Consider the following 56,461-nt stretch of genomic DNA (forward strand, 5'->3'; position numbering starts at 1 on the left):
CGCGAAGAAATAGGATCCGGTCGGGCTCTTGCCGAGATGGCTGTAGTCGCCGTGAAGCTTCAGACGGAAATCGCCGAAATCATGGTCGAAATCGAGCGCCGCACCCCATTGCCAACGCGCAATCGATTCGAACCGTTCGAAGCTGCGGTTGCCCGACAAGTCAGCATAACGGACATATTTCGGATCGACATGCGCCAGGAAGCTGCTGAGGCGCAGATCGTCGGTGATGGCGACCATCGCTTCGGCCTCGAACCCGCGCACGCGCACCTTGCCCGCATTGCCGAGAACAGTGGCCGAGGCCCCTTGGTTCGCGCCCGGCTGGGCGATCAGCGTGCTGCGCTGAATGTCGTTGATGTCCGATTGATAGATCGCAGCGTTGAACCGCAGGCGGCGATCGAAGAACTCGCCCTTGAACCCGGCCTCATATGAATAGGCGACCTCGGGCTGGAAAGGGATGAGGAAGATTGCCGATGGCGCGCGCAGATTCTGACCGCCCGAGCGGAAGCCCTTTGCCGTCTTGAGGTAGACCATCGTATCGTCGGTCAGCTTATATTCGAGCCCCGCAGTATAGGACCAACCCGAAAAATCGTCGCGACGCTTGACCGCGCATTGCGGCGTGGCGACGAGTTCGGGACCGACGATCGCCGGCGCGGCGAACAGCGAACAGGTCGTCGTCTGCGTCGTCCGGTTGAAATTGTTGTTGAGGCTGGTGATCCCCTTGTCGTCGACCGAATAGCGCAGACCGCCGGTGAAGGAGAAGCGGTCGGTGAAGTGATAGGTGCCCTGCGCGTAGGCCCCGATGCTGTCATTATCGATATTGGCAAAGAAGTGCGAGGTCACCGGATTGATCGCGGGCGCCACGATCGAAATCGACTGGTCGGACCCGCTTTCGTGGAAGGCGAAAACGCCGGTCGCGAAGTCGAGTTTATCGTTGAACGCGACACCGGTAATCTGGAACTCGCCCGAATATTGCTCGACCGACTGCTGGCTCTCGGTGAAGTGGATGGCGAACCGGCTGCCGTCCAGATCGACCCCGGCATAGGTGTCGATCTTGCGGTAGCCGAGGATCATTTGCATCTGACCGAAGCTGGTGTCGAGAATGCCCGTCGCGCCAAATGTCTTCGTCTTGGCGAAGGCATAGGGCACTTCGTTGTTCGAGGAGATCGATGGGTCGGCGGCGAGCGTGGCGATGTCGGGGTTGATCAGCGCCAGGCCCGTAGCGGTCGCCGTCGCCGGCGTCGCGCCGTTGATCAGCCCGACGAACAGCGCACCCGTACCGCCGAGGTTATAGGTCGAATTGGACGCGGTGAATCCCGAGGTCGCGAGGCGGATCTGGCGCGACGGCGACTGTTCGTCCATCCGGAAATATTCGCCCGACAGGCGGATCGTCAGATTTTCGGTCGGCTTGAAGTCGACCTTTACGCGGCCGTTCCACCGGTCGCGATCGTCGAGTTTGACCCCGTTGGGCGTTCCCGTGAACGGCGCCTTTGCGACGGCGGGGTTGTTCGCCGCGATCGCCGACACCGTTCCCGCGGGAACGGTATTGGTGGTGTAGCCGTCGCGGGTCAGGCGCTGAAGCGCGACGCGGACGCCGAGCTTGTCCTCGACGATCGGAACGTTGAGCACGCCCGTCGCCTGGAACTCGTTGAAGCGGCCATAGGTGAGCGAGAGGCTGCCGCCGAACTCGCTGAGGTCGGGGTTATTCGAATTGATCAGCATCGCGCCGCCGGTCGTATTGCGGCCGAACAATGTCCCTTGCGGACCTTTCAGTACCTGGACCGACTGGACGTCGAGGAAATCGCCGTTCAAGCCATAAGACCTCGCCCAATAGACGCCGTCGACATAGGTCCCGACCGACGGATCGAGCGTGATCAACGTGTCCGTCTGAACCTGGCCGCGAAGGGTGATCGTCAACGCGCTGGGCGTATTCGAGCCCGAACGGATCAACAGGCCTGGCGTAAAATTCGTCAGATCCTGAACCTGCTGGACGTTGCGATCGGCAAGGTCGCCGCCCGAAAGCACGGTGACCGCAACCGGAACCTCTTGAAGATTTTCGTCGACCTTGCGCGCCTGGACGATAATCGCGTCGAGGCCGCCATATTCTTTGGCATCGTCGGCGGGCGCGGCGGCATCCTGCGCATAGGCGGTGACCGACGATAGTGCCAATGCCACCATCGACGCGGCAACGAGCATCCTGGCCGAATCGCGCTTCTGCTTGAATTTCATGGTCAACATCCTCCCCGCGAGGCTTCCTGGCGTCCTCGCTTGGCGAGTTATATAACTAAGTCTAACAAGACAGACAAGTGGATTACGTTATTTGTCGAGAAACGTAGCGTCATCAGGCGTCAGCTGTGCTCTTTCGGCAACATCCGTGCGAGCGTCGGCACGTCTGCTAGCGCCCGAAGAACGTCGTTAAGGTGTGTGCAGCCCAGCGTTCCGACAAGCGTGTCGAGGACCGCCTGGCGAAACTCGCCCACATTCTGCCCGACCATGCGCGCCGCCTTCATCGACGCGCCAGGGCATTCGCGAAACGGCAGGATCAACGGCAAGGCCTGCAGCGACAACAGCGAACCGCTGGCCTCGTCTACTTCGGCATAGACCCGATATTCGTGGATCGCGGTGCGCGTCCCCTGCGGATTGGGACCGCTATCCTGGAACGCGGCATCGACTTTCAGGACGCCTTCGGCGCGCCAGACATCGATCCGGCGCGCCCGCCGCGCCTGCGGGCGCCCTTCCTGAACGGGCATGTCGTGCCAACCGACCGGGTCCTCCGGATTGGCAAGCGGCCCGACTTCGGTCGCCGACTGGTCGCTATGGTCGACGCTGCCGTCCTCGGCGAGCGAACTGCCGCCCTCGGTGAAACCGGTACAGATGTTGACCATCCGCCCCTTCTTGCCGGCGGTGGATTTCAGCCGGTTGCTCGCCATGCGCGCGTGCCAGTCGTCGGTCCAGCGCGACCATATCCACCCCGCGACCAGGCTGGCGCCCGCGAAATCGTCGAGCACCTGGAAGAGCGGGGTTCCGCGCAGGTCGCCCAGAACGTCGGCAAGCGCCGTCCGGCTTGCCCCACCAGCACGGACGCCCACCATTTCGTGCGCGCGCGGATGATTGGCCGAGATCGCAATGTCCATGATCTCGCGCAGCGGCGACGTCTTTATCCGGAACTCGCCGCTCGCCAGCTCGACCGCCCCGCCCTCGAACGGCGTCAGAAGGTCGCGCGCGCGTCCGGCCATCACCCACGCTTCGCCGAACCCGTCGGGCCAGTCCGAATCGATCGAGGTCGTCCGGCGAACCGAGCCCGGCCGACGAAGCGGCGCGGGGCCAGCCGACTGGCGCGCGAAGGGGAATGTCTGGGGTGCGTTCAAGTCATCGATCCTATTTGGGCGGCATGCGAATGGCGCCGTCGAGCCGCAGAGTCTGGCCGTTGAAATAACCGTTGCGGACAAGTTCGAGCACCAGGGAGCCGAATTCCTGTGGATGGCCGAGCCGCTTGGGGAACGGCACCGACGCCGCGAGCCCCTCGAAGATCGCCGGCGCACGATCCTTGACGGCGAGCATCGGCGGCGTGGCAAAGATGCCCGGCATGATCGAATTGACCCGAATGCCCAGGTCCATCAGATCACGCGCCAGCGGCAGCACAAGGCCGTTGACGCCCGCTTTCAGCGAACCATAGCCGACCTGTCCGATCTGTGCGTCCTGCGCGGCCGCCGATGCGGTGAGGATGATCGCGCCACGCTCGCCATCGCCGTTGAGCGGTTCGGCATTCGCCATGCCGAGCGCGGAGAGCGAGGCGAGACGATAGCTCGCGATCAGGATGCCCTGCGCCGAGAAAGCATAGTCGTCGGTCGAGTAGCGGACATAGCCGCCGCTCGTCTTGTCGTAGCGGACAGTCTTGCCGCCCTTCGAAATCTGCGCGCAATGGACGAGCACGCGCTCCTGCCCATGCGCGGCGCGCGCAGCCTCAAAGCCCGCGACGACGCTGTCCTCGCTGGTGATGTCGACCTTGCAGAAGACACCGCCGATCGCGTCGGCGACGGCCTGGCCGCCCTCTTCGTTGACATCGAAGACCGCGACCTTCAGCCCTTCCCCCGCCAACGCCTCGGCGCTGGCGCGGCCCAGGCCCGATGCACCACCGGTCACCACCGCCGCGATATTATTGCCCAGTTCCATATGTCTTCCTTTGGTTGCCAATCATTGCAGAACTTCAAGATTACCGCCATCGACCACGAGCACCTGGCCGGTGATGAAACCTGCGCGATCCGAACAGAGAAAGGCGGCGGCGGCCGCCATGTCCTCGGGCGTGCCCATGCGCTGGATCGGATAGTGGCTGGTGCGCTCGGCAATATGCGCCTCATAGGTCTGGCCGTGCTCGGCCGCGATCTTCGTGAAGACCTCCTTGAACTGCGGCGTCGCGATCGCACCGGTGCCAAGCGTGTTGACCGTGATGCCCATCGGGCCAAGCTCGGCCGAGATCGTTTTCGACAGCGCCAGTGCGCCGACACGATAGGTGTTCTGCGCCGCGCGTGCGAGTTTGCGGTGCGGCGCCTTCACCGAATTGGTGCCGATCGTGAGGATGCGGCCCCAGCCCTTCGCGCGCATATGCGGCACCACGGCCTGCACCGCCCAGCGGAAGGCCATCACATTATTGTTGTTCGCCGCAGCGAAGGTGTCGTCGTCGACATCGAGGAACGCGCCCTTCGGCCCTGAATCGACGTTGAAGATCAAGATATCGGGTGCACCGAAGGCGTCGCTCGCCGCCCGAACAGCCTGCCCTATCCCGTCCTTTGTCGTGCAGTCGGCGGAAATGCCGACCGCCTGCCCGCCCGCCGCCTTCACGTCGGCCACCGCCGCGTCGATCGTCGCCTGCGTTCGCGCGGCGATGACTGTCCTGCACCCTTCGCGCGCGAACTCGTGCGCGCAGCCAAGCCCGATTCCTTTCGAGCCGCCAAAGACGAGCGCAACCTTGCCTGCCAGCCCCAGGTCCATCAGGGCGCCTTTCCGTGCTGAAGCTTCAGGCGGTCCTGCAGAATATCGTTGCGGCCCGGCGACGCCGCAACGGTCGACCCGCCATCCATCTTGATCGTCGTGCCCGTGATATAGTCGGAGCGCGCCGAGGCGAGAAACAGGCAGGCGTGCGCGATATCCGCCGGCGTTCCCGCTCGCCCGACGGGCACCGTTGCGCCATAGGCGGCGAGCCCTTCGTCGCCGAGCACCGATTTGGCGCGATCGCTGGCGACCAGGCCCGGATTGACCGCGTTGACCGTGATGCCCTCTCGCACGACATCCCCCGCCGCGGCGCGGATGAAGGCATCGAGCGCCGCCTTGGCCATGCCATAGGCCGTCATGTTCGGAACGACATTGAAGGTGCCGTTGATCGACCCGATCGCGATGAACCGGCCGCCGTCGCTGGCCTTGGCCAGATGCGGCCGCGCGGCGTCGAGCAGCCACCACGCCGCCTTGGCGATGCTTGCAAAGCCCGCCTCGAGCCGCTCGTCGTCGACATGGCCGAGCCCGCCGTGCGGAATGTCGGCAGCGGCATGGACGATGATATCGACGCCGCCGAAAGCCGCCACGCTCGCCTCGACCAGCGCGCGGCAATCGGCATGGCGCGCGATGTCGGCAGCGCAGCATTCGGCGACGCCGCCCGCCTTTTCGATGCCGGCCTTCACATCCTCGGCAGGGGCAATGGTGCGCGCGCCGAGCATGACCTTCGCGCCGGCGGCGGCGAAAGCCTCGGCGATGCCGCGCCCGACACCGCGGCCGCCGCCGGTGACGATCACCGACTTGCCGGAAAAATCCTCCATCAGGCTGCTCCTCCTTCGAACAGGGCGCGCAGTCCCGGCGCCGACGGCTTCATCGACGGGGTGCGCGGGAAATCGGCGACGATGCGGATATGCGCGGGCACCTGATAGGCGATCAGCCGTTCCCTGAGCCACGCTTTGAGGTCGTCGGGCGCCAGCGCGTCCACCCCGTCCTTGAGGATGATCGCAGCGGCGGGGACGGCGCCGAGGCGCTCGTCGGGAACGCCCACCACCGCGGCCTCGCGGATCGCCGGATGATCGTTGAGGGCGTGCACGATATCGTCGGGATGAACCTTGAAGCCGCCACGAATGATCGCATTGTCGGCGCGGCCGCGGATGAACAGAAAGCGGTCGTCGTCGAGGATCGCGCGGTCGGTGGTGCGCATCCATTGCAGATCATTGTTCAGCTGCCGGCCCTTGAGTTCGAGCAGGCCCTCTTCGCCGGTCGGCAACGCTGCGCCATTTTCAGGATCGACGATGCGCGCCTCGATATCGCCATGAACGCGGCCGACGGCACCGCGCTTTTCGGCCCAGCGCGCGCGAAAGTCATCGATCGTCCAGCCGGCGATGGCGCCAGCGAATTCGGTCGCGCCATAGTTGGCGCAAATCGGGATCCCGTATTTTTCGAGGAACGCATCGACGAGATCCGGCGATAGCGGCGCAGTGCCAGAGATCAGCGCCTTGAGGCTCGACAGGTCTTCGCGATTGACGTCGGCGTCGAGCAGCATGCGCACGGCGGAGGGCACCGCCGGCGCGACCGCCGGGCGGTTGCGTTTGACCGCGGCGACCCAGGTCTCGACGCTGAATTTTTCGAGCAGCGCGATCTTGCGGCCCGCTGCTAGCGCGCCGATGCAACCGTAAATGCCGCCGATATGCGTCAGCGGATTGACGATCATCGTGCAGCCCGAGTTGAGCTGGGGCGGATCGTCGAAGCTGCGTCCGCGCTCATATCTGGTGAAGCCGCGAAAGCTGGCGTCAAAGGCATCGCGGCTGAGCGGCACGCGCTTCGGACTGCCGGTGGTGCCGCTGGTCAGCATTTCGATCGCGACGCCGGGCGAGACAGGGATCGCGGTGCGCGCTTCGCTCTGGACGACCCGCACGCCCTCCAGCCGCGGGCCGACCTCGATCACCGCCGAGCCGGCGCGATCCAGCGCTTCGGCCAGTCCGGCGCGCGCCAGGTCGGTCGCGTCGGCGATGATGACCGGCAGGCCGAGCGCTTCGACGTCGGCGAACAGCTTTGCGTCGGGAAGAATCGGGTTGAGCGTGACGAGGCAACGGTCGGTCGACAGGACCGCGACGATCGCCGCGACATGGCCCGGGCGGTTGCGCAGCATCACACCGATCCGCGCATCCTCGGGCAGTCCCATGGCGTCGAGCGCAGCCTCGATCGCGCCGACATTCTCCGCAATCTGGCGCCAGCTATAGTCGATGCCTTCGAAATCGATCTCGGTCCGATCGGGATCGAGCGCCATGATCGCGCGCAGCTTTTCGGTCATCAGCGCCATTACAGGGCAAGCCCTCCGCTCGCTTCGATGATCTGCCCGGTGACCCAGCGCGCATCGTCGCCGAGCAGCATCATGACGGCGCCTGCAATATCCTCGGGCTCGCCGATGCGGCCCATCGGGGTGTGCTTGGCGGTCGCCTCGTCCCAGCCGGGCTGTTCGCGCAGCGCCGTGATAAAGTCGGTGGCAACGGCGCCGGGAGCGATGCAATTGCAAGTGATCTGGCGCTTCGCGACCGCCAATGCGGTCGAGAAGGTCAGGCTTTGGATTGCCCGCTTGGTCATCGCATAACTCGCGGCAAAGGGCTGGCCGACCTTGCCCGACATCGAGCCGATATTGACGATGCGTCCACCGTCGCGCAGTCGCGGCAGCGCGGCCTGCGTCACGAAATGCGGACCCTTCACGTTCACCGCGAACAATTCGTCGAACAGGTCCTCGCCTGCACCCTTCAGCGTACCATCGCGTCCGCTGCGTCCCACGCCGGCATTGTTGATCAGAAAGTCCAGATTGGGTGCGCCGCCGAATTCTGCGTCGCAGGCAGCGAACAGCGCATCGATCCCGGCGAGAGTCGATACGTCGGCCTGAACCGCAAACGCCCGGCCTCCGGCCGCCACGATAGCCGCGGCAAGCGCGTCGGCGGCATCCTTGCTGCCCGCATAGTTGACCGCCACATGCGCGCCCGCTGCGCCAAGCCGCCGCACGATCGCGGCGCCGATCCCGCGCGAGCCGCCGGTGACCAGTGCCGTCTTTCCTGCAAAGCCGGTCATAGAAACAATCCTCCGCTGGCTTCGATCACCTGACCGGTTACCCAATGCGCATCGTCGCGGGCGAGCATCATCACCGCGTCCGATATATCCTCGGGCACGCCGAGGCGCTTCATCGGGGTCAGCTTCGACGTCGCCTCTGCCCAGCCGGGCTTTTCCGACAGGGCCTTGTTGAATTCGGTATCGACCGCGCCGGGCGCGACGAGGTTGCAGGTGATGCCGCGCGGACCGACAACGACGGCCGTCGAAAAGGTCAGGCTTTGCAGCGCACGTTTGGTCGCCGCATAAGCGGCGAAGGGCGGGAGCGCCGCGCGGCCGCCGAGCGAACCGATGTTGATGATGCGGCCACCGTCGCGAAGGCGCTCCAGGCAATATTGCGTGATGAAGTGCGGGGCCTTCTGGTTGACCGCAATCATGCGATCGAACAGTTCCTCGCTGCATTTGGTCAGGCTGGCCGTATCGCCCTCGCCGCCAACGCCGGCATTGTTCACCAGAATGTCGAGGTTCGGCGCGCCCCCGAACATGCCATCGCACGCCGCAAGCATCGAACGAATGCCATCGAGGTTGCCAACATCGGCCTGCACCGCAAAGGCCTTCCCGCCGGCCGCGACGATCTGGGCGACCAGCGTTTCGGCCGCTTCCTTGCTGCCCGCATAATTGACCGCGACATGCGCCCCTGCCGCCGCAAGGCGGCGCGCAATGGCTGCGCCGATGCCGCGCGATGCGCCGGTGACGAGCGCAGTCTTGCCGGTCAGCTCCATCAATCTCTCTCCCTCGTGTCGTTGCGACATAATTGACTTAGTTATATAACTGGTGCAAGCCTTATTCCAAAGATGATGGGAGCGGAGCGTGTCGGAACTGATCCTGAGCGAGCGTCAAGGCGCCTTGCGCATCATCACGCTGAACCGGCCCGACCGGCACAATGCGATGGACGACGGCATGTCGGCGCTGTTCCAGCAACGCATCGGCGAGGCGCTCGACGAGACCGAGTCGAGCGCGATCCTGATCCGCGCAACCGGCAAGAGTTTCTGCTCGGGTCGCGACACCAATGTGCTGGGGCATCGGGCTCGCGACGAAAGCGATTTTCACTTCGTACGCCGTCACCAGGAAGGGCGCCTGCGGATGCAGGAATCGACGAAGCCGATCATTGCCGCACTCAAGGGGGGCGCGATCGGCGGCGGGTGCGAACTCGCGCTCGCCGCCGATATGCGTGTCAGCGACACGACGCTGAAAATGGCGTTGCCCGAGATACTCTATGGCGTCCTCCCCGACACCGGCGGCACGCAGATGATGACGTCGCTGATCGGGCCGTCGCGGACGAAATATATGGTGATGACGGGGCAGAGAATCGACGCTGCGACCGCGCTCGAATGGGGCGCGGTCGATTTCGTCGTCGAACCCGACGCACTCGACGCCAGGGCGCTGGAGATCGCGCACGACATCGCCGCAAAGCCACCGATCAACCTCGCGCTGGCGAAGGAAATGATCAACCTGATGCACGGCGCGACAATCCGCACCGGCACGCGCGCCGAGCTCTATGCGCAAAGCTATCTCTTCAAGACCGAAGACTATCAGGAAGCCCGCGCCGCGATCCGCGAAAAGCGCGCGCCCAACTATAAAGGCAAATAGGATGGCGCTCCCTTCCCCGCCGCCGCTCGGCGCGAAAGCCTTGCCCGACGGAACCTATGACGGACAGGTCGTCGCCGTAACCGGCGGCGGCACCGGGCTTGGCAAGGGAATGGCGGTCGAGTTCGCGCGGCTCGGCGCAAAGATCGCAGTGCTCAGCCGCAAGCCCGAGCATTTGGCGGCCGGGCTCGCCGCCATCCGCGAAGTCGGGGCGGAAGCGATTGCGGTCGCCTGCGACGTGCGCGATCCTGAAGCCATTGCCGCTGCCTTCGACGAAATCGAGGCCACGCTGGGTCCGGTCGACGTGCTGATCAACAATGCCGCGGGCAATTTTCCGGCGCCTGCGGAGGAAATTACCCCGAACGGATTTCGCACCGTCGTCGATATCGTGCTGGGCGGCACCTATAATTGCAGCCGCGAATTCGCGATCCGGCGGCTCGCTGCCGGATTGCCGGGGGCGATCCTAAACATCGGCGCAACCTACAGCTGGACCGGCGGGCCAGGCACCTCGCATTCGGCGGCGGCGAAAGCAGGCGTCACCAATCTGACGCAGAGCCTCGCGGTCGAATGGGCTCCTGATGGCATTCGCGTCAATTGCATCGCCCCCGGACGCTTCCCGCACGACGACCTGCCCGATCATATGACGCGCCACCGCGTCGGCGAGCGCGGCGACAATACGATCCCGGGGATGCGCGTCGGCGAAGTGCGCGAGCTGGGCTGGGCCGCGACCTTCCTCTGCTCGCCCTATGCGAGCTACATCAGCGGCCATACCTTGGTCGTCGATGCCGCGAACTGGCTGCGGCGCAGCCTGGTGATGCCCGAGTTCGTGCCGATCCGCGAGCAGTTCGGAAAGCGCGCGAGAGAGAGCGGGACCGCCGCTGCCGCGATCGCCAAATCGCGTGGAGACAAGGCATGAGCGACGCCCTGGTCCTGCGCGAAGATGCGGGCGGCGTGTGCACGCTGACGCTCAACCGACCTGAAAAGCGCAACGCGATCAATCGCGAGCTGTTCCGCGAATTTCGCGCGCATGTCCGGGATATCGAGGAAGGCGTCGGTGACGCCGGGCTGGTCGTAATCACCGGCGCAGGAGAGCATTTCTGTGCAGGGCACGACCTGAAATCTGCGCCGCATGCCGATGCACTGGGCTGGCTGCGGCAAGAGATGCTGATCGTCGAAAAGCTGACCAAATTGCGCCAGCCGGTGATCGCGAAGATTCGCGGCACCTGCTACACCGGCGGCCTCGAACTGGCACTTGCGGCCGATCTCATCGTCTGCGGCGAAAGCGCACGTTTTGCCGACACGCATGGCAAATGGGGGCTCGTCCCCGGCTGGGGGCTGTCGCAGCGATTGCCGCGTCGCGTCGGGCAGGCGAAGGCGCTGGAAATGATGCTGACGTGCCAGCCCTGTTCCGGCGAGGACGCGGCGGCGATGGGGCTGGCCAACTATTGCGTTGCCGACGATGCGCTCGACGGCAAGGTCGCCGAACTGGCGGCGCTGATTCTGGGCAACAGCCGCCACAGCAATGCCGAGAACAAACGGCTGATCTATGACACCGACGGGATGGCGATCGGCGCCGGCCTGAACCACGAACTGATGCGCAATGCAGGGTTCGATCCGGCGATGCGCAAGAAAGGCGAACCGATCGCCGCCGCGCGTGAGGCCGACTGATGGACATCGGCTTCTCCCCCGAAGAGACGCACTTTCGCGAGGAGTGCCGCGACTGGCTGCATGCCAATGTGTCCGGCGAAAAACGCCCGCTCGACGCCGCCGACGCGATCGGGTTCGACAAGGCATGGCAGCGACGGCTGTTCGATGCGGGGTGGGCCGGGATCAACTGGTCGCGCGACTATGGCGGGCGCGGGCTGTCGATCGTCGAGCAGGTCATCTGGCTCGAGGAATATGCCGCAGCCCGCGCACCGTGGATCGGCGCCAATTTCGTCGGGGTGAACCATGGCGGCCCGACGCTGATCCTCAACGCGAGCGAAGAGCAGAAGGCGTACCACCTGCCGCGTATCCTGAAGGGCGAAGCGATCTGGTGCCAGGGGTTTTCGGAGCCCGGCGCTGGATCCGACCTGGCGGGGATCAAGACGCGCGGGCGCATCGAGGGCGACGAGCTGGTCGTCAACGGGTCGAAGATCTGGACGAGCTTTGCACACGTCGCCGACTGGCAGGAGCTCGTGCTGCGGACAGAGGAAGGGTCGACACGGCACAAGGGGCTGAGCTGGGCGATCTGCGACATGCACGCGCCGGGGATCACGATCCGGCCGATCAGGAAGATGTCGGGGCAGACCGAGTTCGCCGAAGTCTTTTACGACGACGTCCGCATCCCGCTCGCCAATGTCGTCGGCGGACTCGGCAATGGATGGGCGGTCGCGATGTCGACGCTCAGCTTCGAGCGCGGCACGGGTTTCATCGCCGACCAGGTCAAGGCGGGGCAAGAAATCGCCGAGCTGATCGCGACCGCGCGCGCCAACGGCATGATCAAGGACGACCGCATCGCCGACCAGCTTGCGCAGATGCGCGCCGAGGTCGCCGCGCTCCGCGCGATGACCTATCGCAATATCTCGGAGGTCGTGCGCACCGGACAGCCCGGGCCGGAGGCGTCGGTGATCCGGCTGTTCACGTCCGAACTCGGCCAGCGGCTCGAACGGATGGCGGTGCTGCTGATGGGCGAGGACATGATCGACTTCGTCTATGGCGACGACAATGGCGTGCAGGATTATCTGCGCGGCTTTGCCGCGACGATCGCCGGCGGCACGGCGCAGATCCAGCGCGACATCATCGGCGAGCGGTTGCTCGGCCTGCCGAAGTCGCGATGAGCGCGCAGCGGGCATCGCGCGCCGGCGCCGGCCGGGCCCCAGAGGCAACGCCAGAAGCGAGGACCATGCGATGGACCTGACCGCCAACGACGATCAGATCGCCTTCCAGACCGCGACCGCCGAATGGTGCCGCGATCATATGCCGCTGGATAAAGCGCGCGACCGCGCCGCAGGTTTATGGGACCAGCTCGAATCCATGGGCCTGCCGCGCCTTACCGCGCCCGAGGCCAATGGCGGGCTTGCGCTCGACCATGCGACCGAGGCGTTGGTGTTCGCCGAACTCGGGCGCTTTCTTGCGCCGATCGGACTGCTGTCCTCGGCAGTCGCGAACCGCTGGTTCGACGATCCGTTCGACGGCAAGGTCGCGCTGGCGCTGACGAGCGGCGAACCGGGTCCGATGCGCGTGCTCGACCCGGTGGATTCGGCGGCGGTCCTGATGCTGCAACCCGGAACGGTGCGCGTGTTCGATATCCCCGACAGCTTCACCGACCAGACGACCGGACAGCGGCACGACACCGAGCATAGTCCGACGATCGATCTGTCGACCGTGCAGAGCCGGCAAGAGTGGACGACCACTGCGGTGTGGACCGAAGACGACCCCCGCCCTCCCCTTCATCTGCAGCTGTTGGCCGCAGCCTATGCCGTCGGCTGCGCCGATGCGGCGCGCGACATGGCGGCGGATTACGCACGGTTGCGCGAGCAGTTCGACCGGCCCATCGGCTGGTTCCAGGCGCTCAAGCATATCTGTTCGGACATGGCGGTCCGCACGGCGGTGGCGCGGTCGCAGCTGTATTACGCGGCGTGCGCGCTCGATGAAAATACTGCGGATGCGGCTTTTCATGTGACCGCCGCAAAACGCCTGGCCGATCAGGCGGCGCTCGACAACGGCCGCGCCAATATCCAGGTCCATGGCGGCATCGGCATGACCGACGAGGCGGCGCCGCACCTGTGCCTGAAGCGCGCACATTTGTTGCAGTTCATCGCACCCGCCGACGCAGCGCTGCTGCTCGATTGACGATGTCAGTCGTCGACGATGGCCTGGAACTCGCGCTCCAGCCATTGGCGCAACCGCGGTTCGACGCGGCCCGCGAATTCGGCGAGCGGGAGCTGGTCGCGATAGGCGAAGAAGCCAAGCGAGACCATCATGAAGCGCGCCGCCTTCACGTCGGCGCTCTCGCCGCCGAACCACCGGGTGAGCGGTGCGAACACGCGCTCGCGCAGCAATCTTTGTGCAACAGCCCGCGCCTCGCGGTCGGACGCGGCGCTGAACATCATCGGCAGCGGGCTGACGCGGTCGTCTTCGTCGGCGAAGCGCGCGACGATCATCCGGCCGAAATCCTCCTTGGGCAGATCGGTCATCAGCCGCGTGTTGAGCGCCGCATCGAGCGCCGCCTCGAACAATTTCAGCTTGCCGCCGAAATAGCGGCTCACGAGCGACGGGTTGACCCCCGCGAGCGCGGTGATGTCGCGCACCCCCGCCTCGGCAAAGCCCTTCGCGGCGAAAATTTGCTGCGCAGCAAACAGGATTGCCGCTTTGGTGCGGTCGGCATCGCGCGCGGGCAATTCCATTGTCGTCGGCATCACATCTCCCCGTTGACTCCTTATGTAAACGCTCGTTTACTTACGTCAATGGGAGAGAGAAAATGACCGAGTCGCAGGGGCCGGCGCGTTCGCCGGTCTATGAATTCGATTATATCGCCGACCCGGCGCTGATCGTGGATTGCCACGCCCGCTATTGGGAGCTGAAGGACACGGCGCCGCCCGTCTTCTGGACCAGCGCGCATGGCGGACATTGGGTGTGCAACACGGGCGCCGCGGTGCAGCATGTCGTGCGGCATCCCGACATCTTCTCCAGCCGCTATCTGTCGATTCCGCCCAATCCCGACCAGCCCAGGATGATCCCCGAAATGCTCGATCCGCCCGAGCACCGGCCGTATCGCCAGATGCTGCGCCCCTTCTTCGAATCGAAAGCGATCGAGCCGCTGGAACCGCGGGTGTCGGCGTGGACCGACCAGTTGCTCGACGACGTCATCGGCAAGGGCGAGTGCGATTTCGTCGAAGCGATCGGGTCGCGGCTGCCCGTCGCGGTGTTCATGGAATTGTTCGGCTTTCCGATGGAAAAGTTCGAGGAGTTCCGCCGCCTCGTCACCGGCTTTTTCCATTCGCAGGCCAGCAACGAGAACCGCAACAATCTGGCGCAGGCGATCGTCGGCCATCTGGCCGAACTGATCCAGCAGCGCATGGCCGAGCCGCGCGACGACATGATTTCCAGGATCGTCGTAAGCGAAGTCGACGGACGCCGGGTCACGTTCGAGGAATTGATGTCGATCGGCTTCCTGATGTTCCTCGCGGGGCTCGACACCGTGACCAATGCGATGAGCTTCGGCATGCGCCACCTCGCGCATGACACGGCCCTGCGGCAGCGCGCGATCGACGATCCCACAGTGATCCCCGACATGGTCGAGGAATTGCTGCGCCGCTATGCCTTCGTCGCGACGCCGCGCTATGTCACGCAGGATACCGAGCTCGCCGGGGCACAGCTGCACGCCGGTGACTGCATCCTCGCGCCGCTGCCGCTCGTCGGCTGGGACGAGGGGTTGACCGAAGATCCCAAGACGGTGTCGGTCGAACGCCAATTCTATCGCCACGCCGCCTTTGGCTCGGGCATCCACACCTGCCTCGGGCTGCACCTCGCGCGCATGGAGCTGATCGTCTTCTATCGCGCCTGGTTCAGCCGCGTCGGCCATTTCCGTCAGGTCACCAAAGGCGACGAGACATGCCGCGGCGGCAGCGTGATGGCGCTCGAGCATCTGCATCTGGCGTGGGACGCCTGAACACATTCAATCGGGAGAGAATATGATGGCCAGCGCAGCACCCGCAGTTCACCTGCATCTGGGGCACGAACAACGCAGCAGCGGCAGTGGCGGGACGCACCCGCACCTGCACCCCGTGACGCAAGTGACGCAGGCGGACATTCCGCTCGCCGGGGCAAAGGAAGTCGAGGAAGCGGTCGCCAAGGCCGAGAGCGTGCGCGAAGATTGGCGCCGCACGCCGCCCGAAACGCGGCGCGACATCCTGAACCGCCTCGCCGACCTGCTCGAGGCGAACAAGACCGAGCTGGCGCACATGGCGGCGCTCGACGGCGGCACGACGTTGATGGTCGGCGAACGCGGGGTCGACACCGCAGTCGGCTGGACGCGCTATTATGCCGGCTGGTGCGACAAGATGTCGGGCGAGCTGATCAGCACCTTCGATACGCGCGGTGAGCTGAGCTATACCGTCCCGGAGCCGATCGGCATCGTCGGCATCATCATCACCTGGAACGGACCGCTGATATCGCTGGGCATGAAGGTCGCGGCCGCCCTTGCCGCGGGCAATTGCGTGATCTGCAAGCCCGCCGAGATCACGCCCTTCGCGCCCGAACTGTTCGCGCAACTGTGCACGCAGGCCGGCGTTCCCGACGGCGTGCTGTCGATCCTGCCCGGCACCGCCGAGGCGGGCGATGCGATAGTACGCCACAAGAAGGTCCGCAAGATCAGCTTCACCGGCGGGCCGATCACCGCGCGCAAGATCCTCGCCGCCTGCGCCGAAGAGATCAAACCGAGCGTGATGGAGCTGGGCGGCAAGTCGGCCAGCCTCGTCTTCCCCGATTGCGATGTGCAGGCGGCCGCCGAGCGCGCGGTGTTCTGGACCGTCGGCTGCCTGTCGGGACAGGGCTGTGCCCTCCCCACCCGCCAGCTCGTCCACGCCGATATCTATGACGATTTCGTCGCCCGGCTGAAAGCGATCATCGGCCAGTTCAAGGTCGGCGATCCGATGGATCCGACCGTCGCGGTCGGGCCGGTGATCAACAAGGCCGCGGTCGATCGCATCACCGGCATGTTCGATCGCGCCAAGGCCGACGGGGCAGCGACCTTTCTGCTCGGCGGCGGGCGCTGTGGCGGCGACCTGGCCGAGGGCAATTTCATCGAGCCGACGTTGATCGTCGATGCCGATCCCGATCATGAAATCAGCCAGGTCGAAATCTTTGGTCCCGCGGTGGTCGTGATCAAATTCCACACCGAGGATGAAGCGGTCGCGATCGCCAACAACAGCGAATATGGCCTTGCCGCCTATATCCAGTCGAACGATCTGCAGCGCGTCCACCGGCTGTCCGAACGGCTCAACGCGGGCGGCGTCTATAACAATGGCGGGTTCCAGATCAATCCGCACACGCCCTTCGGCGGCGTCGGGATTTCGGGCTTCGGCAAGGAAGGGGGCAAGGCGGGGATCGACGAGTTCCTGCATTACAAGACCGTGACCATCGGCGTCGGCGCGCCGATCTTTCCCAAGTGAGGAGCTGAACATGGCCGACTTTACCAACGACCAGTTCCGCCTCGACGGCAAGGTGGCAATCGTCACCGGTGCGGGCGGGCGCGGCAACAGCATCGGGCGCGCCTATGCGGTCGGACTCGCGAATGCGGGCGCGATCGTCGTCGTCGCGGACCTCGACAAGGACGGCGCCGAGCGCGTCGCGGGCGAGATTGCAGCGGCGGGCGGCCAGGCGCTTGCGGTGCAGGTCGATATTGCCGACGAGGCCTCGGTCGCGGCGATGATGGAGGCGACGGTGGCGGCGTTCGGCGGGCTCGACATTCTCGTCAACAATGCGGCGCTGATGGTCGAAGCGGTGGGGACACCGGCGATCCAGACGAGCATCGCCGATTTCGACAAGCTGATGCGGGTCAACCTGACCGGCGCGCTTATCTGTTCAAAGGCAGCGGTGCCGTTGTTCCAGGCGCGCGGCGGCGGCAAGATCGTCAACCAGCTGTCGGCGGGCGGGTTCCCGGCGCAAACGACCTATGGGATCAGCAAGGTCGCGCTGCTGGGGCTGACCACGACGCTGGCGACCGAACTCGGGCGGATGAATGTCAACGTCAACGCGATCGCGCCGGGGATGACCATGTCCGACGCAGGCAAGGCGCTGACGCCGGAGGAGAGCCCTTTCGTACAGGCGGCGATGGCGCGGGTGGTGAAACAGCCGCGCGGCGAGCCGCAGGATCTGGTCGGCGCGCTGCTCTTGCTGTGCTCGCCCGCGGGCGACTGGATTACCGGTCAGGCGCTCAACGTCGACGGCGGATTCATCATGCGCAACTGATGCTTCAGGATCTTGCCCGACGCATTCCGCGGCAGTTCGGGCAGGATGGTCAGCCGCTCGGGCGTTTTCTGTTTCGCGATGCCCGCGGCGACAAAATGACCGCGCACCGCGTCGAGCGTCAGCGACGCCCCCGGGGCCAGCACGACGCACGCACGCACCACTTCGCCCATCCGGTCGTCGGGCGCAGCGACGGCGGCGGCATCGGCGATCGCCGGATGCGTCAGCAGCACCGCCTCGACCTCCTTCGACGAGATATTTTCGCCGCCGCGGATGATGATATCCTTCTTGCGGTCGGTGATGAGCAGATAGCCGGCTTCGTCGAGGCGGCCGATGTCGCCGGTGCGGTACCAGCCGCCCGGAAGGAACGCGGCTTCGTCGAGCGCCGGGTCCAGATAGCCCATGAACAATTCGGGGCCGCGGGTGCAGATTTCGCCGTCTTCGCCGCCGGGCACGTCGTTGCCGTCGTCATCGACGAAGCGCATCTCCGACCCGGCGATGGCGCGGCCTTCGGTGTGGAGTTGCTTGTCGATCGGGTCTTCCACAACCCCCGACGTCACTGTCGGATGCTCGCTCGATCCATAGCAATGATAGACCGCAAGGCCTTGCGCCTGACAGCGTTCGATCAGCGACGGCGGCACGGGCGCGGCGCCGACCAGATATTGGCGGAGCGACCTCAGGTCAAAGCCGTGCGCGTCGGCGGCGGCAATCATTCCCGAAAGGTGGAACGGCGTGCCCGATGAGGAGGTGACCTTGTGCCGATCGATGAGCTGCGCCGCGAGCGTCGCGTCCCACTGGTCCATCAGGATCAGCGGCACGCCCTGACAGAGGAAGCGGTACATCGACAGAGCGCCCGCGACATGGCCGGGGGGCCAGGGCGAGATGACCGCATCATCGTCGCTGCCGCTGCGCATCGCTCGCATCGTTTCCATCTCGGCGATGAAGCCGCGCGCCGAGTGCATCACGCCCTTGGGATCGGCGGTGGTGCCCGAGGTATAGACCAGCAACGCCAGATCGTTCGCGTCGACCGCCACCGGATCGCCGATTGGCCCGTCGGCCTCCAGCGCGTCGAAATCGGGGCCGATGGCGATATGGCGATCGAGCGCCGGCAGGTCGCCGCAATCGGCGACCACCCGAACATAATCGGCATTGCGGAAGCGGTCAGGAGTGAACAGCCATTTGGCGCCCGACTGGCGCAGGATGAAGCCAAGTTCCTTCGCGCCATAGATGGTGACGACGGGAAGCATCACCGCACCGGCCTGCGCTGCGGCGACGGCGACGACCAGCCATTCGCGCCAGTTGGCGAGCATGCACGCGACGATGTCGCCGCGCTGAAAGCCGCCCGCGGTCATTCGCGTGCCCATGCGTCGCCCGGCCGCGACGACTTCGCCCAGGGTGGTTGTGCACGGCAGCTGTTCCGAGGCGATGGTCAGCGGCGCGTCCGGCGCCCGCGCCGCCGCGGCGATGATCGCCTCGATAAAATTCATCCGTGCAGGGAGTCGACGATCCGCTCGCCCTCGCCGCGCGCCGCCCAGGTGTCGTTGGCATTGCGCAGGTGGAGCCGCCAATGCGCAACGGCGCCTTCGACATCGCCTGCCTCTATCATCGCGATCAGCTTGTCATAGGATTTGAAGCCGGCGCGAAAGCTTTTCAGCCGGTCTTCGGTCGAGCGCGGATGGCGGCGCTGATAATCATTCTGATGCGTGCGCCCGAGGTTCAGCAACATGCGATTCATCAGGCTGAGCGTCTTGTTCCCGGTCGCTTCGACGAGCGTCTGGTGGAAGTGCGAGATATTGTCGATGAAATCGTCGTACTGCTCATTCTTGAGCATATCGTCGAGATCGGCGAGCGTTTGTTTGAGCCGCTTCATCCCCGGCGTCTTGCCGCTGGCCGTCGCAAGCCAGCGCACCACGGTCGGCTCGATCGCGAGCCGCGCGGCATAGAGATCGGCGATCGTCGTTCCTTCGGCTTCGAGCAGATAGCCGGCATAGCGCGACACCAGTTCGACCGAGGGCTGATGCACCCGTGCGCCGCTCCGCGACCCGCGCACGACGCTGATCAGGCTTTCGGCTTCCAGGATGCGAAAGGCTTCGCGCAGGGTCGGGCGCGACACCCCGAGCGTGTTCATGAGCACGCCTTCGGGCGGCAGCGAGTCACCTTCGGTGAGCTCACCCCGGACGATCTGCGCGCGGATCTGGTCCGCTACCAGTTCAGACGTCTTGGGAACCCGAATCCGCCCGTTGTCCCTGTCGCTCTGCAATGCACCTGCCCCTTTGCCAAACCCGTCAAATCAGGAGTTTCCTTGCTGCGTCATTATGGCGCCCTGCACAAATTCGCAATGCCGGGCACCGAACCTGTCGCTCAAGCGCCAAAAGCCAGCCCTTCGTTCAGCGTCCACCGGTGATCGCGTCCGCGCACCCAGCCCGACGAAGCCCAGGTCCCTCCATCTACAGGCAGCAGCACACCGGTGATATAGGCGGACATCGCGCTCGCTAGAAAGACCGCGGCGTCGCCGCATTCCATGTCGACACCCTCGCGTCCCAGAGGGATCAGCCGGTTCATCGCGTCAACCTCTTCGTCGCTGCGCCGCTTCCACGCCGCCGGATCGACCGGACCTGCGCGATTCCCCTGATTGCCGGGCGTAATCGTATGGTCGGGTGCGATGCAGTTGACGCGGATACCATGCTCCGCGAATTCGACGGCCATCGACTTGGTAAAGCTGAGCATCCCCGCCTTGCACGCCGCATAGACCGCAAAATTCGGCGCCGCTCGACTGGCCTCGATGCTCGCGACGTTGATGATCGCACCGCCGCGCCCGCCCGCAACCATATGCTTTGCCGCCGCCTGGGTCGCCACAAGCATCGACATCAGGTTGATGTCGATATGCTTGCGCATGCTGCGCTCGCTCTGATCGAGGAAGGGTCGTGCAGATACGCCACCAGCGTTGTTGGCGAGGATATCGAGGCGACCGAATGTCGTCGCGGCGGCGTCGATGGCGGCACGCAAGGCATCGCTGTCCATCACATCGCCAGCGATTGGCAGCGCCTGTCGCCCGGCGTCGCGCACGCGCGCGGCCGCTTCTTCGGCACGCTCGGGAAAAATGTCGAAGATCGCGACGTCCGCCCCCGCTTCGGCAAGGCGGATCGCAATGGCGCGCCCGATGCCGCCGCCACCGCCGGTGACGAACGCCGCCTGCCCGTTCAGACGCGAGCGGTCAGTCATCGAGGTCGATCCCCATCACCGCGCCAGTGACATAGGCCGCATAGTCGCTGACCAGATAGGCGGCGAGATTGCCGAGCGTCTGGCCCGCATCGCGGGTCAGGATGCTGTTCACCCGAATGCCGTCGCGCGCCCATTCGACGCCGAGCGTTTTGGTCAGATTGCCCAGCGCGCCCGCGGCCGCGGCCTGATCGGCGCCGAGCGCCTGTTCGGGCGCTCCGACGAACAGCACCGCGCCGCCCTTCCCGCGCGTGCGGCATGCGTCAGCAAACGCCTTGGCACCAAGGAACCGGCGGTCGAGACCGGCGGCCAGGCTGGCGCGCCATTCGTCGTGGCTCAGCTCATGCGCCGGTTTGGCCATGGTGGGCGGCGCGATATGGACCCAGATGTCACAGGCATCGCCTTCGACAAGCGCGGCACCCTGCGCCGTAAGCGCTGCTGCGATCGCCGGGCCGGCGCCCTCGATGCACACATTTTTTCCTGTCAGCCAGCCGCTCATTGCCACCCCCACGGCCCATCGGCGCGTTCGCGCGGCGGGACGAAGTCGGGCATCATCAGCGAGCGGCGGAGGCTTTCGCCACCATCCTGAACGATCACCTGCCCCGTCATGTCCCCGAACAGCGGCGTGCAGGTCATCGCCGACAGCCAGCCGAATTCCCAGATGCTGCCTGTCCGGCCCGCCGGAATCATGTTCTGCAGCGGCTCGGTTCCGCCTTCGCGCTGACCCGAGACCGACCCTTCGTGCGGAAAGAAGCCGGCGGCGATCGCGTTGACGCGGATACCGAATGGCGCCCAGTCGGCAGCGAGCTTTTTCGTCATCGTCGCCTGTGCGGTCTTCGCCGCGGCACTGTGCGCGTCGCCGGGAAAGCCCGTCCAGATATATTGCGCGCTGTTGTTGACGATCGCCCCGCCCTGCCCGCGCGCGATACGGCGGCGGGCAAATTCCGCCGAGCAGAGAAAGGTGCCGTCGATCGCGATGCGGGTGACCGCGTTCCAGGCGTTCGGCGAGATATTCTCCGCGAGGACGGGAAAGTTCGCGCCCGCGTTGTTCGCCAGCAGGCTGATCGGACCGAGCGCGGCTTCGGCTTCGTCAAAGGCGGCGGCCACCGCATCGGGCAGCCGGACGTCGCAGCTCATCGCATGGGCGCGAACGCCCAGCGCGGCGATTTGTGCCGCGCCTTCCTCGGCGCGTTCGAGGCTGCGTCCCATCACGGCGACCTGCGCCCCGCCCTGGGCAAACGCCTTTGCCATCGCCAGCCCCATTCCCGACCCGCCGCCGGTAACCAGAACGGTCTGCCCCGCGAAAATGTCCGCCGGATAGGGCGGACGGTCAAAGGGTGGCGGCGTCGCCACGATGTGATGCTGCGGTACCGGCAAGGCGTCTCTCCCGGCGCCAAGGGTTGCGCGCTACCCCGCCGCGTGTCAAGACATACATAACTAGGTTATACAGGATCGGATCGATGGAAATCGTCGCGGAGGGCCTGGCCTTTCCCGAAGGGCCCGTGGTCATGGCCGACGGATCGGTGATCATCGTCGAAATGACGGCCGGGCGCATCACGCGTTGCTGGAACGGGCGAACCGAGACGGTGTGCGAGGTCGGCGGCGGCCCCAATGGCGCGGCCATCGGCCCCGATGGCGCGCTTTATGTGTGCAACAATGGCGGGCTCGACCCGGTCAAATTCCAGAATGCGCGCGGGCCCGGCCACGAGGGGCGCATCGAGCGCATCGACCTTTCGACCCGCAAGGTCGAGCGCGTCTATGATCGCTGCGACGGGATTGCGCTCGAGGCGCCAAACGACATCGTCTTCGACGCCGACGGACGGATGTGGTTCACCGATCTGGGCAAAACGCACGACGGCATTCGCACGGCGAGCGGATTGTTCGCAGCGCTGCCCGACGGATCGGCGATTACCGCGATCAACCGCCATGCCGTGTCGTACAACGGCGTCGGCCTGTCGCCCGGTGGCGAGCATGTCTATGTCGCCGACACCCATCAGGCACGGCTATGGCGCTACGACCGCAAGGTCGAGGCACAACGTCCGGTCTGGGTGGCCAGTGCGCCGGGGCCCGTAGGATTCGACAGCCTCGCGGTGACGGCGGCGGGCAATATCTGCGTCGCGACGCTCTATGCCGGCGGCATTTCGACGATCACGCCCGGCGGCAGGGTCAGCAAGTTCGACATTGCCGATGAGCGGTATGTCACCAACCTCGCCTTTGGCGGCGCCGACATGCGCGACGCCTATATAACCTTGTCGACCACGGGTCGGCTGATGAAAACACGGTGGGACGAACCTGGACTGGAGCTTCACTATCATGGCTGATCTGGCGACCGATCGCGACGCGATCCGCGACCTGCTCGCGCGCTATACCTACAATGGCGATCGCGGGCGGCTCGACGAGATGACCGCCTGTTTCGCTGACGACGGCGTGCTCGAATATCCCGGCAAGGCACCGCAAGGGCCTGCTGCGATCAAGGCCGCGCTGTCGTCGGGGACACGCGACGAGCGGCTGACCTTTGTCCGCCACCATATCACCAACCCGCTCATCGCGGTCGAGGGCGATGGGGCGACCGCGCGCAGCTATTTCACGGTGCACAGCAATTTCGGACCCGACCATAGCGGCACCTATGACGACCGGCTGGTGCGCACCGATCACGGCTGGCGCTTTGGGCATAGGCGGGTGCGGATCGACTGGCAGGCGGAGGGATCGCTGTTCGATCGGATGACGTCGCGATAGCCGCCTCTGTCATCGGCAAATCGAACAATTGACACTTTTGTGTCAATTTGACATCAACGTGCCATGTCCGAGCGCTTCACCGATTTCGAACGATTCGCCGACGAAGTCGCGCGGCTGCGTGGACGGATGCGGGCGCTGTTCACCGAAACCCGCGCCGAGAGCGGGCTGCCCGAGATGGAGCTGACGGTCTTGACCGCAGTGGTGAACGCCGCGACGGCGCCGACGGTCGCACAGATCGGGCGCAGCCTTGGCCATCCGCGGCAGGTGGTGCAGCGCGCCGCGAACCGGCTCGCCGAACTCGGGCTCGCCGCCTTTGCCGAAAATCCGGATCACAAACGCGCGTCGTTGATCGTCGCAACCAAGGCCGGACGCACGTTGAAGGCCGCAGACCATGTGCGAGCGCAGGCGGTAACGCGCGCGGTGATGACGCGGATCGAGGGTCCGGCTTTCGCAGAGGCTGCAGACCGCATGCACGCGATCCGTACCGAGATCGAAGCCTATTTGCGGGAGCGCGAGGCATGAGCGACGACGTGGCGGCGCTGGCCGATCCCGAGCGGCTGACAGCCTGGCTCGACGCCCATATTCCGGCTCTCGGCGACGGCCCGCTCGCGATTGCGAACATCCATGGCGGGACATCGAACGTCATCCTGTCACTCAACCGCGGCGGCCGGACGCTGATCCTGCGCCGCCCGCCCGCCGTCCCCCCGCCGGGCAGCGAAAAAAGCGTGATGCGCGAGGCGCGGGTGCTGACCGCCCTCCGCGGCACCGCCGTTCCGCATCCCTACTGCCATGGGAGCTGCGCCGATCCCGATGTGATCGGCGCCCCCTTCTATGTCATGGATCTGGTCGATGGCTGGCCCGCCGACCTCCGCGACGGGCGGATTTATGACCGCCGACCCTTCGACAAGCCGCCGCATGCGCGCGAAGTACCGTTCGCGATGGTCGACGGGCTGATCGCGCTGGCCAATGTCGATTACAAGGCTGTGGGCCTTGAGGATTTCGGGCGCCCCGACAATTTCCTCGAGCGCCAGGTCGACCGCTGGGAGGGCCAGATCAAGAGCTACAAGCAGCTCTATGATTTCGAGTGGCGCGAGCTGCCCGGATTTGGGCTGGCGCGCGACTGGCTGCGCGCCAACAAACCCGTCGATTTCCGGCCAGGCATCATCCATGGCGACGTCGGCACGCCCAACGCGCTGTTCGCCTTCGACCCGCCGTGCCGGCTCACCGCGCTGATCGACTGGGAACTGTCGACGATCGCCGACCCGCTGCTCGACCTTGCCTGGTTCTGCAACGGCATATGCGACGATCGTTTCCCCGGCCACGTCCCCGAAAAGGCGCTGTACAATGTCGGCGACTGGCCGACGCGGCAAGAGTTGATGGCACATTATGCTGCAGGCACCGGGCGCAGCATGGCGAGCTTCGACTATTATCTGATCCTCGCGATGTTCAAGGGCGGCTGCATCCTCGAATATAAGGTCGCGCAGGCGGCAAAGGGCATTTTGAGCGCCGAAACCGGGCGCTTTTTCGACCGGCTGGTGCGCGGCAATTTCGCCGAGGCCGAAAAACTCATCCGCCTGATCGGCTAAGCCAAGGACGACATCATGATCGATTTCCGCATCGAATCCGAATTGCAGACGAAGCTCGACTGGATGGAAAAATTCGTTCGCGAAGAATGCGAGCCGATGGACCTGCTCTTTCCCGGTCACGGCGCACCATATGACGTCGCGAACACGGAATCGCGCGCCTATATGGCACCACTCCAGAAGCAGGTTAAGGCGCAGGGCCTGTGGGCGTGCCACCTCGGCAAGGAACTGGGCGGACCGGGCCATGGCCAGCTGACGCTTGCACTGATGAACGAAATCCTCGGCCGCAGCTATTGGGCGCCAACCGTCTTCGGCACCGCCGCGCCCGACACCGGCAACGCCGAGATCCTCGCGATGTTTGGTACCGACGACCAGAAGGCGCGTTACCTGCAGCCGCTGATGGACGGCACGATCGTGTCGACCTTTTCGATGACCGAGCCGCAGGCCGGCGCCGACCCCAAGGAATTCACCTGCCGCGCGTATCGGGATGGCGACCAGTGGGTGATCGAAGGCGAGAAATGGTTCTCGTCGAACGCGCGCTACGCCAGCTTCCTGATCGTCATGGTCGTTACCGATCCAGACAATCCGCCCTATAACCGCATGTCGATGTTGATCGTGCCCGCCGACACGGCAGGGGTCGAGTTCATCCGTCATTCGCAGACGATGGGCGACAGCAAGGGCAAGGATGACGGGACCCACGCCTATATCCGGTACAACCAGGTCCGCGTGCCGCTGGACGCGATGCTCGGCGGCCCCGGCGAGGGGTTCAAGGTCGCACAGGCGCGGCTCGGCGGCGGGCGCGTGCATCACGCGATGCGCACTGTCGGCAAATGCCAGCGCGCGATCGACATGATGCTCGAACGCGCGGTTTCACGCCGCACACAGGGCAAGCAACTCAGCGAGCATCAGTTCGTGCAGGGCGCGATCGCCGATTCGATCATCGAGCTCGAACAATTCCGCCTGCTCGTTCTGAAGACCGCTTGGATCATCGACAACGAGCCACATGGCGCCGCGCGCACGCATATCGCGATGTGCAAGGTGCAGATGGCGAAAGTCTATCACGACATCGTCCAGCGCGCGATCCAACTCCACGGCAGCCTGGGCGTGACGCTGGAAACGCCGCTCGCCGACATGTGGATGGGACTACCCGCGATTGCACTGGTTGACGGGCCGACCGAAGTGCACAAGGTGCAGGTCGCCAAAGCCTATCTCAAAAATGCGAAGCCGGCGACGGGCCTGTTTCCCAGCGAACATATCCCGACCCGGCTGGCGGCGATCCGGGCGCGGCAGAGCTGAACGGAGGATATGCCATGACCACCCGCCACCTCGTCGACCGCGAGATTGCGCCGCTGCTCGACATGTTCCCGCCGGTTGACCTCGAATCTGCACCGATCGGCGAGCTTCGCGAAAAGGCGGGCCAAGCCTATGCTTTCATGCCGCCCCCGGCCATCCTGCCCGAAAAACGGGTAGCTCCGTCGACCCATGGCGGGCCGGACATCGATATCTACCTCTATCGCCCGCCCGAGCCGAAACCGGGCGGTGGCGCGATCCTGCATATCCATGGCGGCGGAATGGTGATGGGATCGGCGCAGCAGATCCAGTCCGTCCCGGCGACGCTCGCCATGGCGGCGGGGGTCCCCGTGGCGTCGGTCGAATATCGGCTGGCGCCCGAACACCCCTTCCCCGCGCCGCAGGAGGATTGTCATTCGGCGCTGGTGTGGCTCGCAGGACAGGCCGAAGCGCTTGGTTTCGACCGAAGCCGGATCGTCGTGGCGGGTGAAAGCGCGGGCGGCGGCCTGGCGGCGGCGCTGGCGATCATGGCGCGAGACCTTGGCGGACCGGCGATCGCGGGCCAACTCCTCACCTATCCGATGCTCGATCATCGCACGGGGAGCGACGGCTGTCCTTACGGCAACCCGACCACCGGCGAGTTCATCTGGACACGCGCGAGCAACCGGTTCGGCTGGAAGGCACTGCGCGGAAATTATGCGGCCGACGATGCGCGGAAAGCGTGGTTCTCGCCGAGCTTGGCAGACGATCTGGCGAACCTGCCGCCCGCTTATATCGCGACGGGCAGCCTCGACCTCTTCTTCGACGAAAATCTCGACTATGTGCGGCGTCTGACAGCAGTGGGCGTGACCGTCGAATTGCACAGCTATGCCGGCGCCATCCACGCCTTCAACGCGGTGCCCGGCGCCGCGATTTCCGAGCGCTGCAACGCCGGGTTGATGGCCGCCGCCGCAGCGATGACCGCCCCTTCAGGAGAATGACATGACCCCCGATCCGCTGTTCGATTTCACCGGCAAGGTCGCGCTCGTCACCGGCGGATCGCGAGGGCTCGGCTATCGCATGGTCAAGGCGCTGGCCGAGCGCGGTGCCGATGTGATCGTCGCGAGCCGCAAGCTGGAGAATTGCGAGAGCGTTGCCGAAGAATGCCGTGCGCTCGGCCGCAAGGCGATGGCTTACGCCGTGCATTGTGGGCGGTGGGACGAGATCGACGGTCTGATCGCCGCAGCTTATGACGCATTCGGGCGCGTCGACATATTGATCAACAACGCCGGCATGTCGCCCGCTTGCCCGAGCCATGAACTGCCCGAAAGCCTGTTCGATTCGGTGCTCAACCTGAACTTCAAGGGGCCGTTCCGCCTTGCGAGCCAGGTCGCGCACCGCATGGCGCAGGGCGACGGCGGTACCATCATCAATATCAGTTCGACCGGCGCTCTGATGGCGCTGCCGATGGTCGTCCCTTATGGCTCGGCAAAGGCCGCGCTCAACGCAATGACGGTGTCGCTGAGCCGGGAATATGCCCCGAAAGTGCGGGTCAATACGATCAGCCCGGGGCCGTTCCTGACTGACATCGCCGACGCGTGGGACGAGCCGAAGCGCGAAAAGCAGCCGGTGGCACTGGGGCGGCCCGGCTATCCGGAGGAGATCGTCACGGCGGCGCTGATGCTGGCGAGTCCGGCGTCGTCCTACACCACCGGCGCGCTGGTGCGCGTCGATGGCGGGCAACTTTAGATCAGGTGCGGAACGCGGCCAGCCTTTGGTCGAGGATCGCCTCGGCGTCCGAAATGATCCGGTCGATCAGTTCCTGACAGGTCGGGATATCGTGGATCAATCCCTGAATCATGCCGGCCCAGAACACACCCTTGCTGAGGTCGCCGGTCTGCAGCAGTTCACGCCCCGCGGTTCCCGCGACGAGTTCCTGCACGTCGCTGAATTTCGCATCGGGCTGCGACAGACGACGGACGACTTCCTCGCTGACTTCGCTCTTGCCGACGCGTGCGGTGTTCTTGAAATTGCGGAAGATCAGAAAACTCCCGCGCTCGTCGTTATCGACGTAGGCCTGCTTCACATTGTCGTGGATCGGCGCTTCTTTCGTAGCGCAAAAGCGCGTGCCCATGTTGATACCATCGGCGCCCAGCGCAAGCGCGGCGACCAGCCCGCGCCCGTCGCCGAACCCGCCCGACGCGAGCATCGGAATCTTCACCTTGTCGGCCGCCGCGGGGATCAGGATCAGCCCCGGAATATCGTCCTCGCCAGGGTGGCCCGCGCATTCGAAGCCGTCGATCGAGATAATATCACAGCCCGCTTTCTCGGCCGACAATACATGGCGCACCGCTGTGCATTTGTGCAAGATCATCACGCCGTGCGGCTTCACCCGCGCCCATATCTCGCGCACCGCCGGCGTTCCCGCGGTTTCCATGATTTTGACGCCGCTTTCGATCACGGCATCGGCATAGGCGTTATAGTCGGGCGAGTTGATCGTCGGAAAGACAGTGAGGTTCACGCCGAACGGCTTGTCGGTCAGCGACCGACAGCGCTCGATCTCGTCACGCAGCGCCTGCGGCGACGGTTGCGTCAGCGCGGTGATGACGCCCAGCCCTCCCGCATTAGATACTGCGCTTGCCATGTCGGCCGTCCCGACGGCTTGCATGCCGCCCTGAACAATCGGATGCTCGATACCGAGCATTTCGGTGATCCGCGTCTTGAAGCCCATCCGCTTTCCCTCCAATAGTTATATAACTTGGTTATACTTCTAAACCCATGATGACAAGAGGTGTCCGATGACCGCTCCCCCGCCCCGCGCCGTTCGTGCAGACGAACTCGGTCCGCCCGAAAACTACGTCCTCGTCGATCATGATCCGGGTCCCCCGTCGCCCACACAAGTGAGCATTTCTATCAGGGCTGCGGGGATCAGCTTTGTCGACGTGCTCACAGCTGGCGGCGGCTATCAGGTCAAGCCGCCGGTACCCTTCATTCCCGGTAGCGAATGCGCGGGGGTGGTGACGGCGGTCGGCGACGATGTATCGGGGCTGGCGGTCGGTGACAGGGTGGTCGGCAGCGGCTGGGGCGGGATGTTCGCCGAGGCGGTGAACCTGCCTGCACAAACGGTGCGCAAAATGCCCGTCGCGCTGTCCTTTGCAGAAGCCGCTGTGTTTCCCGTCAGCTATGCGACGGCATGGCACGCGCTCGTCGACCGGGCTAAGCTTCAGGCGGACGAGACGCTGCTCGTCCTGGGCGCGGGGGGTGCGACCGGCTACGCCGCGGTGCAGATCGGCAAATATCTGGGCGCTCGCGTCATCGGATCGGCGTCGAGCGACGCCAAGCGTGCGCTGGCGACGGCCGGAGGCGCCGATGCGGTGGTCGATGCGCGCGGCGACGACTGGCGCGATCAGGTCAAGGCGGCGAACGACGGCAAGGGCGTCGACGTCGTCTTCGATCCCGTCGGCGGCGACGCGACCGATCCGGCGTTTCGGTCGCTCGGCTGGAACGGGCGACATCTGGTGATCGGCTTTCCCGGCGGCATCGCGGCGCTGCGAACCAACCTGCCGCTGCTCAAGGGAGCCAGCCTGGTCGGGGTCGATATTCGGCAGTTCGGACTCTTCGAGCCCGAAAAGAGCGAGGCCAACCGCGACGCCGTGTTTGCGCTGGCCGCCGAAGGCAAGCTGCGCCCCGCGATTGCGCAAAGTTACAGGATCGAGGATTTCCGCACCGCAATGGAGGATGCAGCGACCGGCAAGAGCGCGGGCCGCATCGTGCTGGCGATGGACTAACCCGTCGCCTTGAGCGCGTCGAGCACCCGGACATAATGGGCCGGGTTCCAGACGTCCTGATCCTCGCCCCAGCCGATCCCGCCGTCGATGTCCCAGCGCATGAGCTGGTTCACGCCGTAACCGGCCTCGCTCATCGTGCTGACGACAAAGCCTTCGCTTTTCATGGCACGGCCATGCTCGTCGACCAGATCGACCTGCATATGCGTACTCCAGCCCGTCTTCGGACTGCGAAAGACGCGCATGCGTGATTTTGCGGCATCCAGGCTGCCGAAAGTCCCATCGCGACGGATCCAGCCGGCGTTCATCGGCGACCAGCCGTCGGCGTCGCCATCCTGGACGCGCGCGAAGCCCAGGAAGCCGGTTCCGTCCTTGCGATGACCAAAGATATACTGGATGCGCCCGCGACCGCGTTCGCGCTCGATCTCGCGCCAGCGGGCACCGCCGGGATGCTTCACACGCTCCATGTCGTTCGCATAGACTTTGGGGCTCGCCGCATAAGGTCCGCCGCGTGGCCCCCAAGTGCGGTCACGAACGCCGATGCCGTCGATGCGGATACGCTCGCCCCGCAAGGTCATCCAGCCCTCGACATGGCCGAGCTGGTCGTAATGCGGCGTTTGCATGAAGGGCGGCTTGCCCGGCGGAAAGCGATGCGGTTCGTGAAGGCCCGTATGCGTGAAATCAAGCGCGAAGCCGCGTGCGGGATCGTCGTACCGCAGATGATATTTCATCCCCGGCTCGACCATTTTCAAGCTGTAGCCGCCGCCATATTTGTCACCGGGAAAGCTGATGTCGGTGAGGTCGGGAGCGTCGGGCATCGGCGCTTCCTCGACCTTGCGGTAATAGGCCATGCGCGCCTGATCATAGCCTTCGTCGTCCCACGCGAAGATGCGCCAGGTGACGCTCTTGCGGTTGGGATAATAGGGCGCGTGGATCCAGCACCCGATCTTGCGTTCGGGGATGCTGAACGACCACCAGTTGGTTTCGGTCTCATAAGGATCGTCGGAAAGCTGGTGGTAACGATCGTCCTCGAGCCTGAAGGTCAAGTCATCGGTCATGCAAGAGACTCCAGTTCGTCGAGGGCAGCCGTAAACAGCACGGCGATACGGCCCACGTCGGCGACCTTCGCGGCATCGGCGATCACGCCCATGTCGAGATTGTCGCCGCTGCGCCGCGAGGTGATGTTGAGGAAGCGGCCCGATCCGATGATCGGCACCGGATAATTGTGAACCTGACGAAAGCCCGCATAACTGCGCGGCTCGGCGGGACCGGGCACGTTCGACAAGGTCAGGTTGCCGGGGATTAGGCGCTTGCCGCCCGCCATCCGGTCGGCGAAAGCCGCGCGGCGGTCGCGCGCGCCGAACGGCTTTTCGGCCGCGTCGAGCAAGCTTTCATCATAGGGTGTGCGGCGCATTTCGCCCGCCATCGACGCCTGGATCGCTCTTATCCGCGCGACCGGATCTGCCAGATGCGTCGCGAGATGCGGATGCAGTGCGACGATGCGATTGCCGAAGCCACCATGGTCCGCCCGACGGTACGAGCGCGCCGAATTGACCACGAGCGGCGTGTCGGGGAGCTCACCGGTTTCGAGAAGGTAATGGCGGAGCGCGGTGCTGGCGAGCGTCAGGAAGATATCGTTGATCGTGGCATCGAGTTTTTTGCCAACTGCTTTCACCCGCGCCAGCGGCAGGCTAATCGTCGCATAACGGCGGTCGGCCGAGGTCGGGCCGGAAAGCGTAAATTCCGGAGTGGGCTCGCGGTCGCCCTTATGTGCTTCGAGCGCGGCAAGCGCGTCCTTGCGCCGCGCCGATTGTTCGGCGCGCAAATCCGCTTCGGCGGCGAAGCGCGCGTCGGCCTTTTCGCGCCATTTTTCGGGTTCGGGCAGGCGCGCATCGACGAAGCGCGCGGTCGCGGGCGGGGTGCTGTCGCTCAGCAAGCCCATGGCAGTCTGAAAGCCGATGCCGTCGGCAACGCTGTGATGCATCTTGAGGTAGAGCGCGCTGCCGCCGGTCGCGAGCCGTTCGAAGACATGCGCGGCGAAGGGCGGGCCCGACAGGTCGAGGCGGCGCATATTGAGCGCCGCGACCGCATCGTACATTTCGGCGTCGCTCCACGCTCCATCGTGCGGTTCGACCGCGACGATCGTTTCGAGATCGGCGGCGGCGATGTCGGCCCAGACGTCGCTGTCATAGCCGTCGGGCGCTTCGTGCAGCCGGACAAGCAGCGGCGTCGCGGGGAGGCGGTCGGCGAACTGGCGGCGGATCGCCGCGGCGAGATCGGCCTGCCCATCCTCCGGGACGTCCAACAGGATCAGCGCGCCGACATGCATCGGCGAGGCGTCGGTTTCCGACAGGATCATGAAATGATCGTCGGGACGCAAGCGCCGTACCCCGGCGGCCAATCGCAACGGATCGGAGCCGCTCACCGCTTACCAGCCCGCCAGATCGGCGGCGCGGGCGCGGTGTTCCGATGGGCTGCCCAGCCAGGCGCGATCGAACATCGCGCGGCGGAACCAATAGTTGAGGCCATATTCCCACGTATAGCCGATGCCGCCATGTGCGGCGACCGCAGCGCGCGCCGAGCGGACATAGACGTCGCACAGATGCGCCTTGGCCATGGCCGCCGCGCGCGCCGCGTCGGGCAGCCGCGCATCCCACGCATAGGCGGCGTACCACAGCAGTGCGCGCGCGGGTTCGACGTCGAGCGCCATATGCGCGAGCTGATGCTTGAGTGCCTGGAACCGCCCGATCGGCTGACCGAATTGTTCGCGTTCCTTCGCATAGCCGACGCTCAGGTCGGTCACCTTCTGCGCGCCGCCGAGCGCATCGGCCGCGACGAGGACGAGCGCCGCGTCGGCAAGGCGCGCGGTCATCGCGTCGTCGGCCGCAAAGAGCAACTGCCCCGCGGCATCAGCGATCGCGACCCTTGACACCGGACGGCTGCGGTCGGTCGCCTTGACGGCTTCGATCGTGACGCCGTCGCCCGCGGGCACAAGCCGCACCCCGGTTCGGCGGTCCACGACCAGGAAATAGTCGGCGGCGCGCGCGCACGGGACATAGGCGCTGCCGCCGTGCACCAGCGTCGCGACGGTTTCGCCGCTGACCAGCGCATCGAGGAGAATAGCGTCGGACCCGGCGGCCGCGACCGCCGCAACCGCAAGCCATTGGCCGATAAGCGGCCCCGGCGCCGCCGCCTCGCCCGCCACTTCGCAAGCGAGCGCGGCGTCGAGCAACCCCATGCCGCTGTCGCGCAGCAAGATGCCGCCGAGGCCGAGCGCCATCAGCGCGTTCCAGCTTGGCCGGTCGAAATCATCATCGCCATCGGCGAACAGGTGCATCCGCTCCATCGGCCAGCTGTCGGCCAGGGTGCCGCGCACCGCGTCCTGGATCGCCGTCTGCTCTTCGGTCAGGTGGAAATGCACGTCAGCGTTCCCCGCTCATCGCCAGATCACGCGGCAGGCCGAGCCCGCGTTCGCCGATGATGTTGCGCTGAATGTTCGACGCGCCGCCGGCGATCGAATTGCCGAGGCTGCCCATAATCTGGTCGAGCCATTTCTCCGGCCCGCGCGGCCCGCGATTGCCGCGCCCGCCCGCACCCGAGGGTTCGACAAAGCCATGTTCGCCGATCAACTCCTGCGCTAGCAGCGCCATCTCGTGCCCGATCTCGGTCAGCAGCAATTTCATCATCAGCGACACCGGCCCCGGATCCTCGCCCGACGCGGCGCAGCTGAACAGCCTAAAGCTGGTATAGCGGTGCGACAGCACAAAACCTTCGATCTGCCCGAGCTTGTCGCGGATCATCGGTTCGTCGATGCGGCCGACCTCCTGCGCCAGCTCGACGAGCTTCGCGAACTGGCGCCCCAGCCCGTCGGCGCTGCCGATACTGGCGCGTTCATGCTTCAGCGTCGTGCGGCTGATATACCATCCCTGCCCCCGCTCACCGACCTGCCAGCTCACCGGGGTCTCGGCATTGTCGAAAAAGAATTCGCAGAAGGTGTGATCGCCCTCCTCGCCGGTCATCTGACGGATCGGGCGGCGGGTGACGCCGGGCTGGTCGAGGTCGATCAGCAGATAGGTGATGCCGTCATGCTTCGGCGCGTCGGGCTCGGTGCGCACGAGCATGAACATATGCGTCGACTGCATCCCCTGCGACGTCCAAATCTTTTGCCCGTTGATGATCCACTTGCTGCCATCGGCCGACAGGTCGCCCTTGGTGCGGACGCTCGCGAGGTCAGAGCCCGACCCGGGTTCGGAATAGCCCTGCCCCCAGATATAATCGCCTTCGACCGTGCCGCGGATGAACAGCGTCTTCTGTTCGTCGGTCCCTTTTTCGAGCAAAGTCGGCACGGTCATGTTCATGCCGTTACCGCCGACTTCCATCGGCGCGCGGGCGCGGGCGAATTCCTCGCGGATTACCTGCGCCCTGATGACATCGACCGGCTGCTCCGACCCGCCATAGATTTTCGGGATCGCGCGATAGAGATAGCCCGCATCGGTCGCTTGGCTCCGGAAGGCGCGGATGAACGCTTTGAGGTCGGCGCCGCGCAGGTCGGCAGCAGGAGGCCAATGCGACGACAGAAAGGTACGGACCTCCGCGCGAAAGGCTTCGGCGGCCTCGCCATAGCTCAGGTCCATCGCTTGCTCTCCCATATCCTCGGTGATTCTATGCTTGAGTTATATAACTACGTCAACCATGTTGTGCGCCGAACGAAGCGTGTTAAGGGGCGCCGATGACCGACGACAGCAATCCGATCCCGCACTATTTCGTCCACCGTGACGGGGGTTTCGACCCCACCGGCCTGTCGCGCAACCCCTGGTTCGCCGATGCCGTGGCGGGTGGCCCGATTTCGGCGCTGTTCGGTCATGTGATCGAGCAGGCGGAATTCGACCCGGGGTTCGAGATTTGCCGGGTGACGATCGACATCCTGGGCGTCGTGCCGCGCGCGTTGTTGGTACCGCGCATCGTGGCGGTGCGGCAGGGGCGGCAGGCGCAACTGGTTCGCATCGAACTGCTCGCGGGCGCCAAGATTGTGGCGCAGGCGCATGTGCTGCTGGCACGCGAGCTGGCGACGCCCGAATTTGCAGCGCCGCAGCCGCATCCCGCTCCCACCGAGGTGCCCGAGGATAATTTCCTGATCGGTGCGAGCATGGCGGGCGCTATCAAGACGCGCCCGATCATGGGCCGGGTGCGCGAGCCGGGTCGCGGGGTCTCTTGGATGCGAATGGACGGACAGGTCGTGCTGGGTGTCACCGCCTCGCCCTTCGTCAAAGCGTGCCTGTTCGCCGATTTCGGCAATGGTGTCGGCAGCGCGACGTATGCGCATGAATGGAGCTATGCCAACCTCGACATCTCGATCCAGTTCTTTCGGATGCCGCGCGGCGACTGGTTCCTGCTCGACGCCCACACTGAAGGTGCGGGCAATGGCCATGCAGTGGCGCAGAGCGTCTTCGCCGACGCAGACGGGGTCTATGCCAAGGGAACACAAACGGTGTTTGTCGGGCCGGGGCGGCCGCGTTGACTATTCCCCGCTGAACACCGGCGCCCGCTTTTCGGTCACCGCTGCCAACCCTTCGCGATGATCCTGGCTGCCGAGGAGCAGCGCCTGGTTCGGCAGGTTAGCCTGCCATTCGGCCTCCATGCTGCTTTCGAGCGCGCGCTGGATCGACTGTTTGACCGTCGCATAGCCGAGCGGCGCAGACGCGGCCAGTTCGCGAGCCAGTTCCATGCCCCGCGCGGCCAGATCGTCTTTCGGAACGACTTCGCTGACCAATCCGATGCTCAACGCTTCGTCTGCGCGCACTTGTTTGCCACGCAGACACATTTCCATCGCCCGGCCGAGCCCGACGATACGCGGCAGCAGGAAGGTCCCGCCAAGTGGCGGCATGATGCCGAGCTTGATCCAGCTTTCCTGGAACATCGCGCTGTCCGCCGCCATGCGGAAGTCGCAGGCGAGCGCGAGTTCGCAGCCGACGGTTACGGCGGCGCCCTGTACCAGCGCCAGCGTCGGCTTCGGACAGCGATATATCGCGCGCGCCGCACCCTGGAAATTGGCGTAAACCGTGTCCTTGATGTCACTTGCGGACATGCTGGTAAGCCGCTGCAAGAATGCGAAATCGGCGCCGACAGAGAAATGCTTGCCCTCGGCCGCGAAGACGATTGCGCGGACGCTGCGGTCTGTTGACAGGGCAGCGAACGCGTCGCGTATCTCGCCGAGCATTTCGGGTGACGAGGCATTGCCGATATCGGCACGCGCGACGACCACGGCGGCGATGCCCGTGTCGTGACGGTCGATCCGGATATGCGCGAAATCAGCCATTGGGATTTTCGGCCTTTTTCTTCTCACGCCAGATCATCGCCGTCGCGCTGGTCGACAGTCCCATGTTCAGCGCCTCGGCGTCGAGCGCTGCCTCGAACGCCCAATCCTCGGCATTGTTGAGGTTCGCCTTCATATAGCGGTAGCCCATGCGCGGACCGTCGGCGAGGCGGCGGGCGGCCTGCATCGTTTCCTCGCGCAGCGCCTCATCGTCAAACAGGCGCGTGTAGAGGCCTTTGGCGAAGGCCTCGTCGGCGGTAAGCTTTTCGCCGAGCAGGAACAATTCACGCGCAACGCCGGTGCCGACGATCTTGGTCCAGAACCAGGTCGAACCGAAGTCGCCGCCTGCCCCGATCCGATCGAAGGCGGTAAGGAAGCTCGCGCTCTTGCCTGCAAAGCGCAGATCGCACGCTCCCGCGATGCCGATGCCTGCGCCCGCGACCGGGCCGTTGACCATCGCGATCGTCGGCTTTGGCATTTCATGGAGCAGACGCGACGTTTCCATGAAACCGCGCAGCCGGACGAAACCTTGTTCGTTGCGGCTGCCGACGTCGGAATTGGCAGCGACGACGGCCTTGTCGGCGCCGCCTTCCTTGAGGTCGCCGCCGGCGCAAAACCCTCGGCCCGCGCCGGTCACGACAACGCAGCCGACCGACGCATCGCGTGCCGCGTCGGCGCACGCGTCTGCGAGCGGCGCCATGATCGAACTGGTAAGCGCATTGAGCCGGTCGGGCCGGTTGAGAGTGATGGTACGGACACCCGCATCATCGTCGATCAGTATCTCGTCCGCCATAGTTCCTCTCCCGCCATCCCTTTTTCGTCATGCTGAACTTGTTTCAGCATCCATGTCCCGACGTCGATTTCGGCGCAGCGCCCACGGATGGGGCAGGCCCTTGGACCCTGAAACAAGTTCAGGGTGACGAGAAAAGGAAAAGGCCGCGCGGTCAATCCCCGCCGAGTTCGCGATGGCGCGCGAGCATCTGTACCGCCTTTTGGGCCAGCTCGTCTGGCACTTGCGGATAGAGCGGCAGCGGTCGATCCTTGCTTGGCAGCGCGATCGTCGCGGTTGCGCGTACCGTTTCCTCGTCGCGCTGGTTGGTGAATTTCACCGCGACATCGACGAGGCTCTGGCCGCCTTCCTGGCGCTTTGCCAGCACTTCGCCGGTGACGCGCTGGACGTCGCCCATATAGTTGAACTTGCGAATCTCGTCGTGGATGTGGGTGATGACCGCGTCATCGCCGGCCCAGTCGCTGAGATATTGCCACAGATAATTTTCGCGCATGACTCCATAGTCATACGCCATCGGATTGCCGATCGCCTGCGCCCAGGTCGGGTCCCAGTGGAGCCGCTGCGCGACGTCGGGGATGCCATGCTCGTTCTTGACGTAGAAGGCGGGGATGCGCTGCCGGTTCTTGTGCGCTAAGCGGTTTGCCGTCGGTGCATAGGGTACGAATCCGTAACCGCCCGCATGGAAGCAGATGACGTCGGTGACGGTCAGCGGGCCTTTAGCCTGAAGTCCCAGCGAATCGCCCTTTTCGACGCTGTCGAACCAACGCTTTTCGGCGCCCTGAACGCGCTCGGCAGCATAGATATCCTCGACCGCTTGCATTTCCTCCTCGGTGTAGGTCGCTGGTTCGATCGCCGAATATTTGCCCTTCTTGGCCGCAGTCTTGCGCTCGGTCAGGACCCGCAGGATGCGATAAACCGCAACGACTTCGCCGCGCTGGTTGATCTTCACGTCGCGGCGCACGCCGATGACTGAACGTCCGGCGAATTCGGACTGCTTGACCTCGCACGTCTCGTCGCCGTTGAAGCTATAGATGGTGTCGCCCGGATAGATGGGGCGATAGAAATCCCATTGCGACCCCGACACAAAGACGTGAATGCCCTTGAACAGGCTCTTGCGCAGCGCCTTGATCTCGTCGGGAATCGGATCGCCGCGCATCGGGCGGTTGATGATCCCGGCCATCATGCCGGGGGCGATGATGCTGCCCCAGCGCGTCTTCCTGGCATAGTGCGGGTCAGTGTAGAGCGGCTTGTCGTCGCCCATGCCGTGCGCGAAGTTGCGGATATTATCCTCGGTCGCGGTCTGAATATATTCCCGAGTCTTGGCGGCCTGATCAAAACCGAGCAATTGGCGCTGCCGGTCGATATCCGCGTCCGTAATCTCGTAGCCGACGGCCTTCTGCCACTCTTCGCTTTCTTTAATGTCGTTTTTCGCCTCGGCCATCGCATATCTCCCTTGTCACGAGTTATATAACTAGGTAATACATCCCCTGAAGTGACGCAAGGGGATTAAGCCGCAATGGAAGTTCGCCGCATCAGCGATGCCTTGAAGGTGCGTGCACAGCATCAGGCCGACGACATCGCGCACGACGACACGCTGCGGCAAATCAGCTTCGCCGAATGGGACCGCGAAGCCGACGAAGTGGGCGGTGGACTGGCGGCCGCGGGGCTCGTTCCGGGCGATCGCGTCTTCCTGCCGATCAGCAATGCCCATGCGATCGAAATGGCGATCGCAGTGTTCGCGGTGTTCCGCGCTGGCGGCATCGCCTGCCCGATCAGCACCCGTCTGAGCCCGCGCGAAATTGCCGATTATGCCGCGCTGTGCGAGCCGCGCTTTTGCCTGACCGATGCGCCTGACCTGGTGAAGGACCTTGACCTCGCCGGATCGTGGCACGTCGGCGATATGCCGCGCGACCTGTCCGCGTTGCCCGACCAGGCGAGCCTGGACCCGGCGGCCGATGCCGAAATCCTTGGCACGTCGGGCACCACCGGCAAGATCAAGGGCGTTGTCGTTTCGCATCTCGATTTGATGACCAATGTCACCGGTTACAATATGGACCGTTCGCGCTCGACGCTGAACGCGCTGCCGCTCACCGGGTCGGGTGGCAACATCGGCATCGTGATGCTGCCGGCGCGCGGCGGCGCCACCGCGATCACCCAACAGAAATTCGACCCCAAGGGTTTCCTCGATCTGGCGCGCGAAAAGCGACCGAACCTGGTCTATCTGGTGCCCTCGATGCTGCGGCTTGTGCTCGATCACCCCGACGTCGGCAATTACGACATGGACGGGGTGAAGTATCTGATGACCGGCACGGCGCCGCTCCCGCATGATTCGGTGGTCCGCGCCGCAAAGCTTTGGCCGCATCTGCGGATCCGCAACAGCTATGGCATGTCGGAGGGCGGCGTCGGACTTGGTACGCGCAGCCAGGAACAGGTGCTCAAACCCGGCTGTGTCGGCAAGCTACCCGCGCATATGCAGATCCGCGACGAGGACGGCAATGTCGTCACGGAGCCTGGTGTGGTGGGCGAGATTTATGGCTGGCAAAAGCATGCGCGGCGTTATTGGAACGATCCGGAGGCAACGTCCGCAAGCTTCAAGGGCGGCTGGACCAAGACCGGCGACCTCGGTTTCGTCGACGCGGACGGCGACCTGATCATGGCCGGCCGCTCGAAAGAGCTGATCATCCGCGGCGGCTACAACATCACCCCGCTCGAGATCGAGACCGTGCTGCATCTGCACCCCGCGGTGCAGCAGGCGGCGGTGGTCGGTGTTCCGCACGAGATCCTCGGCGAGGATATCGCCGCGGCCGTGACGCTCCGCCCCGGTCGGGCCGCCACGGGCGATGACATCATCGCTTTTTGCAAGGAGCATCTCGGCGACAACAAGGTGCCTCGCACTTTGGTGGTGATGGACGCCATGCCGCTCAATCCGAACGGGAAGATCCTGAAGAAGGATCTGGCGGCACCGCTGGCAAAGGCCGCAGCGGACCGGCGAAGGGCGGCTTAGCAACAAAAACCCTACCTTTTGGGGAGGGCAGCAAGACTTGGCGGCTTGCCGCCTAGTCGCAGCGGGTGGGGGCCAGCGGCATAGCGCCACCCCGACATGCCCCACCCCGACCCTCCCCTAAAGGAGAGGGAGTTTTCATCCCTTCAGCGTCTCGAACGGCACATCCTTGTCCATCCGCACTTCGCCGGGCATGCCGAGCACGCGTTCGGCGATCTGGTTGCGCAGCACCTCGTCGGCGCCGCCGGCGATCCGCATCACCGTCGAATAGATATAGTCGTACTGGACATCGCCGGTCTTCGTATCGCCCGCCTCGGGCGCGATGCCAGCGAGACCGCGAAGTTCGAGCGCGAGGCCGTTGGTCTTTTGGTAGCGGCCGGCATAGGCAAGCTTGACCATACCCGCGAGCGCGCCGGGATTTTCGCCTTTCGACACCATCGTGCGCAGCCGCGCCTGAAAGAAACGTTCGCCTTGCTCTTCGGCCAGCGCTTCGGCGAGTTGCTGACGGATGGCGCGATCATCGAGCATCGTGCCGCCATGCCCATCGGGGGTGGCGGCGGCATAGTCGAGCAAAGGCTCGACCCCGCTGCGATGCGCGCCCGAACCGAGACGTTCGCCCATCAGCACGGTCATGCAGCAGGCCCAGCCTTCGCCCTCGGCGCCGAGCCGGTTCGCGTCGGGAATGCGGACGTCGGTTAGGAAGGTTTCGTTGAACTCGCTCGCGCCCGAAATCTGACGGATCGGTCGCGTCTCGATCCCCGGCGTCTTCATGTCGACGACGAAGAAGGTCAGCCCCTTATGCTTGGGCAAACCGGGGTCGGTGCGCACGACCAGGATGCCCCAGTCGGTGAGGTGCGCCCAGCTCGACCAGACTTTCTGACCATTGACGATCCAGTCGCCGCTGTCGTCATCCGCGCGCACCGCCTTGGTGCGGAGCGCCGCGAGATCGGAGCCTGCGGAAGGTTCGGAAAAGAGCTGGCACCAGGTCAGGTCGCCCTTCAGCGTCGCTTCGATAAAGCGGGCGCGCTGTTCGTCGGTGCCATGTTTCGCGATCACGGGAAGCGCCATGCCGGTGCCTATTGAGGTGAAGGGGCCTTTTGGCAGATGATATCTCCCTTCCTCTTCGGCGAAGATCACTGCCTCGGCGCCCGACAGGCCGCGCCCGCCCAGGGTTTTCGGGAAGGTCAGCCCCGACCAGCCGCCGGCGTACAGCTCGCGCATCCAGGCGCGGCCGCGGTCGGCTTCTTCGGTATCGGGCATCTTTTCGCCCGATATCAGTTCGTGCGCGGGTGCGTGCGCGGCGAGCCAGCTGCGCGCTTCGGCGCGAAAAGCGGCCTCTGCGGCGGTGTCGTTGAAATCCATCTTACGCCGCTTTCCCTTGGCTGCCCGGCTGCGCGTTCAGCAACCGGTCGGCCCAGAAGCCGCGATTGCCGATATGCACAGCGAGCATGCGTTCGCGCCGGTAATAGAAGTGGCAATTCGCCTCGAACGTATAGCCGATGCCGCCATGAACCTGGAGATTCTCGCGCGCCGCCTGTTCGAAACATTTGATGCCCGACAGCCGAGCCGCGGCCGCCGCGGCAGGCAGGTCGTCGGGCGAAGATTCCGCCGCCCAGCCGCCATAATAAGCGTTGGAGCGCGCGAGCTCGGTCGCGACGGCCACGTCGGCGAGCTTGTGCTTGATCGCCTGATACCCCGCAAGCGGGCGCCCGAACATCTGCCGATCCATGGCATAGTCGCGCGCCATGGTCAGACAGGCCGCGGACGCACCAACCGCTTCGAACGCCGCCTGCACCGCCGCCTGGTCGATCAGCCTGTCGAGCTTGCCGCTCCCTGGCATCGCCTCGGCCGCGGCGTCAGCGAAATCGAGCCGATAATGCGGGCGGAGCTGGTCGAAGCTTTCGAGCCTGGTGCGGGTGACGCCAGGTTGATCGAGGTCGACAAGTGCGAAGGTTCCGCCGGCGACAAGCACGATCGCGACATCGGCGATGCCGGCATCGGCGACCGGCGACTTGCTGCCACTCAGCCGGCCGTCCGTCAGCGCTGCTCCGGTACCGAACACCGGCCCCGGTCCCTCGGCATAGGCGAAGGTCGCAACGGCCTCCCCATTCGCCAGCCTGGGCAACCACGCCGATTTTTGCGCGTCGCTTCCCGCCAGGCGGATCGCCTCGGCGCCGAGGATGATCGAGCTCATGAAGGGCACCGCCGCATTGGCGCCGCCCAGCGCTTCCATGATCACGCCCAGATCGAGCGCGCCGAGATCAAGCCCGCCATAGTCCTGGGGAATCGCCGCGCCGAGAAAGCCCATGTCGGCGAGCGCGCGCCACAGCGGTTCGTCCCATTCGGCACCCGAATCGATCAGCGTGCGCAAACGGTCGAAAGATGCCATATCCGCGAGCAGCGACCGTGCTTGCTCGCCGAGCATTTTCTGTTCATCGCTAAGGTCGAAATTCATCGCAGGCCTTGCCCTCTTGTTGCGGTTTGTGTCATAGCGAGTTGTATAACTAGGTCAACCATGAGAACGCCAGTCATGGGGCCGGGTCGGAGAGGAAGCAGCGATCATGCATTATGAAACCATCCTGGTCGATGTCGCCGATCATGTCGCGACGATCACGCTAAACCGGCCCGAGGCGATGAACAGCTTCACCAAGCAGATGATGGATGAATTCGAGCATCTGTGGAAGTGGATCGGCCGCGAAGACGATGTGCATTGCTGCGTGCTCCGCGCCGCTCCCGGCAAGGCGTGGTGCACCGGGGTCGACGTCAAGGAATCGCAAAAGCCCGGCGGCACCGTCGTCGATCTGGCGAACATCTGGCATTGCGAAGATCCGGGCAATACCCTTGGTCCCAAGTCGATGAACTGCTGGAAGCCGGTGATCGCCGCGGTGCACGGCATGGCGGCGGGCGGCGCCTTTTACTGGCTCAACGAAAGCGACATCATCATCTGCTCCGAGGAAGCGACCTTCTTTGACCCGCATGTCACCTATGGCATGACGAGCGCGCTCGAGCCGATCGGGATGACCTATCATATGCCGCTGCACGACGTGCTGCGCATGGTGCTGCTCGGCAATGACGAGCGGATCGGTGCGGGCACCGCGCTGCGGATCGGGTTGGTCAGCGAGATCACGACATGGGACGAGCTTTGGCCGCGCGCCGCCGAACTGGCGGCGACAATCGCCGCCAAGCCGCCTGCAGCGACCGCAGGGTCGGTCAAGGCGATCTGGGAATCGCTCGACCTCCCCCGCTCGGTGGCGCTGCAACAAGGCCTCAAATATTGCCAGATCGGCAATCCGGTCGGCGTACCGCAGGTAAACCGCGCGGCGCTGATGGCCGACAAGGCGAAGAAATTCACCATCCGCTAGCTGGCACCGCAAACAGCTTGACGTTTACGTCAACGTCCGGATGATGCGTTTAACGAAAAGGGTGAGGAACCAAGGCGCATGTCGATTTTGTACGACGAAGGCCAGCAAGCGATCGCGACCGAGTCGCGGCGCGTGCTCGAGGCCCGGGTAAACAAGGACGAGCTGCTGCCGCTGCTCGAAACGACCGGCCAATATCTCGGCACGTTCTGGGACACGGCAAAGGAACAGGGCTGGACCGCCCTTGCCCTGCCCGAGCAATATGGCGGCCTCGACCTCGGCCTCGTCGAACTGGGGCTGATTGCCCATCAGGCCGGCCGCTCGCTGAGCGGCGCGCCGTTCCTGACCTCGAACTTCGGTGCGGCCAAGGCGATCGAACTTTACGGATCGGACGAGCAGAAGGCCAAGTGGCTGCCCGGTCTGGCGAGCGGCGAGACGATTGGCGCGATCGCCTTTGCCTCGGGCTCGAACGCGCTGCCGACGCGGCCCGGCGTGACCTTCACCGACGATCGTCTCGACGGCATCACGACCGGCGTCGCAGGGGGACACGCGGCCGATCTCGCGGTGGTTTACGCCAACGGCCCCGGCATGCCGGTCCTCACGATCGCCGACCTGTCGAATGTCACGCGCACCGCGATCGACAGCTTCGACAACAGTCGCCTTTACGCCGATCTCGCCTTTGCCGGGACGCCCGCCGAGGCGCTTGTCGTCGGTGGCGCCGCGCGCGACGCAGCGCTGCATATCCTGGCCCTGCAGGCGGTGATCACTGCACATGAACAGACCGGCGGCGCCGAGGCGATGATGGAAATCGCGCGCGATTATGCCGTCACGCGCCGTGCTTTTGGCCAGGTCATCGGCGCTTTCCAGTCGATCAAGCACCGCATCGCCGAACTCTATGGCTTCGTCGAACTGGCGCGCGCCAATTGCATTCATGCCGCGTCGCGCGAAGGCCAGGCCGATTTCATCGCCGCCGCCGCCGCCGCGCGCATCTCGGCCACCGAAGCCTATGACACCGCATCGCGCGATTGCGTGCAGATCCACGGCGGCATCGGGGTGACGTGGGAGCTGGGCCTCCACCTCCACAGCCGCCGCGCGCGCAGCCTGGCGCTCGAACAGGGCAATCTGCTGTTCTGGGAAGATATTCTCGTCGACCGCCTGACCGGAGAAGCCGCATGAGCGACCTTACCGCCTATCGCGCCAAAGCCGCTGCCTGGCTGGAATCGATGATCCCGACCTATGGCAAGGAAGCCCGCAAGGGATTGTCGGTCGAGGAAGACCTGGCAGTCGCCCGCCAATATCAGAAGGCGAAATTCGACGCCGGGTTCGCGGGCATCAACTGGCCGACCGAATATGGCGGCCAGGGCCTGGGTCACCTGGAAAAGGTCACGTTCGACAGCGAGGAAATGAAGCACGGATTCCCGAGCTTTTATTTCGGCATCTCGCTCGGCATGCCGATCCCGGTGTTGATGCAGTTCGGCAGCGACAAGGAGTTCGTCAAGACACGCGTGCTCAAGGCGCTGAAGGGCGAGGAAATCTGGTGTCAGCTCTTCTCTGAACCCTCGGGCGGCTCCGATCTCGCAGGACTGCGCACCAAGGCCGAAGCCGACGGCAATGGGTGGAAGATCAATGGCCAGAAGGTCTGGACCAGCTGGGCACAATATAGCGACTATGGCGTCATCGTCGTGCGCACCGACCCCAATGTGCCCAAGCACAAGGGGCTGACCTATTTCTGGGTCGATATGAAAGCGCCCGGCGTCACCGTGCGCCCGATCAAGCTTGTCGGGGGCGATAGCCATGTCAACGAAGTCTTCTTCGACGATGTGAAGATCAGCGACGATCACCGCATGTCGCCCGTTGGCGGCGGCTTTGCCGTCGCGATCGCGACGCTGATGATCGAACGTTATGTCGCGACCGACAGCGCCGGGTTCGGCCCGCACCTCGACCTGTTTGTCGCGCTGGCCAAAGACACCGAGCTCAACGGCAAGCCGGCGATCGAGGACGGCCGGATCCGCCAGCAGATTGCGCGCAACTATGCGATGCGGAGCGGCCTGCAATCGATCACCGCGCGCGCCATGGCGATGATGCAGGCGGGCATGGTGCCGGGGCCCGAAGGTTCGCTCAACAAGCTGGTCGCGGTGCGCTCACGCCAGAAATTGTCGGAACTCGCCATCGATCTGCAGGGCAGCGGCGGCTTTGCCTATGACGACCATGCGTCGCAGAAAGAAGATTGGACCGCGAGCTGGATCAACGCACCCACCGGCCGCATCGCGGGCGGATCGGACGAGACGTTGCTCAACACCATCGCCGAAAAGATCCTCGGCCTGCCGCAAGACCATCGCCCCGACAAGGGCGTCGCGTTCAACCAGATTCCCGCCTGATCACGAGGAAGCCCATCATGTCCGAAGCCTATATCATCGACGCCGTCCGCACCCCGCGCGGGATTGGCAAGCCCGGCAAGGGTGCGCTGTCGCACCTGCATCCCCAGCATCTGGCAGCGACCGTGCTGAAAGCGATCAAGGAACGCAACGGCCTCAATACCGCCGAAGTCGATGATATCATCTGGTCGACCTCGACCCAAAAGGGCAAGCAGGGCGGTGACTTGAGCCGCATGGCCGCGCTGGCCGCAGGCTATGACACCAAGGCGTCGGGAACGACGCTCGACCGCTTCTGCGGCGGTGGGATCAGCTCGGTGAACTTCGCTGCCGCGACCGTGATGTCGGGCATGGAAGATTGCGTCATCGCCGGGGGGACCGAGATGATGAGCTATACCGCCACCATCGGCGCCGAGGAGGCCAATGCCGGAATCAAGCCGCTCGGCATGGGGTCAGGCAATGCCGCGCTCGACGCGATCCATCCCCAGTCGCATCAGGGCGTGTGCGGCGACGCGATCGCCGCCAGCGAAGGGATCAGCCGCGAAGCCGTCGATGCGCTTGCGCTCGTAAGCCAGCAGCGCGCCGACCGCGCGATCAAGGAAGGCCGCTTCGCCAAATCGGTCGTGCCGGTCTATAATGAGGACGGCAGCGTAGCGCTCGACCGCGAAGAATTTCCGCGCCCCGAAACGACTGCCGAAGGGCTCGCCGGCCTGAAAGCCAGCTTTGGCGCGCTCAAGGATTTCGACCTTGGCGGCGGTGTCACCTTCGCCAAGCAGATCCAGCGTGTCTATCCCGACCTCGAATGGGAAGGCGTCCACCATGCGGGCAACAGCTCCGGCGTTGTCGATGGCGCCGCTGCGCTGCTGATCACGTCGAAGGACTATGCCGACAAGAACGGGCTGAAGCCCCGCGCGCGTATTGTCGCCTATGCCAATGTCGGCGACGATCCGACGCTGATGCTCAACGCTCCTGTCCCCGCGGCGAAAAAGGTCCTCGAAAAGGCGGGCCTGACAAAGAAAGACATCGACGTTTGGGAAATCAACGAAGCTTTCGCGGTCGTCGCCGAAAAATTCATACGCGACCTCGACCTCGATCGCGAGAAAGTGAACATCAACGGCGGCGCAATGGCACTCGGCCATCCGATCGGCGCCACGGGATCGATCCTGATCGGCACCGCGCTCGACGAGCTGGAGCGTTCGGGCGGTCGCTATGGCCTGGTGACGATGTGCGCGGCCGGCGGCATGGCACCGGCGATCATCATCGAACGGATCTGATCCCGAGACAATTTAACGGATGCAGGGAGAAGCCGGACGGTTTCCGGGACGCCGCCCGAACCGGCTTCTACCCGCGTATCAAGGCTTCTCCGCGATCAAGGCGAACTGCGCGCGCATGTCGAACAGCTTCTTGTTTACAGGCTTGAAATCGATTCCGTTCGCCAGGTGAAACGGCGCCTTGCGGAAGATGTGTCGCAGCTTTGCCTTGAACCCTGCGGCGCGCAGCATTTCCTTCATCTCGAACGGATCGAGCAGCCGCTCCGCATATTCGCCGGTCTCGGGGTTGCGGCACCACGAGAAATCGGGCCGCGTCGGCAAAGTCCCGTGCTTGCCATACGCCTCGGCAGCGGCAAGAATTTCGGGGCGGACCATGCCGGCGGTCGCGGCGACCAGATTCTGACGTGCCGTATCGTCGAGTGACGGCACCGTGGCCAAGATTTCCTCGCGCATCACGGCATAGGGCTTCGCACCTGCGTGCTCGACCGGACGGACCTCGGCCGCGAGCCATTGCGCATGTTCCCACGAGCCGTCGCGCTCTTTCCACATCTCGAACGTCGCTTCGCGGAACTCGCTGTTCCAGCGGTTGCTGTCGTTGATGATGACCAGACGGGCGCCAGGCTTGAGGAGATCAAAGCAGTGCGCGAACATTTGTTCGAGGCTGTGGACATGCTCGACCGCCTCAAAGGAGACGATACCGTCAAGCGACGCTTTCGGCAGATCGACGTTGCAGACGTCACCGAGCAGCGGCGTTACGTTGAGCGGCTTTCCCTTGTTCGCCATGGTGTCGAGGCACTGCGTCATGCCGTCAATCATGGACGGCAGAATGTCCATCGCGGTGACGTGGTTATTCCCGATGATCGACAGCCCGACCGCATCCCAGCCAAAGCCCGATCCCGCCTCGAGGATGCTCTTGCCGTAGAAGCCGCCCAGATCGCAGACGTGCCGGATCTTCCAAACCCACAGAGGCATCATCTCGGGCTGAACGTCGCGGCGATACACCTGCAGGTCGGGATGGTCCGATCCCGAGATATATTCCAGCACGGTATCCTTGGCGACTTGCTCGCTCACATGCATTCCCCTCGTTGGTGAAAGGCGCTGCATAACGCCCTCCCGCGTCAGCGGGCAATCGCTATCTATAATCGATCGTGTCCCAATTTCAGCATTTGTGGCGTCTTCTGACAACAGGAACGCTGAACGCGGCGCTGTTTGCTATCAGGGCGTTGGCTGCTCGACCAGTGCCAGCGCGCCGAGAAGTCCGGTATCGTCGCCCAATGCCGGCGGCACGATGACCGCCGCCGGATCACCGGAGAAATAGCCCGCCGATGCCGCGACCGCCATGCGCCTGACGCGATCGAGCAATCGCGGCGTTGCCATGACGCCGCCGCCCAGCACGATTCGCGCGGGCTCGAGGATCGCCTGGAACGTCTGCACAGCCTGCGCCAGATACCAGGCGATGATCTCATGCCCTTCATGGTCGGCCGGAAGATCGGACAGCGAGGCACCCCAGCGCGCGATGATCGAGGGACCGGCGGCAAGCCCTTCCAGACAATCGCCGTGAAAGGGACAATGGCCGGCGAAGCCCAGATCGGCGGGATGGCGCGGCATGCGGATATGCCCCATCTCGGGGTGGCCGATGCCATGAACCAGCCGCCCGCCGACGACGGCGCCGCCGCCGACGCCGGTACCGACCGTCAGATAAAGCGTCGAGCCCGTCCCCTGCCCCGCGCCCCACATCCACTCGGCGAGCGCCGCGCCGTTGACGTCGGTATCGATCGCGACGCGGCAGCCGAGAGCACGACCGACCGGGCCCGCGACATCGGCATTGCTCCAATGCGGTTTCGTCGTGCGGGTGATATGGCCCCAGGTCGGCGAAGCCCTGTCGAGGTCGAGCGGCCCGAACGACGCGATGCCGACCGCCGAATAGCGGCTGCCCTGCTGCCGCAACCAATCGATCGCGGCGGGGATCGTCTCTTCGGGCCGCGTCGTATCGATGCGGGTGCGCGCGTCAATCCGCCGCGAGGCGTCTCCGACGCCGACGATGAATTTGGTGCCGCCCGCCTCGATCAGCGCAACCTTGCCGTCCATGGCCCCGAATCTCCCGTCTAAAGGACCGACGCGCCTGCACTGGCGCGTTCGATCATGATCGCCGGCTTGCGGCCGTCGGGGGTGCGATAGCTCGCTTCGACCGCGGCGGCCACATCCCCGATCGCATCGGCCTCGACCAGCGCGACGACCGCTCCACCGAAACCGCCGCCGGTCATCCGAGCGCCGCCCCTGGCGCCGATCGCGCGCTGCATAACCGCGGCGAGCCGATCGATCGCGGGCAAGCTGATGTCGAAATCGTCGCGCATCGACGCGTGCGATGCCGCCATCAGGGCGCCGAGCGTCACCAGGTCGCCGCCCTTCATCGCATCCGCCGCCGCCAGCGTGCGGGCATTTTCGGTGACGACATGACGCGCGCGGCGATAGGCTGTCGCGTCCAGGCCAGCGCGCGCGGCGTCGAGCCGGTCGAGCGAAACGTCGCGCAGGGCGGCAGCGCCCAGCTGGCGCGCGACGGCCTCGCACTGCGCGCGGCGTTCGTTATAGGCGCCGTCGACCAGCCCGCGACTGATCCCCGAGTGGACGATCAGGATCGCCGCATCCGCCGGCAACGCGACCGGACGCACGTCCAGGGTGCGGCAGTCGATCAGCAGCGCATGATCCGCGACGCCATGCGCCGAGGCGAGTTGGTCCATATTGCCGCAGCGCATGCCGACGAAATCGCACTCCGCCGCCTGCGCAGTCAACGCCATCCGCGTCGCGTCGAACTGACCGGGAGCAAACAGGCCGGCGAGCGCCATCCCCGTCGCAACCGACAGCGATGCCGACGACGACAATCCCGACCCCTGCGGAATGTCGCCCGCGACGAGCAGGTCGACCCCGCCGAGTTTGACCCCTTGCTGCTGCATCGTCGCCGCCATGCCGCGAAGATAGTCCGACCATGGCTGGTCGGGCGCGCGGTCGACCGGGCGGGCCAGATCAAATTCGCTGGTCGCATTGCCGAGGTCGGCGGCGATCATCCGGACGACGTCATCGCCGCGTCGACGCGCCGCGACGATGCTCTGGCGCCCGATCGCGGCGGGAAGGACGAAGCCGTCGTTATAGTCGGTATGCTCGCCGATCAGGTTGACACGGCCGGGCGCACGGATTGCGAGGTCGGGCGGGGCGCCGACCAACGTGCCGAACAACGCCATCGTCCGCTGGGCGAGGGTCATGCGCCGACATCCACCGCGCGCAACCGCTCGGCCGCCTGTTCGGGGGTCAGGTCACGCTGCGTCTCGGCCAGCATTTCATAGCCGACCATGAACTTGCGCACCGTCGCCGAGCGCAGCAGCGGCGGGTAGAAATGCGCGTGGAGTTGCCAGTGCCCGGCGTCGCTTTCGCCGAACGGGGCGCCGTGCCAGCCCATCGAATAGGGAAAGGCGCTGTCGAACAGCGCGTCGTAGCGGCGTGTGAGCTGGCCGAGGACTGCGGCGAGGCTTTGCCGTTGCCCGGTGTCGAGATCGGGCAGGCGCCGGACCGCAAAGCGCGGCAGCAACAGCGTCTCGAACGGCCAGCTTGCCCAATAGGGAACGATCGCGAGCCAATCGCCATGCTCGACGACGACACGGGGGCCGCCAGCTTCGCGCTCGGCGAGCTCGATCAGCATGGGCTTGGCACCGGCCCAGGCGCGCTGACTGACGTCCTCGCATTCGATCTCGGCTGGGATATGGCGCGTCGCCCATATTTGTCCGTGCGGATGCGGGTTCGAGCAACCCATCATCTCGCCGCGATTTTCGAAGAGCTGGACGTTCGCATAGGTCTGGCCGAGGTCGGCGCATTGGTCGCACCAACAATCGACAACGGCGGCGATTTCGGTGTCGGAGAGCATCGGCAATCCGCGCGCATGATCGGGGGAAAAGCAGATCACGCGCGATGTGCCCGACGCCCCGGCGGCGCGGAACAGCGGGTCACTGGCAGCATCGGGTGCGGGCGTGTCGGGCAGCAGTGCGGCAAAGTCGTTTTCGAAAACGAAAGGGCCCGAATAAGCAGGGTTGGTCACGCCGTTCGCGCGGGTATTGCCGGGACAAAGATAGCAGGTCGGATCGTAGCTCGGCGGCGGCGCTGCCGCCACCCTGCCCTGTTCACCCTGCCACGGTCGCTTCGCGCGATGCGGCGATACCAGGATCCATTCGCCGCGCAGCGGATTGTAGCGGCGGTGCGGATGTTCGGTCGGGTCGAAGGCTGTCATGGCCAGATGTGTCCGTCGCCATCGGTGCAGCGGCTTTCACCGGTTTCAGGGTCGAGTTGCAGTTCGAGCGTTCGTCCATCGGCGAGCGTTGCGCGCTGGACGATCATCGCTTCGCCATTACCGAGCGACGGGTAGCGGCATCGGGTGACGTCGAGCCCTGCGAGCGCATCGAGCAGATTGGCGCGTTCCGGTGACAATTCGCCGAGATGATCGCTGGTCATCAGCACGCCGCCCGACAGACCCGCGAGCAGCGCAAGGCTTGTTACCTGCGCATCGGAAAGGTCGTGGAAGCGGTCGCGAAGCAATATGCAGTCGGGATCGGCCTGCCACAGTCGCCCCGCAGCATGGTTGCGCGTCGCCTGGTCGCGGAGCAGGCTTTCGGCCGACTGGTCGCCCGCCCATTTGACCCCGACGTCGCGCCCGATGCGGATCGCGTCGACCAGTCCGACCGACGCCCACAGCGGGCAGCCGCAGCCGAGCCAGAGCGCGTCGCCGATTTCCTCGCGAATGATCGTACCCATCTTGCGCCAGATGGCGATGCGCGAGAGGCCGATTTGGTGCCAGACGGCGCGGTCGGGGCCGTATTCGGCGCCGAAGAACATGAAGTCGGTCTTGAAATAGCGCGCCCCCCATTCGAGCGCCCAGGTCCTGAAGACCTGCCGGATATGGGCCTCGGCGCCCGGATGCGTGATGTCGAGGACATAATATTCCTCGCTGCGCTTGTGCCAGCGAAACTCGCCATAGAAGGCCATCTGGATCAGCGGCTCGCCCGTCGCCTTTTCGCGCACGACCCAGTCGGGATGTTCGGCGTAGAGGCGGCTGCGATTGCCGACCATGAAAGGTGCGATCCAGAAGCCGGGGGTAAAGCCAGCGCCCGCAATTTCACCGAGGAGCGGCTGCATGCCGTGCGGGAATTGCGGTTTGACATCGAGCCAGTCGCCCATCTCCGGCGTGAAGCCGTCGTCGATCAGAAAGATGTCGAGATCGGTGCCATGCGCGTCGCGATAGGCAGCGGCGGCGGCCAAATGCTCGCGGATATTCTCTTCGGTAATCGCCGCATAGAGATTGTACCAGGAGCACCATCCCTTGATCCGCTTTTCGGGAATCCGGGGATGCGTCGGAGAGGCCGCAACGACACGGTCGGACCAGCGGATCACCGCGTTTTCGACGTCCGGATCGGAATAGACGAACAGGGTTTCGGCGGCGGTCGCACCGGTGCGGTCGAGCAATGTCTCGACGTCGATCGTCATCGCCCCTGCATCGCCGCCAAAGCGGAAGCGGCTCTGGAACCGGTCGTGACGATCAAAACCCAGCACGACGGCGCCCGGCGCATCGGTTGGAACGAGCGCGGTCATCGCGAAACCCAGCGTCGGCTCCTTGCCCGGCGGGGCATCGCCCGCGGGCGTGCCGGGGTCAGCAAAGAAGCTGCCGTCCCAGCTGTGATAGCCGTTGCGCAGATAGCGCTGCACGCCGCTGACAGCGCCGAACCGCATGCCGAGCGAAAGCGGCGCTTCCGACAGAGCGCTTGCGCACATATCGAGACGAATGATCTCGCCGTCGTCGACGATCGCCAGTCGAAGCGCGCCGCCGCTTGCGAGTGCCCACTCGACGCCGCCCGGCAAGACGGTCGCCGGCCGGTGCGCCGGTACGGCGCCATCGAGCAACGGCTCGATGGCAGCGATGACGATTCCGTTCTTCTCGAATGAGATCATGGCGTCAGCCGGACCTCGCGCCGCTCGTCGGCAGATTGCCGCGCGGCGAGCGCCAGCTTCAGCGTCGCCGCGCCTTCGGCCAGCGGAATATAGGGCGCGGACCCTGTTGTGACCGCGCGATGGACGTCGGCGATCTGCGCAACGAAAGGATCGGTTGGTCCGGCGATTTCTTCGGCGGCGATCTCACCAGCGGTCCGCGTCAGCACCGCGTCGTTCCAGCTCGTGAAGCGCCCGGTCATACGCTCGGCATAGACTGCCCATTCCTTGTGCCATACGCCGGGGACCGCGATGTTCGAGGCGTTGAGCGTCGCGATGCGGCCATCGTCCCAGCCGAAGAGGATCGCGCTGATATCCTCGACATCATAGCCCGGCGTATCGTGATGCGCGAAATTGGTGCGGCGGGCATAGACCGTGTCGGGCTCTCCCATCAGATGGCGGATCAGGTCGATCTGATGAATGACCTGCTCCAGTATCTGCCCGCCCGACTTCGCTTCCTCGCGCCACCAGTGGGCGTGCAGCGCGTTGCAATGATAGGCGCCCGCATAGAGCCCGACCCGCCCGGTGTCGGCGGCCTTCCAGCGCCGCACCGCATCGCCGAAACGATACATGAAGCCGATCGCGGCGACGACGCCCGTCGCCGAAACATCGGCAACCATCGCATCGGCAGCCGGTTGATTCAGCGCAATCGGCTTTTCGACCAACAGATGCACGCCGGCGCGGGCGACGCGCTCGATCTCGCCACCGCGGGAGTAGGGGGGCAATGTCGCAATGACGAGATCGAGACGCTCCTGCCGCAGCATTGCATCGAGGTCGATATAGGCGGCGTTGTTGCGACCCTCCGCAAACGCCCTCGTCCTCTCCGCATCGCGGCCGCAGCAGGCAACCAGTTCCATATCTTCCGACAGTTCGGCAACCGCGCCCGCATGGCGTGCACCGATGCCGCCGCAACCGAGCAAGCCCACGCGCAGCATGCTCATGCGCCGAACTCCAGCATCGCCTGCAGCATTCCCGGCGCGCCTTGATCGAGCTGTTCGAACAGTTTCGGCGCGTCGGCGAAGGGCGCCGTGTGGGTGACCAGCGGGATCAAATCGAGCGTGCCGTCATGCTGCAACTCGATCGCGCTGCGCCATAGCCGTGGCTTCGACCAACGATAGCTCGCGTCGGGAGAAACGCCCGAAATCTGCGAGCAGATGACCTGGATGCGGTTGTGGTGAAACTCTTCGCCCAGCTTGAGCCCCGGAATCGCGCCCTGGAAAAAGCCCATCGCGACGACGCGCGCGTTATAGGCGGCAGCGCGGATCGCTTCGCCAAGCGCAGGCGGCGCGCCCGATACTTCGATGCATGCATCGGCGCCGCGGCCACCGGTCAGCCGCTTGATCTCTTCGGCGGCGCCCGCGGGCTCGATCGCGAGATGGGCGCCATGGCGGAGCGCGATGGCGCGGCGTGCGGCATCGGGATCGATCGCGATCACGCGGGCACCCGATGCGCGCGCGGCCTGTGCGACGATCTGCCCGGGCACGCCGAGGCCGAACACCGCAACGGTGTCGCCAATCCGGATCTGCGCGTCATGGACGCCGTTCAGGGCGACGGCGCCGATGTGCGAGAAGATGCCGATGCGCGGGTCGGCGCCCTCGGGAAGCAATCGCTCGCGGGCATAATCGGCGGTCGCGACATGGTGCGTCTTGTGGTTCCAGGTGCCGAACAGGCGCTGCCCGACCGTCAGGTCCGCCATGTCGCTGCCGACCTCGACGATCTCGCCCGATTCTTCGTAACCGAGGTTTCGCACCGGCCAGTCCCAGCTCGGTACCTCGGCATCGACGAACAGGCGCTGCGCCTCGTCGAAACGGCGATGCATGAAGGGATTGGTGCCGCGATATTGCGTCAGCTCGGTCCCGGCGCTGATCCCCGAAAAGAGCGTGCGAATACGCACCTCCTGAGATCCCAGCGGCACCCAGTCGCTGTCTTCAAATTCCAATGACCGCGGCGCCGTCAGAATCAGCGCGCTACTCGAAGACATGCTAAACCTCCTGCGAATTGGCGGCGACATCGACGCGGGCCCGTGCGCGCGCAGCGAACAGGATCAGCACGGCAAGCACATAGAACCCGGCCATTGCGACGATCCCCGCTCCCATCCCGAACCCGCCGCCGATCCACGCAACCAGGATCGGCGTAACGCCGGCGCCGAGAAAACCGATCATCGTCATCATCCCGACCGCGGTCGCGCGGGCGTGCGGCGGCACGACATCCTGCATCGCGGCATAGATACAGCCGTCGAACAGCCCTTTGGCGATGCTGGTCGCGACCAATACCATGCCGATCTGCGTCGCGGTCTTTGCGCCGAGCAGAGGCAACAACAGTACCGCTGCGAGGCCCAACCCGATGGTCAACGTCGTGAAGCGCCCGATCGACGACCGTTTGGCGAGCGTGTCGGCGAGCCATCCGCCGAGCGGCACGGCGCAGAAGCCCGCGATATTGATCGTTGCCGACCCGACCCACGCCGAATCAGCCAGGTTCATGCCGAGCAGATTCTTGACGAAATAGGGCGCCCAGAACGTCACCCCCGTCGATGCTCCGGTGGCGAGCGCAAAGACGCCGCAAAGCATCAGCGCCGTGGGAATGCGCAGCACGATCCCGATCGGCTCGGCGGGCTTGTCGGCCTCTGCTGCGGTGTGGACGATCGGCGCATCATGGAGAAAGAACCACAGCATCGCAGCGTGAATCAGCCCGACGGCGCCGAAGATCAGGAAGGGCGCGTGCCAGCTGAACGCGTCGGCAATATAGCCCGCAGCGACGGCCCCGAGACCCGAGCCCGCAAAGACCGCGGTCTGATGCAGCGACAGTGCCCGGCTGCGCATCTGGGGCTTGTGCCAGTCGCCGATCAGCGCGGTTGCCGTGGGATAATAGGTCGATTCGCCGATCGCGACCAATCCGCGCATCGAAAGCAGCAGCGCAAAGCCGGTCGCAAGGCTGGACGCACCGGTCGCGACGCTCCAGAACACCAGGCCGAAGATGATGAGGCGGCTGCGCCGGACGCTGTCGCCGATGCGCCCCGCGACGAACGCCCCGACGGCATAGATCCAGAAAAAGACCGAACCGAGCAGCGCCAGTTGCGTATCGGTCAGGTCGAATTCGGCC

Annotated in this window: 54 protein-coding genes (2 of these 54 running past the window's edge); 22 read left to right on the plus strand and 32 right to left on the minus strand. The window is 65.0% G+C overall.

Annotation, left to right across the window (positions count from 1 at the left end):
• The 8 genes from ACO055_RS05215 to ACO055_RS05250 form a co-directional block, all read right to left on the minus strand.
• Window positions 1-2,226, minus strand: the 5' portion of a protein-coding gene (locus ACO055_RS05215; RefSeq protein ID WP_422061531.1) for a TonB-dependent receptor. It extends 285 nt beyond the left edge of the window; the window shows 2,226 of its 2,511 coding nt (coding positions 1-2,226); the start codon lies at window positions 2,224-2,226; its stop codon lies beyond the left edge, outside the window.
• Window positions 2,227-2,345: 119 nt separating this feature from the next.
• On the minus strand, window positions 2,346-3,365 hold the full coding sequence (locus ACO055_RS05220; RefSeq protein WP_422061532.1) for a DUF2889 domain-containing protein: 1,020 nt from the start codon (window positions 3,363-3,365) through the stop codon (window positions 2,346-2,348).
• A 10-nt stretch (window positions 3,366-3,375) separates the two neighbouring features.
• Window positions 3,376-4,170 (minus strand): SDR family oxidoreductase, encoded by a 795-nt coding sequence (locus tag ACO055_RS05225; protein WP_422061533.1) that lies wholly within the window; start codon window positions 4,168-4,170, stop codon window positions 3,376-3,378.
• A gap of 21 nt (window positions 4,171-4,191) precedes the next feature.
• Window positions 4,192-4,986 (minus strand): SDR family oxidoreductase, encoded by a 795-nt coding sequence (locus ACO055_RS05230; protein WP_422061534.1) that lies wholly within the window; start codon window positions 4,984-4,986, stop codon window positions 4,192-4,194.
• On the minus strand, window positions 4,986-5,804 hold the full coding sequence (locus tag ACO055_RS05235; RefSeq protein ID WP_422061535.1) for an SDR family NAD(P)-dependent oxidoreductase: 819 nt from the start codon (window positions 5,802-5,804) through the stop codon (window positions 4,986-4,988). Before ACO055_RS05235 ends, ACO055_RS05230 begins: the two co-directional genes overlap by 1 nt.
• A complete protein-coding gene (locus ACO055_RS05240; protein ID WP_422061536.1) occupies window positions 5,804-7,297 on the minus strand; it encodes a class I adenylate-forming enzyme family protein in 1,494 nt (497 codons plus the stop codon). Before ACO055_RS05240 ends, ACO055_RS05235 begins: the two co-directional genes overlap by 1 nt.
• An 8-nt stretch (window positions 7,298-7,305) precedes the next feature.
• Entirely contained in the window at window positions 7,306-8,070 is a 765-nt protein-coding gene (locus ACO055_RS05245; protein ID WP_422061537.1) for an SDR family NAD(P)-dependent oxidoreductase, read from the minus strand.
• On the minus strand, window positions 8,067-8,828 hold the full coding sequence (locus ACO055_RS05250; RefSeq protein WP_422062425.1) for an SDR family oxidoreductase: 762 nt from the start codon (window positions 8,826-8,828) through the stop codon (window positions 8,067-8,069). Before ACO055_RS05250 ends, ACO055_RS05245 begins: the two co-directional genes overlap by 4 nt.
• Before the next feature lie 88 nt (window positions 8,829-8,916).
• On the opposite strand from ACO055_RS05250, the gene ACO055_RS05255 reads away from it, so the two are divergent.
• The 5 genes from ACO055_RS05255 to ACO055_RS05275 all read left to right on the plus strand — a co-directional run bounded on the left by ACO055_RS05255 (window position 8,917) and on the right by ACO055_RS05275 (window position 13,527).
• Window positions 8,917-9,696, plus strand: a complete 780-nt coding sequence (locus ACO055_RS05255) for an enoyl-CoA hydratase/isomerase family protein (RefSeq protein ID WP_422061538.1) — start codon at window positions 8,917-8,919, stop codon at window positions 9,694-9,696.
• A 1-nt stretch (window position 9,697) separates the two neighbouring features.
• Complete coding sequence (locus tag ACO055_RS05260; protein ID WP_422061539.1) at window positions 9,698-10,609, plus strand: SDR family oxidoreductase; 912 nt, start codon at window positions 9,698-9,700, stop codon at window positions 10,607-10,609.
• On the plus strand, window positions 10,606-11,361 hold the full coding sequence (locus ACO055_RS05265) for an enoyl-CoA hydratase/isomerase family protein (protein ID WP_422061540.1): 756 nt from the start codon (window positions 10,606-10,608) through the stop codon (window positions 11,359-11,361). Before ACO055_RS05260 ends, ACO055_RS05265 begins: the two co-directional genes overlap by 4 nt.
• Window positions 11,361-12,512, plus strand: a complete 1,152-nt coding sequence (locus ACO055_RS05270) for an acyl-CoA dehydrogenase family protein (protein ID WP_422061541.1) — start codon at window positions 11,361-11,363, stop codon at window positions 12,510-12,512. Before ACO055_RS05265 ends, ACO055_RS05270 begins: the two co-directional genes overlap by 1 nt.
• A 70-nt stretch (window positions 12,513-12,582) precedes the next feature.
• Window positions 12,583-13,527: an acyl-CoA dehydrogenase family protein gene (locus tag ACO055_RS05275; RefSeq protein WP_422061542.1), complete on the plus strand. Its 945-nt coding sequence runs from the start codon at window positions 12,583-12,585 to the stop codon at window positions 13,525-13,527.
• A 5-nt stretch (window positions 13,528-13,532) separates the two neighbouring features.
• Here the strand turns inward: ACO055_RS05275 and ACO055_RS05280 are convergent, their stop codons facing one another.
• On the minus strand, window positions 13,533-14,093 hold the full coding sequence (locus tag ACO055_RS05280) for a TetR/AcrR family transcriptional regulator (RefSeq protein WP_422061543.1): 561 nt from the start codon (window positions 14,091-14,093) through the stop codon (window positions 13,533-13,535).
• A gap of 62 nt (window positions 14,094-14,155) precedes the next feature.
• Between ACO055_RS05280 and ACO055_RS05285 the strand changes: the two genes are divergently transcribed.
• The 3 genes from ACO055_RS05285 to ACO055_RS05295 are packed head-to-tail and all read left to right on the plus strand — an operon-like array spanning window position 14,156 to window position 17,646.
• Entirely contained in the window at window positions 14,156-15,346 is a 1,191-nt protein-coding gene (locus ACO055_RS05285) for a cytochrome P450 (RefSeq protein ID WP_422061544.1), read from the plus strand.
• Between the two features lie 22 nt (window positions 15,347-15,368).
• Window positions 15,369-16,847 (plus strand): aldehyde dehydrogenase family protein, encoded by a 1,479-nt coding sequence (locus tag ACO055_RS05290; protein WP_422061545.1) that lies wholly within the window; start codon window positions 15,369-15,371, stop codon window positions 16,845-16,847.
• A 10-nt stretch (window positions 16,848-16,857) separates the two neighbouring features.
• Window positions 16,858-17,646: an SDR family oxidoreductase gene (locus ACO055_RS05295; RefSeq protein ID WP_422061546.1), complete on the plus strand. Its 789-nt coding sequence runs from the start codon at window positions 16,858-16,860 to the stop codon at window positions 17,644-17,646.
• Here ACO055_RS05295 and ACO055_RS05300 read toward each other — a convergent pair.
• The 5 genes from ACO055_RS05300 to ACO055_RS05320 all read right to left on the minus strand — a co-directional run bounded on the left by ACO055_RS05300 (window position 17,604) and on the right by ACO055_RS05320 (window position 22,239).
• Entirely contained in the window at window positions 17,604-19,130 is a 1,527-nt protein-coding gene (locus ACO055_RS05300; RefSeq protein WP_422061547.1) for an AMP-binding protein, read from the minus strand. The two genes, ACO055_RS05295 and ACO055_RS05300, sit on opposite strands and share 43 nt — an antisense overlap.
• A complete protein-coding gene (locus ACO055_RS05305) occupies window positions 19,127-19,903 on the minus strand; it encodes a FadR/GntR family transcriptional regulator (RefSeq protein ID WP_422061548.1) in 777 nt (258 codons plus the stop codon). The genes ACO055_RS05300 and ACO055_RS05305 overlap by 4 nt, the downstream gene beginning before the upstream one ends.
• Window positions 19,904-20,004: 101 nt before the next feature.
• Window positions 20,005-20,865: an SDR family NAD(P)-dependent oxidoreductase gene (locus ACO055_RS05310; RefSeq protein WP_422061549.1), complete on the minus strand. Its 861-nt coding sequence runs from the start codon at window positions 20,863-20,865 to the stop codon at window positions 20,005-20,007.
• Entirely contained in the window at window positions 20,858-21,361 is a 504-nt protein-coding gene (locus ACO055_RS05315; RefSeq protein WP_422061550.1) for an SDR family oxidoreductase, read from the minus strand. Before ACO055_RS05315 ends, ACO055_RS05310 begins: the two co-directional genes overlap by 8 nt.
• Window positions 21,358-22,239 (minus strand): SDR family NAD(P)-dependent oxidoreductase, encoded by an 882-nt coding sequence (locus tag ACO055_RS05320; protein ID WP_422061551.1) that lies wholly within the window; start codon window positions 22,237-22,239, stop codon window positions 21,358-21,360. Before ACO055_RS05320 ends, ACO055_RS05315 begins: the two co-directional genes overlap by 4 nt.
• Before the next feature lie 83 nt (window positions 22,240-22,322).
• On the opposite strand from ACO055_RS05320, the gene ACO055_RS05325 reads away from it, so the two are divergent.
• The 7 genes from ACO055_RS05325 to ACO055_RS05355 all read left to right on the plus strand — a co-directional run bounded on the left by ACO055_RS05325 (window position 22,323) and on the right by ACO055_RS05355 (window position 28,199).
• Window positions 22,323-23,183, plus strand: a complete 861-nt coding sequence (locus ACO055_RS05325) for an SMP-30/gluconolactonase/LRE family protein (RefSeq protein WP_422061552.1) — start codon at window positions 22,323-22,325, stop codon at window positions 23,181-23,183.
• Entirely contained in the window at window positions 23,176-23,598 is a 423-nt protein-coding gene (locus ACO055_RS05330) for a nuclear transport factor 2 family protein (RefSeq protein WP_422061553.1), read from the plus strand. The genes ACO055_RS05325 and ACO055_RS05330 overlap by 8 nt, the downstream gene beginning before the upstream one ends.
• Before the next feature lie 63 nt (window positions 23,599-23,661).
• Window positions 23,662-24,120, plus strand: coding sequence for a MarR family transcriptional regulator (locus tag ACO055_RS05335; protein ID WP_422061554.1), 459 nt, complete (start codon window positions 23,662-23,664; stop codon window positions 24,118-24,120).
• Window positions 24,117-25,184 carry a phosphotransferase family protein gene (locus ACO055_RS05340; RefSeq protein WP_422061555.1) on the plus strand — a complete coding sequence of 356 codons (1,068 nt, stop codon included), beginning with the start codon at window positions 24,117-24,119 and terminating at the stop codon, window positions 25,182-25,184. Before ACO055_RS05335 ends, ACO055_RS05340 begins: the two co-directional genes overlap by 4 nt.
• Before the next feature lie 15 nt (window positions 25,185-25,199).
• Window positions 25,200-26,477, plus strand: coding sequence for an acyl-CoA dehydrogenase family protein (locus ACO055_RS05345; protein ID WP_422061556.1), 1,278 nt, complete (start codon window positions 25,200-25,202; stop codon window positions 26,475-26,477).
• Between the two features lie 14 nt (window positions 26,478-26,491).
• Window positions 26,492-27,451 carry an alpha/beta hydrolase gene (locus ACO055_RS05350; protein WP_422061557.1) on the plus strand — a complete coding sequence of 320 codons (960 nt, stop codon included), beginning with the start codon at window positions 26,492-26,494 and terminating at the stop codon, window positions 27,449-27,451.
• Between the two features lies 1 nt (window position 27,452).
• Window positions 27,453-28,199 (plus strand): SDR family NAD(P)-dependent oxidoreductase, encoded by a 747-nt coding sequence (locus ACO055_RS05355; protein WP_422061558.1) that lies wholly within the window; start codon window positions 27,453-27,455, stop codon window positions 28,197-28,199.
• 1 nt (window position 28,200) lies between these two features.
• On the opposite strand, the gene ACO055_RS05360 is transcribed toward ACO055_RS05355, so the two are convergent.
• Window positions 28,201-29,181 (minus strand): NAD(P)H-dependent flavin oxidoreductase, encoded by a 981-nt coding sequence (locus ACO055_RS05360; protein ID WP_422061559.1) that lies wholly within the window; start codon window positions 29,179-29,181, stop codon window positions 28,201-28,203.
• A gap of 169 nt (window positions 29,182-29,350) precedes the next feature.
• Here ACO055_RS05360 and ACO055_RS05365 point away from each other — a divergent pair, with 169 nt between their 5' ends.
• The gene (locus ACO055_RS05365; protein WP_422061560.1) at window positions 29,351-30,238 is read left to right on the plus strand and encodes an NADPH:quinone oxidoreductase family protein; all 888 of its coding nucleotides are present in this window, start codon (window positions 29,351-29,353) and stop codon (window positions 30,236-30,238) included.
• Here the strand turns inward: ACO055_RS05365 and ACO055_RS05370 are convergent.
• The 4 genes from ACO055_RS05370 to ACO055_RS05385 are packed head-to-tail and all read right to left on the minus strand — an operon-like array spanning window position 30,235 to window position 34,869.
• Window positions 30,235-31,293 (minus strand): DUF7065 domain-containing protein, encoded by a 1,059-nt coding sequence (locus ACO055_RS05370; RefSeq protein WP_422061561.1) that lies wholly within the window; start codon window positions 31,291-31,293, stop codon window positions 30,235-30,237. The two genes, ACO055_RS05365 and ACO055_RS05370, sit on opposite strands and share 4 nt — an antisense overlap.
• Entirely contained in the window at window positions 31,290-32,660 is a 1,371-nt protein-coding gene (locus ACO055_RS05375) for a wax ester/triacylglycerol synthase domain-containing protein (RefSeq protein WP_422061562.1), read from the minus strand. The genes ACO055_RS05370 and ACO055_RS05375 overlap by 4 nt, the downstream gene beginning before the upstream one ends.
• A gap of 3 nt (window positions 32,661-32,663) precedes the next feature.
• Window positions 32,664-33,656: an acyl-CoA dehydrogenase family protein gene (locus tag ACO055_RS05380; protein ID WP_422061563.1), complete on the minus strand. Its 993-nt coding sequence runs from the start codon at window positions 33,654-33,656 to the stop codon at window positions 32,664-32,666.
• 1 nt (window position 33,657) lies between these two features.
• Window positions 33,658-34,869: an acyl-CoA dehydrogenase family protein gene (locus ACO055_RS05385; RefSeq protein ID WP_422061564.1), complete on the minus strand. Its 1,212-nt coding sequence runs from the start codon at window positions 34,867-34,869 to the stop codon at window positions 33,658-33,660.
• Between the two features lie 95 nt (window positions 34,870-34,964).
• On the opposite strand from ACO055_RS05385, the gene ACO055_RS05390 reads away from it, so the two are divergent.
• Complete coding sequence (locus ACO055_RS05390; protein ID WP_422061565.1) at window positions 34,965-35,753, plus strand: thioesterase family protein; 789 nt, start codon at window positions 34,965-34,967, stop codon at window positions 35,751-35,753.
• Here ACO055_RS05390 and ACO055_RS05395 read toward each other — a convergent pair whose 3' ends face one another.
• From ACO055_RS05395 to ACO055_RS05405, 3 genes are all read right to left on the minus strand, one after another.
• Window positions 35,754-36,551, minus strand: a complete 798-nt coding sequence (locus tag ACO055_RS05395) for an enoyl-CoA hydratase/isomerase family protein (protein WP_422061566.1) — start codon at window positions 36,549-36,551, stop codon at window positions 35,754-35,756.
• On the minus strand, window positions 36,544-37,341 hold the full coding sequence (locus ACO055_RS05400) for an enoyl-CoA hydratase-related protein (RefSeq protein ID WP_422061567.1): 798 nt from the start codon (window positions 37,339-37,341) through the stop codon (window positions 36,544-36,546). Before ACO055_RS05400 ends, ACO055_RS05395 begins: the two co-directional genes overlap by 8 nt.
• 151 nt (window positions 37,342-37,492) lie before the next feature.
• Window positions 37,493-38,779 carry an FAS1-like dehydratase domain-containing protein gene (locus tag ACO055_RS05405; RefSeq protein ID WP_422061568.1) on the minus strand — a complete coding sequence of 429 codons (1,287 nt, stop codon included), beginning with the start codon at window positions 38,777-38,779 and terminating at the stop codon, window positions 37,493-37,495.
• Window positions 38,780-38,854: 75 nt separating this feature from the next.
• Between ACO055_RS05405 and ACO055_RS05410 the strand changes: the two genes are divergently transcribed.
• Complete coding sequence (locus tag ACO055_RS05410; RefSeq protein WP_422061569.1) at window positions 38,855-40,342, plus strand: class I adenylate-forming enzyme family protein; 1,488 nt, start codon at window positions 38,855-38,857, stop codon at window positions 40,340-40,342.
• A 135-nt stretch (window positions 40,343-40,477) separates the two neighbouring features.
• On the opposite strand, the gene ACO055_RS05415 is transcribed toward ACO055_RS05410, so the two are convergent.
• Both ACO055_RS05415 and ACO055_RS05420 read right to left on the minus strand, forming a co-directional pair.
• Window positions 40,478-41,701, minus strand: a complete 1,224-nt coding sequence (locus tag ACO055_RS05415) for an acyl-CoA dehydrogenase family protein (RefSeq protein WP_422061570.1) — start codon at window positions 41,699-41,701, stop codon at window positions 40,478-40,480.
• Between the two features lies 1 nt (window position 41,702).
• Entirely contained in the window at window positions 41,703-42,794 is a 1,092-nt protein-coding gene (locus ACO055_RS05420; RefSeq protein WP_422061571.1) for an acyl-CoA dehydrogenase family protein, read from the minus strand.
• A gap of 106 nt (window positions 42,795-42,900) precedes the next feature.
• Between ACO055_RS05420 and ACO055_RS05425 the strand changes: the two genes are divergently transcribed.
• From ACO055_RS05425 to ACO055_RS05440, 4 genes are all read left to right on the plus strand, one after another.
• Entirely contained in the window at window positions 42,901-43,701 is an 801-nt protein-coding gene (locus ACO055_RS05425; protein WP_422061572.1) for an enoyl-CoA hydratase/isomerase family protein, read from the plus strand.
• A 78-nt stretch (window positions 43,702-43,779) separates the two neighbouring features.
• A complete protein-coding gene (locus ACO055_RS05430; RefSeq protein ID WP_422061573.1) occupies window positions 43,780-44,874 on the plus strand; it encodes an acyl-CoA dehydrogenase family protein in 1,095 nt (364 codons plus the stop codon).
• A complete protein-coding gene (locus tag ACO055_RS05435) occupies window positions 44,871-46,076 on the plus strand; it encodes an acyl-CoA dehydrogenase family protein (protein ID WP_422061574.1) in 1,206 nt (401 codons plus the stop codon). Before ACO055_RS05430 ends, ACO055_RS05435 begins: the two co-directional genes overlap by 4 nt.
• Before the next feature lie 17 nt (window positions 46,077-46,093).
• Window positions 46,094-47,344, plus strand: a complete 1,251-nt coding sequence (locus ACO055_RS05440; protein ID WP_422061575.1) for an acetyl-CoA C-acetyltransferase — start codon at window positions 46,094-46,096, stop codon at window positions 47,342-47,344.
• 78 nt (window positions 47,345-47,422) lie between these two features.
• On the opposite strand, the gene ACO055_RS05445 is transcribed toward ACO055_RS05440, so the two are convergent.
• From ACO055_RS05445 to ACO055_RS05480, 8 genes are all read right to left on the minus strand, one after another.
• Window positions 47,423-48,412 carry a class I SAM-dependent methyltransferase gene (locus ACO055_RS05445; RefSeq protein WP_422061576.1) on the minus strand — a complete coding sequence of 330 codons (990 nt, stop codon included), beginning with the start codon at window positions 48,410-48,412 and terminating at the stop codon, window positions 47,423-47,425.
• A 144-nt stretch (window positions 48,413-48,556) separates the two neighbouring features.
• On the minus strand, window positions 48,557-49,429 hold the full coding sequence (locus ACO055_RS05450; RefSeq protein WP_422061577.1) for an ROK family protein: 873 nt from the start codon (window positions 49,427-49,429) through the stop codon (window positions 48,557-48,559).
• A gap of 17 nt (window positions 49,430-49,446) precedes the next feature.
• Window positions 49,447-50,598: a galactokinase gene (gene galK / locus ACO055_RS05455; RefSeq protein WP_422061578.1), complete on the minus strand. Its 1,152-nt coding sequence runs from the start codon at window positions 50,596-50,598 to the stop codon at window positions 49,447-49,449.
• The gene (locus ACO055_RS05460) at window positions 50,595-51,614 is read right to left on the minus strand and encodes a UDP-glucose--hexose-1-phosphate uridylyltransferase (protein ID WP_422061579.1); all 1,020 of its coding nucleotides are present in this window, start codon (window positions 51,612-51,614) and stop codon (window positions 50,595-50,597) included. Before ACO055_RS05460 ends, galK begins: the two co-directional genes overlap by 4 nt.
• Window positions 51,611-53,326, minus strand: a complete 1,716-nt coding sequence (locus ACO055_RS05465; RefSeq protein ID WP_422061580.1) for a glycoside hydrolase family 36 protein — start codon at window positions 53,324-53,326, stop codon at window positions 51,611-51,613. Before ACO055_RS05465 ends, ACO055_RS05460 begins: the two co-directional genes overlap by 4 nt.
• Window positions 53,323-54,303 carry a Gfo/Idh/MocA family protein gene (locus ACO055_RS05470; RefSeq protein WP_422061581.1) on the minus strand — a complete coding sequence of 327 codons (981 nt, stop codon included), beginning with the start codon at window positions 54,301-54,303 and terminating at the stop codon, window positions 53,323-53,325. Before ACO055_RS05470 ends, ACO055_RS05465 begins: the two co-directional genes overlap by 4 nt.
• Window positions 54,300-55,343, minus strand: a complete 1,044-nt coding sequence (locus ACO055_RS05475) for a zinc-binding dehydrogenase (protein ID WP_422061582.1) — start codon at window positions 55,341-55,343, stop codon at window positions 54,300-54,302. Before ACO055_RS05475 ends, ACO055_RS05470 begins: the two co-directional genes overlap by 4 nt.
• A 1-nt stretch (window position 55,344) precedes the next feature.
• Window positions 55,345-56,461 carry the 3' portion of an MFS transporter gene (locus ACO055_RS05480; protein WP_422061583.1) on the minus strand. 131 nt of this gene lie beyond the right edge of the window, so only the last 1,117 of its 1,248 coding nucleotides appear in the window; the start codon falls outside the window, past its right edge — the gene reads right to left on this strand; it ends in the stop codon at window positions 55,345-55,347.

The sequence above is a fragment of the Sphingopyxis sp. genome (genome assembly GCF_965227415.1).
Lineage (GTDB): Bacteria > Pseudomonadota > Alphaproteobacteria > Sphingomonadales > Sphingomonadaceae > Sphingopyxis.

Coding starts and splice junctions, on each gene's coding strand:
- ACO055_RS05225 (WP_422061533.1), bottom strand. CDS start 4,170: ATGGAACTGGGCAATAATATCGCGGCGGTGGTGACCGGTGGTGCATCG.
- ACO055_RS05230 (WP_422061534.1), bottom strand. CDS start 4,986: ATGGACCTGGGGCTGGCAGGCAAGGTTGCGCTCGTCTTTGGCGGCTCG.
- ACO055_RS05235 (WP_422061535.1), bottom strand. CDS start 5,804: ATGGAGGATTTTTCCGGCAAGTCGGTGATCGTCACCGGCGGCGGCCGC.
- ACO055_RS05240 (WP_422061536.1), bottom strand. CDS start 7,297: ATGACCGAAAAGCTGCGCGCGATCATGGCGCTCGATCCCGATCGGACC.
- ACO055_RS05245 (WP_422061537.1), bottom strand. CDS start 8,070: ATGACCGGCTTTGCAGGAAAGACGGCACTGGTCACCGGCGGCTCGCGC.
- ACO055_RS05250 (WP_422062425.1), bottom strand. CDS start 8,828: ATGGAGCTGACCGGCAAGACTGCGCTCGTCACCGGCGCATCGCGCGGC.
- ACO055_RS05260 (WP_422061539.1), top strand. CDS start 9,698: ATGGCGCTCCCTTCCCCGCCGCCGCTCGGCGCGAAAGCCTTGCCCGAC.
- ACO055_RS05265 (WP_422061540.1), top strand. CDS start 10,606: ATGAGCGACGCCCTGGTCCTGCGCGAAGATGCGGGCGGCGTGTGCACG.
- ACO055_RS05270 (WP_422061541.1), top strand. CDS start 11,361: ATGGACATCGGCTTCTCCCCCGAAGAGACGCACTTTCGCGAGGAGTGC.
- ACO055_RS05275 (WP_422061542.1), top strand. CDS start 12,583: ATGGACCTGACCGCCAACGACGATCAGATCGCCTTCCAGACCGCGACC.
- ACO055_RS05280 (WP_422061543.1), bottom strand. CDS start 14,093: ATGCCGACGACAATGGAATTGCCCGCGCGCGATGCCGACCGCACCAAA.
- ACO055_RS05285 (WP_422061544.1), top strand. CDS start 14,156: ATGACCGAGTCGCAGGGGCCGGCGCGTTCGCCGGTCTATGAATTCGAT.
- ACO055_RS05290 (WP_422061545.1), top strand. CDS start 15,369: ATGATGGCCAGCGCAGCACCCGCAGTTCACCTGCATCTGGGGCACGAA.
- ACO055_RS05295 (WP_422061546.1), top strand. CDS start 16,858: ATGGCCGACTTTACCAACGACCAGTTCCGCCTCGACGGCAAGGTGGCA.
- ACO055_RS05300 (WP_422061547.1), bottom strand. CDS start 19,130: ATGAATTTTATCGAGGCGATCATCGCCGCGGCGGCGCGGGCGCCGGAC.
- ACO055_RS05310 (WP_422061549.1), bottom strand. CDS start 20,865: ATGACTGACCGCTCGCGTCTGAACGGGCAGGCGGCGTTCGTCACCGGC.
- ACO055_RS05315 (WP_422061550.1), bottom strand. CDS start 21,361: ATGAGCGGCTGGCTGACAGGAAAAAATGTGTGCATCGAGGGCGCCGGC.
- ACO055_RS05325 (WP_422061552.1), top strand. CDS start 22,323: ATGGAAATCGTCGCGGAGGGCCTGGCCTTTCCCGAAGGGCCCGTGGTC.
- ACO055_RS05330 (WP_422061553.1), top strand. CDS start 23,176: ATGGCTGATCTGGCGACCGATCGCGACGCGATCCGCGACCTGCTCGCG.
- ACO055_RS05335 (WP_422061554.1), top strand. CDS start 23,662: ATGTCCGAGCGCTTCACCGATTTCGAACGATTCGCCGACGAAGTCGCG.
- ACO055_RS05340 (WP_422061555.1), top strand. CDS start 24,117: ATGAGCGACGACGTGGCGGCGCTGGCCGATCCCGAGCGGCTGACAGCC.
- ACO055_RS05345 (WP_422061556.1), top strand. CDS start 25,200: ATGATCGATTTCCGCATCGAATCCGAATTGCAGACGAAGCTCGACTGG.
- ACO055_RS05350 (WP_422061557.1), top strand. CDS start 26,492: ATGACCACCCGCCACCTCGTCGACCGCGAGATTGCGCCGCTGCTCGAC.
- ACO055_RS05355 (WP_422061558.1), top strand. CDS start 27,453: ATGACCCCCGATCCGCTGTTCGATTTCACCGGCAAGGTCGCGCTCGTC.
- ACO055_RS05360 (WP_422061559.1), bottom strand. CDS start 29,181: ATGGGCTTCAAGACGCGGATCACCGAAATGCTCGGTATCGAGCATCCG.
- ACO055_RS05370 (WP_422061561.1), bottom strand. CDS start 31,293: ATGACCGATGACTTGACCTTCAGGCTCGAGGACGATCGTTACCACCAG.
- ACO055_RS05385 (WP_422061564.1), bottom strand. CDS start 34,869: ATGGACCTGAGCTATGGCGAGGCCGCCGAAGCCTTTCGCGCGGAGGTC.
- ACO055_RS05390 (WP_422061565.1), top strand. CDS start 34,965: ATGACCGACGACAGCAATCCGATCCCGCACTATTTCGTCCACCGTGAC.
- ACO055_RS05395 (WP_422061566.1), bottom strand. CDS start 36,551: ATGGCTGATTTCGCGCATATCCGGATCGACCGTCACGACACGGGCATC.
- ACO055_RS05400 (WP_422061567.1), bottom strand. CDS start 37,341: ATGGCGGACGAGATACTGATCGACGATGATGCGGGTGTCCGTACCATC.
- ACO055_RS05405 (WP_422061568.1), bottom strand. CDS start 38,779: ATGGCCGAGGCGAAAAACGACATTAAAGAAAGCGAAGAGTGGCAGAAG.
- ACO055_RS05410 (WP_422061569.1), top strand. CDS start 38,855: ATGGAAGTTCGCCGCATCAGCGATGCCTTGAAGGTGCGTGCACAGCAT.
- ACO055_RS05415 (WP_422061570.1), bottom strand. CDS start 41,701: ATGGATTTCAACGACACCGCCGCAGAGGCCGCTTTTCGCGCCGAAGCG.
- ACO055_RS05420 (WP_422061571.1), bottom strand. CDS start 42,794: ATGAATTTCGACCTTAGCGATGAACAGAAAATGCTCGGCGAGCAAGCA.
- ACO055_RS05425 (WP_422061572.1), top strand. CDS start 42,901: ATGCATTATGAAACCATCCTGGTCGATGTCGCCGATCATGTCGCGACG.
- ACO055_RS05430 (WP_422061573.1), top strand. CDS start 43,780: ATGTCGATTTTGTACGACGAAGGCCAGCAAGCGATCGCGACCGAGTCG.
- ACO055_RS05435 (WP_422061574.1), top strand. CDS start 44,871: ATGAGCGACCTTACCGCCTATCGCGCCAAAGCCGCTGCCTGGCTGGAA.
- ACO055_RS05440 (WP_422061575.1), top strand. CDS start 46,094: ATGTCCGAAGCCTATATCATCGACGCCGTCCGCACCCCGCGCGGGATT.
- ACO055_RS05450 (WP_422061577.1), bottom strand. CDS start 49,429: ATGGACGGCAAGGTTGCGCTGATCGAGGCGGGCGGCACCAAATTCATC.
- galK (WP_422061578.1), bottom strand. CDS start 50,598: ATGACCCTCGCCCAGCGGACGATGGCGTTGTTCGGCACGTTGGTCGGC.
- ACO055_RS05460 (WP_422061579.1), bottom strand. CDS start 51,614: ATGACAGCCTTCGACCCGACCGAACATCCGCACCGCCGCTACAATCCG.
- ACO055_RS05465 (WP_422061580.1), bottom strand. CDS start 53,326: ATGATCTCATTCGAGAAGAACGGAATCGTCATCGCTGCCATCGAGCCG.
- ACO055_RS05470 (WP_422061581.1), bottom strand. CDS start 54,303: ATGAGCATGCTGCGCGTGGGCTTGCTCGGTTGCGGCGGCATCGGTGCA.
- ACO055_RS05475 (WP_422061582.1), bottom strand. CDS start 55,343: ATGTCTTCGAGTAGCGCGCTGATTCTGACGGCGCCGCGGTCATTGGAA.